The sequence below is a fragment of the Streptomyces sp. 8N114 genome (assembly GCF_052245835.1).
Taxonomy (GTDB): domain Bacteria; phylum Actinomycetota; class Actinomycetes; order Streptomycetales; family Streptomycetaceae; genus Streptomyces.
The window spans coordinates 282,106-339,776 of sequence record NZ_JBQQBT010000004.1; the positions used below are offsets into that span (position 1 = coordinate 282,106).

The 57,671-nt window shown below is 70.4% G+C and carries 53 protein-coding genes (2 of these 53 only partly in view); 47 read left to right on the top strand and 6 right to left on the bottom strand.

The features are described 5' to 3' along the window. Positions 1–511, top strand: the 3' portion of a protein-coding gene (locus tag ACTWQF_RS12130; RefSeq protein ID WP_443248788.1) for an HIT family protein. 29 nt of this gene lie to the left of the window's left edge; only the last 511 of its 540 coding nucleotides appear in the window; the start codon falls outside the window, past its left edge; its stop codon occupies positions 509–511. A gap of 4 nt (positions 512–515) precedes the next feature. Here the strand turns inward: ACTWQF_RS12130 and ACTWQF_RS12135 are convergent, their stop codons facing one another. Then, positions 516–2,189 (bottom strand): hypothetical protein, encoded by a 1,674-nt coding sequence (locus ACTWQF_RS12135; RefSeq protein ID WP_443279295.1) that lies wholly within the window; start codon positions 2,187–2,189, stop codon positions 516–518. A gap of 283 nt (positions 2,190–2,472) precedes the next feature. Continuing rightward, the gene (locus ACTWQF_RS12140) at positions 2,473–4,662 is read right to left on the bottom strand and encodes an elongation factor G-like protein EF-G2 (RefSeq protein WP_443279296.1); all 2,190 of its coding nucleotides are present in this window, start codon (positions 4,660–4,662) and stop codon (positions 2,473–2,475) included. A gap of 223 nt (positions 4,663–4,885) precedes the next feature. Here ACTWQF_RS12140 and pgsA point away from each other — a divergent pair, with 223 nt between their 5' ends. The 15 genes from pgsA to ACTWQF_RS12215 all read left to right on the top strand — a co-directional run bounded on the left by pgsA (position 4,886) and on the right by ACTWQF_RS12215 (position 20,522). Continuing rightward, positions 4,886–5,599, top strand: a complete 714-nt coding sequence (gene pgsA, locus ACTWQF_RS12145; protein WP_443279298.1) for a phosphatidylinositol phosphate synthase — start codon at positions 4,886–4,888, stop codon at positions 5,597–5,599. Further along, positions 5,596–6,588 (top strand): phosphatidylinositol mannoside acyltransferase, encoded by a 993-nt coding sequence (locus ACTWQF_RS12150; protein WP_443279300.1) that lies wholly within the window; start codon positions 5,596–5,598, stop codon positions 6,586–6,588. The genes pgsA and ACTWQF_RS12150 overlap by 4 nt, the downstream gene beginning before the upstream one ends. After that, positions 6,585–7,757: a glycosyltransferase family 4 protein gene (locus tag ACTWQF_RS12155; protein ID WP_443279302.1), complete on the top strand. Its 1,173-nt coding sequence runs from the start codon at positions 6,585–6,587 to the stop codon at positions 7,755–7,757. The genes ACTWQF_RS12150 and ACTWQF_RS12155 overlap by 4 nt, the downstream gene beginning before the upstream one ends. Before the next feature lie 21 nt (positions 7,758–7,778). Next, positions 7,779–8,339 (top strand): hypothetical protein, encoded by a 561-nt coding sequence (locus ACTWQF_RS12160; RefSeq protein ID WP_443279304.1) that lies wholly within the window; start codon positions 7,779–7,781, stop codon positions 8,337–8,339. Positions 8,340–8,470: 131 nt separating this feature from the next. After that, positions 8,471–9,406 carry a pyridoxal 5'-phosphate synthase lyase subunit PdxS gene (pdxS, locus tag ACTWQF_RS12165; RefSeq protein ID WP_443279305.1) on the top strand — a complete coding sequence of 312 codons (936 nt, stop codon included), beginning with the start codon at positions 8,471–8,473 and terminating at the stop codon, positions 9,404–9,406. A 144-nt stretch (positions 9,407–9,550) separates the two neighbouring features. Continuing rightward, positions 9,551–10,141, top strand: coding sequence for a pyridoxal 5'-phosphate synthase glutaminase subunit PdxT (gene pdxT, locus ACTWQF_RS12170; protein WP_443279307.1), 591 nt, complete (start codon positions 9,551–9,553; stop codon positions 10,139–10,141). Between the two features lie 59 nt (positions 10,142–10,200). Further along, positions 10,201–10,953 (top strand): YebC/PmpR family DNA-binding transcriptional regulator, encoded by a 753-nt coding sequence (locus ACTWQF_RS12175; RefSeq protein ID WP_443279308.1) that lies wholly within the window; start codon positions 10,201–10,203, stop codon positions 10,951–10,953. Positions 10,954–11,124: 171 nt separating this feature from the next. Continuing rightward, positions 11,125–11,694, top strand: a complete 570-nt coding sequence (gene ruvC / locus ACTWQF_RS12180) for a crossover junction endodeoxyribonuclease RuvC (protein WP_443279477.1) — start codon at positions 11,125–11,127, stop codon at positions 11,692–11,694. After that, positions 11,691–12,317, top strand: coding sequence for a Holliday junction branch migration protein RuvA (ruvA, locus tag ACTWQF_RS12185; RefSeq protein ID WP_443279309.1), 627 nt, complete (start codon positions 11,691–11,693; stop codon positions 12,315–12,317). Before ruvC ends, ruvA begins: the two co-directional genes overlap by 4 nt. A gap of 4 nt (positions 12,318–12,321) precedes the next feature. Continuing rightward, positions 12,322–13,380, top strand: coding sequence for a Holliday junction branch migration DNA helicase RuvB (ruvB, locus tag ACTWQF_RS12190; RefSeq protein ID WP_443279311.1), 1,059 nt, complete (start codon positions 12,322–12,324; stop codon positions 13,378–13,380). 164 nt (positions 13,381–13,544) lie between these two features. Then, complete coding sequence (yajC, locus tag ACTWQF_RS12195) at positions 13,545–14,075, top strand: preprotein translocase subunit YajC (RefSeq protein WP_443279313.1); 531 nt, start codon at positions 13,545–13,547, stop codon at positions 14,073–14,075. A gap of 138 nt (positions 14,076–14,213) precedes the next feature. Further along, on the top strand, positions 14,214–16,001 hold the full coding sequence (gene secD / locus ACTWQF_RS12200; RefSeq protein WP_443279315.1) for a protein translocase subunit SecD: 1,788 nt from the start codon (positions 14,214–14,216) through the stop codon (positions 15,999–16,001). A 1-nt stretch (position 16,002) separates the two neighbouring features. Next, a complete protein-coding gene (secF, locus tag ACTWQF_RS12205; protein ID WP_443279317.1) occupies positions 16,003–17,172 on the top strand; it encodes a protein translocase subunit SecF in 1,170 nt (389 codons plus the stop codon). Positions 17,173–17,185: 13 nt separating this feature from the next. Then, positions 17,186–17,752, top strand: coding sequence for an adenine phosphoribosyltransferase (locus ACTWQF_RS12210; RefSeq protein WP_443279478.1), 567 nt, complete (start codon positions 17,186–17,188; stop codon positions 17,750–17,752). A 160-nt stretch (positions 17,753–17,912) separates the two neighbouring features. Then, positions 17,913–20,522: a RelA/SpoT family protein gene (locus tag ACTWQF_RS12215; protein WP_443279319.1), complete on the top strand. Its 2,610-nt coding sequence runs from the start codon at positions 17,913–17,915 to the stop codon at positions 20,520–20,522. A 167-nt stretch (positions 20,523–20,689) separates the two neighbouring features. Here the strand turns inward: ACTWQF_RS12215 and ACTWQF_RS12220 are convergent, their stop codons facing one another. Together ACTWQF_RS12220 and ACTWQF_RS12225 are read right to left on the bottom strand one after the other, a co-directional pair. Then, positions 20,690–21,919 carry a DUF349 domain-containing protein gene (locus tag ACTWQF_RS12220; RefSeq protein WP_443279320.1) on the bottom strand — a complete coding sequence of 410 codons (1,230 nt, stop codon included), beginning with the start codon at positions 21,917–21,919 and terminating at the stop codon, positions 20,690–20,692. A gap of 215 nt (positions 21,920–22,134) precedes the next feature. Continuing rightward, a complete protein-coding gene (locus tag ACTWQF_RS12225) occupies positions 22,135–22,941 on the bottom strand; it encodes a peptidylprolyl isomerase (RefSeq protein ID WP_443279322.1) in 807 nt (268 codons plus the stop codon). 225 nt (positions 22,942–23,166) lie between these two features. Here ACTWQF_RS12225 and ACTWQF_RS12230 point away from each other — a divergent pair, with 225 nt between their 5' ends. The 4 genes from ACTWQF_RS12230 (at position 23,167) to ACTWQF_RS12245 (ending at position 27,318) form a co-directional block, all read left to right on the top strand. Further along, entirely contained in the window at positions 23,167–23,892 is a 726-nt protein-coding gene (locus tag ACTWQF_RS12230; RefSeq protein ID WP_443279324.1) for an MBL fold metallo-hydrolase, read from the top strand. 11 nt (positions 23,893–23,903) lie between these two features. After that, positions 23,904–25,226, top strand: coding sequence for a histidine--tRNA ligase (hisS, locus tag ACTWQF_RS12235; RefSeq protein WP_443279326.1), 1,323 nt, complete (start codon positions 23,904–23,906; stop codon positions 25,224–25,226). 8 nt (positions 25,227–25,234) lie between these two features. Then, the gene (locus ACTWQF_RS12240; protein WP_443279479.1) at positions 25,235–25,870 is read left to right on the top strand and encodes a vitamin K epoxide reductase family protein; all 636 of its coding nucleotides are present in this window, start codon (positions 25,235–25,237) and stop codon (positions 25,868–25,870) included. A gap of 92 nt (positions 25,871–25,962) precedes the next feature. Continuing rightward, positions 25,963–27,318, top strand: a complete 1,356-nt coding sequence (locus tag ACTWQF_RS12245; protein ID WP_443279327.1) for a replication-associated recombination protein A — start codon at positions 25,963–25,965, stop codon at positions 27,316–27,318. A gap of 27 nt (positions 27,319–27,345) precedes the next feature. On the opposite strand, the gene ACTWQF_RS12250 is transcribed toward ACTWQF_RS12245, so the two are convergent. Then, positions 27,346–28,149 carry a DUF2470 domain-containing protein gene (locus tag ACTWQF_RS12250; protein ID WP_443279328.1) on the bottom strand — a complete coding sequence of 268 codons (804 nt, stop codon included), beginning with the start codon at positions 28,147–28,149 and terminating at the stop codon, positions 27,346–27,348. A 55-nt stretch (positions 28,150–28,204) separates the two neighbouring features. On the opposite strand from ACTWQF_RS12250, the gene rpsD reads away from it, so the two are divergent. The 14 genes from rpsD to nusB all read left to right on the top strand — a co-directional run bounded on the left by rpsD (position 28,205) and on the right by nusB (position 42,651). After that, the gene (gene rpsD, locus ACTWQF_RS12255; protein WP_443279330.1) at positions 28,205–28,816 is read left to right on the top strand and encodes a 30S ribosomal protein S4; all 612 of its coding nucleotides are present in this window, start codon (positions 28,205–28,207) and stop codon (positions 28,814–28,816) included. Between the two features lie 228 nt (positions 28,817–29,044). Next, a complete protein-coding gene (locus ACTWQF_RS12260) occupies positions 29,045–29,470 on the top strand; it encodes a DUF948 domain-containing protein (RefSeq protein ID WP_443279480.1) in 426 nt (141 codons plus the stop codon). A 6-nt stretch (positions 29,471–29,476) separates the two neighbouring features. Beyond that, the gene (locus tag ACTWQF_RS12265; RefSeq protein WP_443279332.1) at positions 29,477–29,935 is read left to right on the top strand and encodes a DUF6167 family protein; all 459 of its coding nucleotides are present in this window, start codon (positions 29,477–29,479) and stop codon (positions 29,933–29,935) included. Continuing rightward, entirely contained in the window at positions 29,935–32,610 is a 2,676-nt protein-coding gene (gene alaS, locus ACTWQF_RS12270) for an alanine--tRNA ligase (protein WP_443279333.1), read from the top strand. The genes ACTWQF_RS12265 and alaS overlap by 1 nt, the downstream gene beginning before the upstream one ends. Then, the gene (gene ruvX / locus ACTWQF_RS12275; RefSeq protein WP_443279334.1) at positions 32,610–33,107 is read left to right on the top strand and encodes a Holliday junction resolvase RuvX; all 498 of its coding nucleotides are present in this window, start codon (positions 32,610–32,612) and stop codon (positions 33,105–33,107) included. Before alaS ends, ruvX begins: the two co-directional genes overlap by 1 nt. A 163-nt stretch (positions 33,108–33,270) precedes the next feature. Continuing rightward, positions 33,271–35,199: an endolytic transglycosylase MltG gene (gene mltG / locus ACTWQF_RS12280; RefSeq protein ID WP_443279336.1), complete on the top strand. Its 1,929-nt coding sequence runs from the start codon at positions 33,271–33,273 to the stop codon at positions 35,197–35,199. A gap of 18 nt (positions 35,200–35,217) precedes the next feature. Then, a complete protein-coding gene (locus ACTWQF_RS12285) occupies positions 35,218–36,075 on the top strand; it encodes a shikimate dehydrogenase (RefSeq protein ID WP_443279337.1) in 858 nt (285 codons plus the stop codon). A 119-nt stretch (positions 36,076–36,194) separates the two neighbouring features. Continuing rightward, positions 36,195–37,379 carry a chorismate synthase gene (gene aroC, locus ACTWQF_RS12290; protein ID WP_443279339.1) on the top strand — a complete coding sequence of 395 codons (1,185 nt, stop codon included), beginning with the start codon at positions 36,195–36,197 and terminating at the stop codon, positions 37,377–37,379. Then, positions 37,376–37,909 (top strand): shikimate kinase, encoded by a 534-nt coding sequence (locus ACTWQF_RS12295; protein WP_443279341.1) that lies wholly within the window; start codon positions 37,376–37,378, stop codon positions 37,907–37,909. Before aroC ends, ACTWQF_RS12295 begins: the two co-directional genes overlap by 4 nt. After that, positions 37,906–39,006, top strand: coding sequence for a 3-dehydroquinate synthase (gene aroB, locus ACTWQF_RS12300; RefSeq protein WP_443279342.1), 1,101 nt, complete (start codon positions 37,906–37,908; stop codon positions 39,004–39,006). Before ACTWQF_RS12295 ends, aroB begins: the two co-directional genes overlap by 4 nt. Before the next feature lie 211 nt (positions 39,007–39,217). Beyond that, positions 39,218–40,225: an AAA family ATPase gene (locus ACTWQF_RS12305; protein ID WP_443279344.1), complete on the top strand. Its 1,008-nt coding sequence runs from the start codon at positions 39,218–39,220 to the stop codon at positions 40,223–40,225. A gap of 160 nt (positions 40,226–40,385) precedes the next feature. Next, a complete protein-coding gene (locus tag ACTWQF_RS12310; protein WP_443279345.1) occupies positions 40,386–41,543 on the top strand; it encodes an aminopeptidase P family protein in 1,158 nt (385 codons plus the stop codon). A gap of 83 nt (positions 41,544–41,626) precedes the next feature. Continuing rightward, entirely contained in the window at positions 41,627–42,193 is a 567-nt protein-coding gene (efp, locus tag ACTWQF_RS12315) for an elongation factor P (protein ID WP_443279347.1), read from the top strand. Between the two features lie 2 nt (positions 42,194–42,195). Continuing rightward, positions 42,196–42,651 carry a transcription antitermination factor NusB gene (gene nusB / locus ACTWQF_RS12320; RefSeq protein ID WP_443279348.1) on the top strand — a complete coding sequence of 152 codons (456 nt, stop codon included), beginning with the start codon at positions 42,196–42,198 and terminating at the stop codon, positions 42,649–42,651. Between the two features lie 131 nt (positions 42,652–42,782). Here nusB and bldD read toward each other — a convergent pair whose 3' ends face one another. Continuing rightward, positions 42,783–43,283 (bottom strand): transcriptional regulator BldD, encoded by a 501-nt coding sequence (gene bldD, locus ACTWQF_RS12325; protein WP_030407913.1) that lies wholly within the window; start codon positions 43,281–43,283, stop codon positions 42,783–42,785. 245 nt (positions 43,284–43,528) lie between these two features. Here bldD and pyrR point away from each other — a divergent pair, with 245 nt between their 5' ends. From pyrR to metK, 13 genes are all read left to right on the top strand, one after another. Further along, entirely contained in the window at positions 43,529–44,149 is a 621-nt protein-coding gene (pyrR, locus tag ACTWQF_RS12330; protein ID WP_443279350.1) for a bifunctional pyr operon transcriptional regulator/uracil phosphoribosyltransferase PyrR, read from the top strand. A 186-nt stretch (positions 44,150–44,335) separates the two neighbouring features. Beyond that, complete coding sequence (locus ACTWQF_RS12335) at positions 44,336–45,343, top strand: aspartate carbamoyltransferase catalytic subunit (RefSeq protein WP_443279351.1); 1,008 nt, start codon at positions 44,336–44,338, stop codon at positions 45,341–45,343. Position 45,344: 1 nt separating this feature from the next. Further along, positions 45,345–46,649 carry a dihydroorotase gene (locus ACTWQF_RS12340; RefSeq protein ID WP_443279352.1) on the top strand — a complete coding sequence of 435 codons (1,305 nt, stop codon included), beginning with the start codon at positions 45,345–45,347 and terminating at the stop codon, positions 46,647–46,649. Between the two features lie 5 nt (positions 46,650–46,654). Further along, positions 46,655–47,251 carry a PH-like domain-containing protein gene (locus ACTWQF_RS12345; RefSeq protein WP_443279353.1) on the top strand — a complete coding sequence of 199 codons (597 nt, stop codon included), beginning with the start codon at positions 46,655–46,657 and terminating at the stop codon, positions 47,249–47,251. Next, positions 47,251–48,438 carry a glutamine-hydrolyzing carbamoyl-phosphate synthase small subunit gene (gene carA, locus ACTWQF_RS12350; protein ID WP_443279481.1) on the top strand — a complete coding sequence of 396 codons (1,188 nt, stop codon included), beginning with the start codon at positions 47,251–47,253 and terminating at the stop codon, positions 48,436–48,438. Before ACTWQF_RS12345 ends, carA begins: the two co-directional genes overlap by 1 nt. Then, the gene (gene carB / locus ACTWQF_RS12355; protein WP_443279355.1) at positions 48,431–51,751 is read left to right on the top strand and encodes a carbamoyl-phosphate synthase large subunit; all 3,321 of its coding nucleotides are present in this window, start codon (positions 48,431–48,433) and stop codon (positions 51,749–51,751) included. The genes carA and carB overlap by 8 nt, the downstream gene beginning before the upstream one ends. A gap of 91 nt (positions 51,752–51,842) precedes the next feature. Next, a complete protein-coding gene (locus ACTWQF_RS12360; RefSeq protein ID WP_443279356.1) occupies positions 51,843–52,973 on the top strand; it encodes a quinone-dependent dihydroorotate dehydrogenase in 1,131 nt (376 codons plus the stop codon). Then, a complete protein-coding gene (pyrF, locus tag ACTWQF_RS12365) occupies positions 52,970–53,839 on the top strand; it encodes an orotidine-5'-phosphate decarboxylase (protein ID WP_443279358.1) in 870 nt (289 codons plus the stop codon). Before ACTWQF_RS12360 ends, pyrF begins: the two co-directional genes overlap by 4 nt. A gap of 423 nt (positions 53,840–54,262) precedes the next feature. After that, positions 54,263–54,586 (top strand): integration host factor, encoded by a 324-nt coding sequence (locus ACTWQF_RS12370; protein ID WP_019356158.1) that lies wholly within the window; start codon positions 54,263–54,265, stop codon positions 54,584–54,586. A 37-nt stretch (positions 54,587–54,623) separates the two neighbouring features. Then, entirely contained in the window at positions 54,624–55,220 is a 597-nt protein-coding gene (gene gmk / locus ACTWQF_RS12375) for a guanylate kinase (protein ID WP_443279359.1), read from the top strand. 81 nt (positions 55,221–55,301) lie between these two features. Continuing rightward, the gene (rpoZ, locus tag ACTWQF_RS12380) at positions 55,302–55,580 is read left to right on the top strand and encodes a DNA-directed RNA polymerase subunit omega (protein WP_443248832.1); all 279 of its coding nucleotides are present in this window, start codon (positions 55,302–55,304) and stop codon (positions 55,578–55,580) included. A gap of 98 nt (positions 55,581–55,678) precedes the next feature. After that, positions 55,679–56,935 carry a bifunctional phosphopantothenoylcysteine decarboxylase/phosphopantothenate--cysteine ligase CoaBC gene (gene coaBC / locus ACTWQF_RS12385; RefSeq protein WP_443279361.1) on the top strand — a complete coding sequence of 419 codons (1,257 nt, stop codon included), beginning with the start codon at positions 55,679–55,681 and terminating at the stop codon, positions 56,933–56,935. Between the two features lie 325 nt (positions 56,936–57,260). Next, a protein-coding gene (metK, locus tag ACTWQF_RS12390; protein ID WP_443279363.1) for a methionine adenosyltransferase crosses the window boundary here: on the top strand, positions 57,261–57,671 show its beginning. The gene runs 798 nt beyond the window's last position; only the first 411 of its 1,209 coding nucleotides appear in the window; it begins with the start codon at positions 57,261–57,263; the stop codon falls past the right edge of the window.

Below are 57,671 nucleotides of genomic sequence, written 5' to 3' on the forward strand. Positions count from 1 at the left end.
AGTGGGGGCGCCGGACCAGTTCCAGCGCCTGTGGACGCCCCACCGGATGGCCTACATCCAGGGCGAGAACAAGCCGAGCGGCCCCGGCGCCGAGGATGGCTGCCCCTTCTGCACCATTCCGGAGAAGTCCGACGCGGACGGGCTGATCATCGCCCGCGGCGAGCACGTCTACGCGGTGCTCAACCTCTACCCGTACAACGGCGGACACTTGATGACCGTCCCCTTCCGGCACATCGCGGATTACACCGAGCTGAACGAGGACGAGACGCTGGAGCTCGCGTCGTTCACCAAGCACGCGATGACCGTGCTGCGCCGCGTCTCCGGGGCGCACGGCTTCAACGTCGGCATGAATCAGGGCTCGGTCGCGGGCGCCGGTATCGCCGCCCATCTCCACCAGCACGTGGTGCCCCGCTGGGGCGGGGACACCAACTTCATGCCGGTGGTCGGCCACACCCGGGTGCTGCCCCAACTGCTGGCAGACACCAGGGCGATGCTGGCCGAGGCGTGGTGACCCCTCAGGCGTCGTAGACGTCGGCCTTGAAGGGCTTGGCGTCCTGGACCGCGGCGCTGAGGTTGAGCGAGCGGCTGCCGAACCTCTCGACGCTGCAGCCGTTCTCCTCCAGCACCTTCATGGCCGCCGAGTGCACCACGCGCAGTACCGGTGTCGCCGCGCGCATGGCGTCGTCGGCCATGAACCGGTGCCGCCAGGGCTTCTTGGCCCAGGCGTGCCGCAGGCCGAACGGCTCGGGCAGGCTGAGCTTGCCGCCGAGGTAGTCCAGCACGGGCGGGAACCAGGTCAGCGGGGCGCGGGCGGCGAGGCGTACGACCTCCCTGGTCTCCACCAGCGGGAGCTTGACCGTGCGGGTCTCCCAGAACTTGACGCTCTTGGCGACCTGCTTGGTCTTGGCCTTCGGGCCGCTGGTGAAGAGCCCGTCGACGGGGCCGAGGGCGTGTCCCGTGACCTCGATCCGCAGCGTGTGGTGCAGCACGGTGACGCTGATCAGCAGCGTGATCACCAACTGGCCGTCCCAGAGCACGAACTGGACGCCCAGATAGTGCCGATTGCCCGCGCCGAACTGCTGCTCGTTGCAGATGCGCTGTATCTCGAAGTCCTTGATGCGGTAGCCCTCGACCTCTTGGCCGTCGGGGCGCTTGACCTCCTTGGCGCCCTCGGCGATGGGCGAGACGATCCAGTGCCGTATCGAGGGGGTGGGGAAGCCGCCGGTGTGCAGCGGGCCGCGCTCCAGCATGCGGAGCTGGTCGTGGATGGCGCGGATCACGTCCCAGCTGCGGAACGGGTGGATCTCCTCGCTGTCGCGGGCGGGGGTCAGCTCTTCGGCCAGCTGCCAGCTGCCCCACCGGGTGCCCATGCCCAATATCCCCTTGGGGCCCGCGTAGTAGACGAGGTTGCTGGCCTGTTCGGCGGCGACCTTGGCCAGGCCGAGCCGGATGCGTTCGGCGCCCGCGTCTCCCGGGTCCTGGGGCACGGCTTCGGGGATCTTGGGGCCGACCCCCGCGCCGCCCAGCATGCTCTGCCAGCGGCTGCGCAGGTCCTTCGCGTACTGCTCGCAGATCTGCTTGGCCCAGAGGCCGCCGACGATCGGTGCGACGAACATGGCCCGCAGATAGATGCCCAGGAAGCCGCTGAACGGGAGCTTGATCACGAAGAGTACGACCAGCGCTCCGACGGCGACCATCGCCACCATGCCGAGGGCGCCGGCGCGCTTGTCCTTGGAGCCGGCGATCATGCGGCGCAGCTGGAACGCCAGCAGCCACAGCAGCACTCCGGGCAGGAACAGCAGCCCGAAGAGGGTCATCACCATGGTCAGCCGCGCGTCGCGCTGTTTGCGTACCCGGGTGGCGGCCAGGCAGTGCTCGACGACGGTCTGGGGTTCGATGCCGAAGGACTGGATTATCGGCTTGCGGGCCCCGCCGAGCAGCCGGGTCTGGACGGCCCGGGAGAACGCTTCTCCCAGATTGGGTTCGAACAGCGAGAGCCGGGGCTTTTTGAAGCTCGCCTCGGGGTTGGCGTCGATGAGCTTCTTGACCTCGTCGTCGCGGTACGCGGCGGAGGCGAGCGCCTGGGTCGCCGCCGTCTGGCCGCCCGATCCGGAGATGGGGACCTGGGCGCCTGGCGTGAACTCGGCCGCCACATCAGGTTGGCTGCTGAGATCGTCGAATCCGGCCACTGGGCCCCCACTCCGCTCGGATCTGGCTCGCGGCACGGACCGCGCAGGCGCGGTATTGGTGCCGCCGACCACGACAGACGGCTTCCCAACTGGCGTGGTCGGCACACATTTTGCCGCAGGCTGCCCTCCGCAGGGTACCGGGCCCGGGCCCTGGCCCCCTCCCTCTGTTCCGGGAATGGGGTGCCCCTGTTCCGGCGTCCGCGGTCTGCGGGTGGGTTGTGGCTTGTCGCGCCCACGCGGCGGAGCCGCAAATGAGCACTGCCCCGCGCCCCTTCGGGGCGCGCTAGCTTGCCGCCTCCAGGATCCGTGCCGCCTGCTGCTGCGGCATCGGTTCGTGCTGTGCGTACGTACGGGAGAAGCGGCCGGTGCCGTGGGACATGGAGCGGAGGTCGATCGCGTAGCGGCTGATCTCGATCTCGGGTACCGAGGCGCGGACCGTCGTGCTGCCCGGTCCGGCCTGTTCGGTGCCGAGCACCCGGCCGCGCCGGGAGGACAGGTCGCTCATCACGGCGCCCACATAGTCGTCAGGGACCTCCACCTCCACCTCGGCGACCGGTTCCAGCAGGTGGATCTTGGCCTGGCCCGCGCACTCGCGCAGGGCGAGCGCGCCCGCGGTCTGGAAGGCGGCGTCGGAGGAGTCGACGGAGTGCGCCTTGCCGTCGACGAGTGTGACCCGTACGTCCACCAGCGGGTAGCCGGCGGCCACGCCCTTGGCGGCCTGGGCGCGGATGCCCTTCTCCACCGAAGGAATGAACTGGCGGGGTACCGCGCCGCCCACCACCTTGTCGACGAACTCGATGCCGGAACCGCCCGGCAGGGGTTCGACGGTGATGTCGCAGATGGCGTACTGCCCGTGTCCGCCGGACTGTTTGACGTGCCGTCCGCGCGCGTTGGCCGGGGAGGCGAAGGTCTCGCGCAGCGACACCTTGTGCTCCACGGTGTCCACCTGCACCCCGTAGCGGGACCGCAGCCGCTCCAGGGCGACGTCCCGGTGGGCTTCGCCCATGCACCACAGGACGAGCTGGTGGGTGTCGGGGTTCTGCTCCAGCCGCATGGTCGGGTCCTCGGCCACCAGCCGGGCGAGACCCTGGGAGAGCTTGTCCTCGTCGGCCTTGCTGTGGGCCTGGATGGCGACGGGGAGCAGCGGGTCGGGCATCTCCCAGGGCGCCATCAGCAGCGGATGGTCCTTGGCGGAGAGGGTGTCGCCGGTCTCGGCGCGGCTGAGCTTGGCCACGCAGGCAAGATCGCCCGCGATGGCCGCGTCGAGGGAGCGCTGCTGTTTGCCGAAGGGCGCGGACAGGGCACCGATCCGCTCGTCGACGTCATGGTCCTCGTGGCCCCGGTCCGCCAGGCCGTGTCCGGAGACGTGCACGGTCTCGTCGGGGCGCAGAGTGCCGGAGAAGACGCGTACGAGGGAGATCCGGCCGACGTACGGGTCGGAGGAGGTCTTGACGACCTCGGCGGTGAGCGGGCCCGCGGGGTCGCAGTCGAGCGTCGGCTGCGGTTTGCCGGCCGGCGTGGTGACGGCGGGGATTCCGTGTTCCTCGGGGGTCGGGAAGCCGCCGGTGATCAACTCCAGCAGCTCGACGGTGCCCAGACCCTGCTTGGCGCCGTCGGCGGCGGGCGCGGCGGCCAGCACCGGGTGGAAGGTGCCGCGGGCCACGGCCTTCTCCAGGTCCTCGATGAGCGTTTTGACGTCACAGTCCTCGCCGCCGAGATAGCGGTCCATCAGCGACTCGTCCTCGCTCTGCGCGATGATCCCCTCGATCAGCCGGTTCCTGGCCTCCGCGACGAGGGGCAGCTGTCCCTCGTCCGGATCGCTTTCGGTGCGCTGTCCGTTTCCGTAGTCGAACAGCTTCTGGGTGAGCAGCCCGATCAGGCCGGTGACCGGGGCAGTGCCGTCGGAGCGGCGTTCGCCGAGCGCCGGCAGGTAGAGCGGGATGACGGCGTCGGGGTCGTCGCCGCCCAGCAGCTCCTGGCAGACAGCGGTCATCTCGTCGAAGTCGGCGCGGGCGGCGTCGAGATGGGTGACGACGATGGCGCGTGGCATACCGACGGCCGCGCACTCCTGCCACACCAGCCGGGTGGCTCCGTCCACACCGTCGGCGGCCGAGACGACGAAGAGCGCGGCGTCAGCGGCGCGCAGCCCGGCCCGCAGCTCGCCGACGAAGTCCGCGTAGCCGGGGGTGTCGAGCAGGTTGATCCGGATGCCGTTCCAGGCGACGGGCACCAGGGAGAGCTGGACGGAGCGCTGCTGGCGGTGCTCGATCTCGTCGTAGTCGGAGAGCGAGGTGCCGTCCGCCACCCGTCCGGCCCGGTTGACCGCACCCGAGGCGAGTGCGAGGGATTCGACCAGAGTCGTCTTGCCGGCTCCGCTGTGGCCGACCAGCACCACGTTCCGTATCGCGGCGGGGTGGTCGGCCGCCGCTGCCCTGCCGGCGGCTCCGGGGTGTGCGTTCGCTTTGTCGGCCATGTGTCCCGCCTTCCGGTTGTCACCTGCTGGAGCACGCTGAAGGGGCCGAGCGGTCGCGAAGACCACGGTTCTTCCGAGCTTTACACCGCTGCCGACAGGCGTCCATACGTGGAACACGGCACTACCCGACCGTGTGCGCCGAGCGCTGCCGCCGCGTGACTACGATGGGCCACCCGGTGGCCACACCGTCATCCGGCTCGCCCTCGACGTACCAGGGACGGTCATGCTGAACAAGTACGCGCGTGCTTTCTTCACGCGTGTCCTCACCCCGTTCGCCGCGATGCTGCTGCGCCGGGGAGTGAGCCCCGATGCCGTCACCCTGGTCGGCACCGTCGGGGTGACGGCGGGAGCGTTGATCTTCTACCCCGTCGGGGAGTTCTTCTGGGGCACCGTCGTCATCACGCTGTTCGTCTTCTCGGACATGGTGGACGGCAACATGGCGCGGCAGCTGGGCCGCTCCAGCCGCTGGGGGGCCTTCCTGGACTCCACGCTCGACCGGGTGGCGGACGCGGCCGTCTTCGGCGGGATCGCGATGTGGTACGCGGGCCGGGGCGACGACCTGGTGCTGTGCGCGGTGACGCTGTTCTGCCTGTCGAGCGGACAGGTCGTCTCCTACACCAAGGCACGCGGCGAGAGCATCGGGCTGCCGGTGAACGTGAACGGGCTGGTGGAGCGGTCCGAGCGGTTGGTGATCACGCTGGTGCTGGCGGGCTTCTCAGGCTTCGAGGCCACTTTCGGCGTCCCGAACATCGGCGTACTGCTCCCGATCGCCCTGTGGGTGGTCGCGGTCGGCAGTGCTGTCACCCTCGGTCAGCGCGTGGTCACGGTGCGCCGTGAGTCCGCGGAGCTGGCAGCGGCGGAGGAGTCGAAGCCCGTGCCGGGGGAGCGGCAGGCCACCGCGGGGGACGAGACGGAGGAGAAGGGGAGGACCGCTTGAGCGCGCTGCGCGACCGGCTCACCGACTCGCTCTACGGGCTGGGCTGGGCGGGGGTCAAGAAGCTGCCCGAGCCCGCCGCCGCTGCGCTGGGCCGTCAGCTGGCAGACACGGTGTGGCGGCGCCGCGGCAAGGGCGTCACGCGGCTGGAGGCCAACCTCGCCCGTGTGGTGCCGGACGCGTCGCCGGCCCGTCTGCGGCAGCTCTCACGCGCCGGGATGCGCTCATATCTGCGCTACTGGATGGAGTCCTTCCGGCTGCCTGCCTACAGCGAGCAGCACATTCTCGACAGCGTCGACGTGGAGAACCTGGACCGCCTCACCGACGCGCTCGCCTCCGGTCGCGGCGTCATACTCGCGCTGCCGCACATGGGCAACTGGGACCTGGCAGGCGCCTGGGCAGTGACCGCGACCCGTACGCCCTTCACGACGGTCGCGGAGCGCCTCAAGCCGGAGAGCCTCTACGACCGGTTCGTCGCCTACCGGGAGAGCCTTGGCATGGAGGTGCTGCCGCACGGCGGCTCCTCCGCGTTCGGCACGCTGGCGCGCAGGCTGCGGGCGGGCGGCTTCGTCTGCCTGGTCGCCGACCGCGACCTGTCCGCCAGCGGGATCGAGGTCAAGTTCTTCGGTGAGGCCACGCGGATGCCCGCCGGCCCCGCGCTGCTGGCCCAGCAGACCGGGGCGCTGCTGATGCCGGTGACGCTCTGGTACGAGGCGCCGCCGCGGATGAAGGCCAGAGTCCACGAGCCGGTCCCGGTGCCGGAGCTCGAGGGGCGCAGGGAGCGGGTCGCGGCGATGACGCAGACCCTCGCCGACACCTTCGCGGCGGGCATCGCCGAGCACCCGCAGGACTGGCACATGCTCCAGCGCTTCTGGCTCGCCGACCTGGAGCCGACTCCGGGGAAGTCCCCCGAGCCGGACAAGTCCCCCGGACCGGGGACGGCCCCGTCAGCGGGAGAGGGCCCGGGCGCGGGCGAGCGGGGGCCCGGATGAGGATCGGCGTCGTCTGCCCCTACTCGTGGGACGTCCCCGGCGGCGTCCAGTTCCACGTCCGCGACCTGGCCGAGCATCTGATCCGGCTGGGGCACCAGGTGTCCGTACTGGCGCCCTCGGACGACGAGACCCCGCTGCCGTCCTACGTCGTCTCGGCGGGGCGCGCCGTGCCGGTGCCGTACAACGGTTCGGTGGCGCGGCTGAACTTCGGCTTCCTCTCGGCGGCCCGGGTCCGCCGCTGGGTGCACGAGGGCGACTTCGACGTTCTGCACATCCATGAGCCGGCCACTCCCTCGCTGGCGCTGCTGGCCTGCTGGGCGGCTCAGGGCCCCATCGTCGCCACCTTCCACACCTCCAACCCGCGCTCCCGGGCGATGATCGCGGCGTATCCGATCCTCCAGCCCGCGCTGGAGAAGATCAGCGCCCGGATCGCGGTGAGCGAGTACGCGCGCCGCACCCTGGTCGAACACCTGGGCGGGGACGCGGTCACCATCCCCAACGGCGTCGACGTCGGCTTCTTCGCCGACGCCGAGCCCAAACGGGAGTGGCAGGGCGGCCCCGAAGGTCACACGATCGGGTTCATCGGCCGTATCGACGAGCCCCGTAAGGGCCTACCGGTGCTGATGAAGGCGCTGCCCGCCATCCTTGAGGCGGCTCCGGGCACCCGACTGCTGGTCGCGGGGCGGGGCGACGAGCAGGAGGCGGTCGCCCAACTGCCGCCCGCCATGCGGGAGAGCGTGGAGTTCCTCGGCATGGTCAGTGACGAGGACAAGGCCCGGCTGCTGCGCAGTGTCGACCTCTACGTCGCGCCCAACACGGGCGGCGAGTCCTTCGGGATCATCCTGGTGGAGGCCATGTCGGCCGGTGCTCCGGTGCTCGCCAGCGACCTGGACGCCTTCGAGCAGGTGCTGGACGGGGGAGCGTCCGGCGAGCTGTTCCCCGTGGAGCAGGCGGACGCACTGGCTGGCGCCGCCGTACGCTTGCTCGGCGACCCCGGACGCCGCGCCGACCTGTGCAAGCGCGGCACCCGGCATGTGCGCCGGTTCGACTGGTCCACCGTGGGCGCCGACATCCTCGCCGTGTACGAGACGGTCACGGACGGTGCCGCTTCCGTCGCACCCGACGAGCGCACCGGGCTGTGGGCCCGGTTCGGCCTCGCCCGGGACTGAACCCAGAACCGGATACCTACGATGCCGACCCTCACCACCGTCATCTGGATCGTCGTAGCGCTGCTGCTCGTCGGCGTCTATCTGAGCTGGACAGCCGGCCGCCTGGACCGGCTGCACGCGCGGATCGACGCGGCCAAGGCGGCGCTGGACGCCACCCTGCTGCGCCGCGCCTCCATCGCCCAGGAGCTCGCCACGGCGGGAGTCCTGGACCCCGCGGCCTCGATGGTGCTCTACCAGGCCGCACACGGCGCCCGGCAGGCCGAGGAGGAGCAGCGCGAGGTCGCCGAGAGCGAACTGAGTCAGGCACTGCGGGCCGTCTTCGCCGAGAGCGCCCAGCTGGAGGCCGTACGGGAGGCACCCGGCGGCCATGAGACGGCCGGCGAGCTGAGCGCGGCGGTACGCAGGGTGCCCATGGCGAGACGCTTCCACAACGATGCCGTACGGGCTGCGCGGGCGCTGCGGAGTCACCGCACCGTGCGCTGGTTCCGGCTGGCCGGGCACGCTCCGTCGCCGCTGGCGTTCGAGATGGACGACGAGCCGCCACCGGTGCTGGCCGACCGGGGGCACCCTTCCGAAGACTGACGGCACTGGTGGGCGGGGGTTTGCAGGCCACAGCCCGGCGATTGGCCCTTTTCGCAGGCGACCCCGTTCGAGCAGGCTTACGAAGGACCTGAGCGGTCCCGTCGAACACCACCCCTTCAGCGAGGTCGAACGTGTCAACTCCGTCCACCGCCACAGCATCCTCGGCGTCTGCCGCGGCGCAGCGCCCCGAGACCGGTACAGCGCGCGTCAAGCGGGGCATGGCCGAGCAGCTCAAGGGCGGCGTGATCATGGATGTCGTCACCCCCGAGCAGGCGAAGATCGCCGAGGACTCGGGTGCCGTCGCCGTGATGGCGCTGGAGCGTGTGCCCGCCGACATCCGCAAGGACGGCGGCGTGGCCCGGATGTCCGACCCGGACATGATCGAGGGCATCATCGAAGCCGTCTCGATCCCGGTGATGGCCAAGTCCCGCATCGGTCACATCGTCGAGGCCCAGGTCCTCCAGGCGCTCGGTGTCGACTACATCGACGAGTCCGAGGTCCTCACCCCGGCCGACGAGGTCAACCACAGCGACAAGTTCGCCTTCACCACGCCCTTCGTCTGCGGTGCCACCAACCTGGGCGAGGCCCTGCGCCGGATCGCCGAGGGCGCGGCCATGATCCGCTCCAAGGGTGAGGCCGGCACCGGCAACGTCGTCGAGGCCGTCCGGCACATGCGCCAGATCAAGAACGAGATCGGTAAGCTGACCGTCCTGGACGACAACGAGCTCTACGGGGCGGCCAAGGAACTGCGCGCGCCGTACGAGCTGGTCAAGGAGGTCTCGGTGGCGGGCAAGCTGCCGGTCGTCCTCTTCTCCGCGGGCGGCGTTGCCACCCCGGCGGACGCCGCGCTGATGCGCCAGCTCGGCGCGGAGGGCGTCTTTGTGGGCTCCGGCATCTTCAAGTCCGGCGACCCGGCCAAGCGCGCCGCGGCCATCGTGAAGGCCACCACCTTCTACGACGACCCCAAGATCATCGCCGATGCCTCCCGCGGCCTGGGCGAAGCCATGGTCGGCATCAACTGCGACACCCTCCCGGAATCGGAGCGCTACGCCAGCCGCGGCTGGTAACGGCGGCATCGGAGCACGCGCCCTCTGTGGGCACCCGGACCCGTCCCGCGAGGCGGAGCGGGTGACCCAGAGGGCGGTGCCCGTCCACCCACCGCACGAGCCCCACCCCGCGTAGGCGCCCGGCAACAACGAAGGACCCGCACAGTGTCTGTGCCCATGATCGGCGTACTCGCCCTCCAGGGCGACGTCCGCGAACACCTCGCAGCCCTGCAGGCGTCGGGGGCGAACCCCGTACAGGTCAGGCGCCCCGAAGAGCTCGACGCAGTCGACGGCCTCGTCATCCCCGGCGGCGAGTCGACCACCATCAGCAAGCTCGCCATCGCTTTCGGCCTCATGGACCGACTCCGCGAGCGGGTGGCCCAGGGGATGCCCGCGTACGGCTCCTGCGCCGGCATGATCATGCTCGCCGACAAGATCCTCGACCCCCGCTCCGGACAGGAGACCATCGGCGGCATCGACATGATCGTCCGCCGCAACGCGTTCGGACGCCAGAACGAGTCGTTCGAGGCGGCCCTCGATATGCCGACGGTTCCCGGCGGTCCTGTGGAGGGCGTCTTCATCCGCGCCCCCTGGGTCGAATCGACCGGCGCGGCAGCCGAGACACTGGCCTCCTACGACGGTCACCCGGTGGCCGTCCGGCAGCAGCATCTGCTCGCCACCGCCTTCCATCCGGAACTGACCGGCGACCAGCGGGTGCATGCCCTGTTCACGGAGATGGTGCGGTCAGCACACTGAGTTGCTGACGGTAGGATCTCCGCGTCGAGAAGAAGTTGGGACTGTGAAGGAGCGAGGCTGTGTCCGGCCACTCTAAGTGGGCTACCACCAAGCACAAGAAGGCCGTGATCGATGCCAAGCGCGGCAAGCTCTTCGCGAAACTGATCAAGAACATCGAGGTCGCGGCCCGGATGGGAGGCGCCGACCCGGAGGGCAACCCGACCCTCTACGACGCCATTCAGAAGGCGAAGAAGCAGTCGGTTCCCAACAAGAACATCGACAGTGCGGTCAAGCGGGGCGCGGGCCTTGAGGCCGGCGGTGCCGACTACGAGACGATCATGTACGAGGGCTACGGCCCCAACGGCGTCGCCGTGCTGATCGAGTGCCTCACCGACAACCGCAACCGCGCGGCCTCCGACGTGCGGGTCGCCATGACCCGCAACGGCGGCTCCATGGCCGACCCGGGCTCGGTCTCCTACCTGTTCAACCGCAAGGGCGTCGTCATCGTCCCGAAGAACGGCCGGACCGAGGACGACATCCTCGGCGCCGTGCTGGAGGCGGGCGTCGAGGAGGTCAACGACCTCGGCGAAAGCTTCGAGGTGATCAGCGAGGCCACCGATCTGGTCGCTGTGCGCACCGCTCTGGTCGATGCGGGGATCGACTACGACTCGGCCGAGGCCAGCTTCGTCCCCAGCATGCAGGTCGAGCTGGACGAGGACGGCGCCCGCAAGATCTTCAAGCTGATCGACGCGCTGGACGACAGCGACGACGTGCAGAATGTTTTCGCCAACTTCGATGTGCCCGACGATGTGATGGCGAAGGTCGACGCGTAAGCGGTGTCCCCGATGTGCCGGTGAGGGGGTGCCCCTGCCTGTCTTCCGCGGACTGCGGGTGATGTTGTGGCTTGTCGCGCAGTTCCCCGCGCCCCTCAAGATGCACCGGGCTGTCAGAGGTCCCCGATAACCTGCGGGAACATAAGCACGGTTGCAGAGAGGGGGATGGCATTGCGCGTGCTGGGGGTCGATCCCGGGCTGACCCGCTGCGGCATCGGCGTGGTCGACGGTGTCGCGGGGCGGCGGCTGACCATGGCGGGCGTCGGTGTGATCCGTACGCCTGCCGAGGCGGAGATTCCCGAGCGGCTGGTGCTGATCGAGCGCGGGCTGGAGGAGTGGCTGGACGAACACCGCCCCGAAGCGGTCGCGGTGGAGCGGGTGTTCAGCCAGCACAACGTCCGCACCGTCATGGGCACTGCGCAGGCAAGTGCCGTGGCCATGCTGTGCGCGGCCCGGCGTGGACTGCCGGTGGCGCTGCACACCCCCAGCGAGGTCAAGGCCGCCGTCACCGGTTCGGGCCGGGCCGAGAAGGCGCAGGTCGGTGCCATGGTGACGCGCCTGCTGGGGCTCTCGGCGGCGCCGAAGCCCGCCGACGCGGCGGATGCGCTGGCCCTCGCCGTCTGCCACATCTGGCGCGGCCCGGCGCAGACCCGGCTCCAACAGGCCGTCGCAGCCCGGCAAGCCGGCCCCGCCTCAGGTACGCAACGTACGCCGCACCGCAGGAAGGGCACCGTTCGATGATCGCCTCCCTCTCGGGCCCCGTCGCCGCGCTCGGCCCCGACTCCGCCGTGATCGAGGTCGGCGGGGTCGGCATGGCGGTCCAGTGCACGCCCGGCACGCTCGCCGGGCTGCGCATGGGCGAGCCGGCCAAACTGGCCACCTCGCTGGTCGTACGGGAGGACTCGCTGACCCTCTACGGCTTCGCGGACGACGACGAGCGGCAGATCTTCGAACTGCTCCAGACCGCGAGCGGGGTGGGCCCCCGGCTTGCCCAGGCGATGCTCGCGGTGCACAGCCCCGACGCGCTGCGGCTCGCCGTCGCCGGCGGGGACGAGAAGGCGCTGACCGCCGTGCCCGGCATCGGCAAGAAGGGCGCGCAGAAGTTGCTGCTGGAGCTGAAGGACCGGCTCGGACAGCCGCTGGGCACGGTTCCCGCTTCGCGAGGGGCCGTGGCACCGGCAGCGCCGGGGTGGCAGGAGCAACTCCACGCAGCGCTGGTCGGATTGGGGTACGCCACCAAGGAGGCGGACGACGCGGTCGCGGCCGTGGCCCCGCAGGCGGAGGCCGTTGTCGCGGACGGTGGTGAGCCCCAGGTCGGTGCGCTGTTGAAGGCCGCCCTCCAGTCGCTGAACCGGGCACGGTGACGCCATGAGCTCCGAGGAACGGCTCGTCGACGCCGAGGTCGACGGTGATGAGCAGGCTGTCGAAGCCGCGCTGCGCCCCAAGCAGTTGGGGGAGTTCATCGGGCAGCCCAAGGTGCGGGAACAGCTCGATCTGGTGCTGCGCGCGGCCCGGGCCCGCGGCGGTACCGCCGACCATGTGCTGCTTTCCGGTGCGCCCGGACTCGGCAAGACGACACTGTCCATGATCATCGCGGCGGAGATGGGCGCCCCCATCCGCATCACCTCCGGGCCCGCCATCCAGCACGCGGGCGACCTCGCGGCGATCCTCTCCTCCCTCCAGGAAGGGGAGGTGCTCTTTCTGGACGAGATCCACCGCATGTCCCGCCCGGCCGAGGAGATGCTCTACATGGCCATGGAGGACTTCCGCGTCGACGTGATCGTCGGCAAGGGGCCAGGAGCCACGGCCATCCCGCTGGAGCTGCCTCCGTTCACGCTGGTCGGGGCCACCACCCGGGCCGGGCTGCTGCCACCGCCGCTGCGCGACCGCTTCGGGTTCACGGCGCACATGGAGTTCTATGAGTCGGCGGAACTGGAGCAGGTCGTACGCCGGTCCGCGGAGCTGCTGGAGGTGCGTACGGATCCGGAGGGCGCCGTGGAGATCGCCGGGCGCTCCCGGGGCACGCCCCGTATCGCCAACCGGTTGTTGCGGAGGGTGAGGGACTACGCACAGGTCAAGGCGGACGGCGTCATCACCCGCGAGGTGGCTGCCGCGGCGCTGGAGGTCTACGAGGTGGACGGGCGCGGTCTCGACCGGCTCGACCGTGCGGTGCTCGGCTCGCTGCTGAAGCTGTTCGGCGGCGGTCCCGTCGGGCTTTCCACGCTTGCCGTCGCGGTTGGCGAGGAGCGTGAGACAGTGGAAGAGGTGGCCGAGCCGTTCCTCGTGCGCGAGGGATTGCTGGCCCGTACTCCTCGTGGTCGCGTGGCCACACCAGCCGCATGGGCTCATATGGGTCTGACCCCGCCCCAGCAGTCCTCGCGGTCGGCTTCCGGAGGGCCGGGGCAACAGGGCCTGTTCGGAGCGTGACGGCGCGGAGACTCGGCGGGCCGGGAACCTCGGTGCCATGCTTGACGTTGTTCCATCGGCGAAGGCTCCCTTAGACTCCGCCGACGCCCTCCCTTTGCGGAGGCTTGCCCACCCCGAATACCCAGGCCGCTGAGACGCGGCCATGCGAAGGAATATCTTCCGCCGTGGATCCTATTGCTCTGCTCCCGTTCATTGTGATCATCGGGGCCATGTTCCTGATGACTCGCTCCGCCAAGAAGAAGCAGCGTCAGGCCGCGCAGATGCGTGATCAGATGCAGCCTGGCACGGGCATCCGCACCATCGGGGGCATGTACGCCGTCGTCAAGGAGATCCGCGAGGACAGCGTCCTCGTGGAGATCGAGCCCGGCACGCACGCGCTCTTCGCGAAGAACGCCATCGGTGCCGTCCTCTCCGATGAGGAGTTCGACCGCATCACGAACGGCCCGGAGGGCGAAGAGTTCGAGGTCGACACGGTGGTCCCCGACGACGCCTCCGCGCTGACCCGGGGCGAGGACGCTCCCTCCGACGCGAAGCTCGACCTCGAGAAGAAGGACGCCGACGACGGCCCCGACGCCGCCGCGGAGAAGGACGACGAGGAGCCCGCCGAGGCGTCCGACGAGCCGAAGGCGGACTCGGCCAAGGCCGACGACACCGCCAAGGACGGCAAGCGGGACGAGGACGCCGACTCCAAGTAAGGTCAGCGCCGCCGGACTGGGGGAGCAGGACCGGGTCCGGCGGCGTAGCACGTCCACAGACCACTTCGCGCGCCGCTGTGCCGCGCCCGGCCGAACTCGCGGGGCGGCACGGGCGGTTGGACAGGGAGAGACGAGAAGGTGGCAGCACCGAAGAGGGGTCGCAGGGCCTCCGGCGCCAAGGGGAGGCCGTGGCGCTCCCTAGGGCTGATTCTGGTGATCACGGCCGGGCTGATCGTGGGGATGTTCGCCTCGGGCCACAAGACGCCCAGGCTGGGCATCGACCTGGCCGGCGGCACCAGCATCACGCTTGAGGCCAAGAACCAGCCCGGCAAGCCCAACGCGATCAACAAGACCAACATGGACACCGCCGTCGGCATCATCGAGCGGCGCGTCAACGGTCTTGGTGTGACCGAGGCCGAGGTCCAGACCCAGGGCGACCGGCACATCATCGTCAACATCCCCAAGGGCACCAACTCCAAGCAGGCGCGCGAACAGGTGGGCACCACGGCGCAGCTCGCTTTCCGCCCGGTGCTGACGCTGACGCAGGCCCAGAAGCCGCAGCCCACGCCCTCCAAGCCCGGCAGCTCCGACAAGCAGGGCAGCCAGGACGGCAAGGGCAAGCAGGACGAGAAGGCGAAGCCGTCCTCCTCGTCCTCCGCCTCACCGTCGCCCAGCGGCCAGGGCCGCGCCGTCACCGAGGGACTGACGGCCAAGGGCGCCGCCAAGACGGACAAGAGCCCCAGCCCCCAGCCCAGCGACTCCGGCGGCAAGAAGAAGTCCCCGCAGCCGACGGTGCCGCCGCAGCAGCCCCAGGCCCCCGGAGTCCCGGCCGGGCTCGCCAAGGAGCTCGCCGCGCTCGACTGCAGCACCAAGGAAGCCCGGGCCAAGGCCAGCGAGAAGGCCGCGAACACCAAGGGCTCCGAGCCGATCGTCGCCTGTGACGCGAAGGACCCGATCAAGTACGCTCTCGGCCCGGTCGCCGTACCGGGCAAGAACGTCAGCAAGGCCAAGGCGGTCTTCGCCCAGGACCGCGGTCAGTGGATCGTCCAGATGTCGTTCAACGACAAGGGCTCCGACCAGTTCGGCGACATCACCGGCCAGCTGATGAAGAAGCAGCAGCCGCAGAACCAGTTCGCCATCGCGATGGACGGCGAGGTCCAGTCGGCGCCGACGGTGAACCAGCGGCTGACCAACAACGCGGAGATCTCCGGAAGCTTCACCCAGGAGTCCGCCGAGGAACTGGGCAACATCCTCTCCTACGGTGCGCTGCCGCTCTCCTTCGAGGAGTCGGACGTCACCACCGTCACCGCCGCGCTCGGCAGCGACCAGCTGAAGGCGGGTCTCATCGCGGGCGCCATCGGCCTCGCCCTGGTGGTCGTCTACCTGGTCGCCTACTACCGCGGCCTCTCGCTGATCGCCATCCTCAGCCTGCTCGTCTCCGCGGCCCTGACGTACACGATCATGACGCTGCTGGGCCCGGCGATGAGCTTTGCGCTCAACCTGCCGGCCGTCTGCGGCGCCATCGTCGCCATCGGCATCACGGCCGACTCGTTCATCGTCTACTTCGAACGTATAAGGGACGAAGTGCGCGAGGGCCGCACGCTGCGGCCCGCGGTCGAGCGCGCCTGGCCGCGCGCCCGGCGCACCATCCTCGTCTCCGACTTCGTCTCCTTCCTCGCCGCCGCGGTGCTGTTCATCGTCTCGGTCGGCAAGGTGCAGGGCTTCGCGTTCACGCTGGGCCTGACCACCGCGCTCGACGTCGTCGTGGTCTTCTTCTTCACCAAGCCGGTCATGACGCTGCTCGCCCGCAGGAAGTTCTTCTCCGACGGGCACCCCTGGTCGGGCCTCGACCCCAAGCGGCTCGGAGCCAGGCCACCTCTGCGGCGCGGCCGCCGCACCGTCAGCACCGACCCGAAGGAGGTCTGAGGTGTCCCGTCTCGGCAGTCTCGGCGCCCGGCTGTACCGCGGTGAGGTCGGCTACGACTTCGTCGGGCACCGCAAGCTCTGGTACGGCCTCTCGATCCTGATCACCATCACGGCCATCGTCGGAGTGGTGGTCCGTGGCCTGAACATGGGCATCGAGTTCGAGGGTGGTGCCGTCTTCACCACGCCCAAGACCTCCGCCTCCGTGGAGCAGACCACGCACGCGGCGGAGAAGGTCTCCGGGCACACCGCCATCGTCCAGGAGCTGGGCGGCGGCGGAAAGCGCGTGCAGATCGCCAGCGTCGACACCGACACCTCCACCAAGGTCAAGGAGGAGCTGGCCGCCGAGCTGAAGGTGAACCCGGAGAAGATCGACGCACAGCTGGTCGGTCCCAGCTGGGGCGAGCAGATCGCCAACAAGGCGTGGCAGGGGCTCGGGATCTTCATGATCCTGGTGGTGATCTATCTCGCTATCGCCTTCGAGTGGCGGATGGCGCTCGCCGCGCTCATCGCGCTCATCCACGACATCACCATCACCGTCGGCGTCTACTCACTCGTCGGCTTCGAGGTCACACCAGGCACCGTGATCGGTCTGCTGACGATTCTCGGTTACTCGCTCTACGACACGGTCGTCGTCTTCGACGGTCTGAGAGAGGGCAGCAAGAACGTCACCAAGCAGACCAAGTTCACCTTCAGCGAGATCGCCAACCGCAGTATCAACGGCACGCTGGTGCGCTCCATCAACACCACCGTTGTCGCGCTGCTGCCGGTCGCGGGTCTGCTGTTCATCGGTGGCGGGATGCTCGGCGGCGGCATGCTCAACGACATCGCGCTCTCCCTGTTCGTCGGTCTCGCCGCCGGCGCGTACTCCTCGATCTTCATCGCCACCCCGCTGGTCGCCGACTTCAAGGAGCGCCAGCCCGAGATGAAGGCCCTCGCCAAGCGGGTGCGCACCAAGCGCCTGAAGGCCGCCGAGCATGAGGCACACGAGCCGGACGACGAGCACGGCGACGAGCCACCGGGTGACGGAGGCGGCGGTGTCCGCCCCTCCGTCACCGTGGACAACGGCCGCGGCGGAGGTCCTGCGGCGGCGGGCGCCGGGGTCGGGGGACAGCGGCGTCAGTCGCCCTCCCGCGGCCGGGGCCGTGGCAGGCCGTCGGGGAAGCGCAGGTGAGCCGGTGAGCGCGATGGAGTCCTCGGCGGCCCCGCTGGTCCCCGCCGATGTGCGGGAACTGCTGACCAGCCGGATCCACGACGTACCCGACTATCCCAAGCCCGGAGTGCTGTTCAAGGACATCACTCCGCTGCTCGCCGACGCCAAGGCGTTCTCCGTCCTCACGGACGTGCTGGCGGGCCTGGCCGAGCGGCGGGGGGCCACCAAGGTCGTCGGCCTGGAGGCGCGCGGCTTCATCCTCGGCGCCCCCGTCGCCGTGCGCGCGGGCATCGGCTTCGTGCCCGTACGCAAGTCGGGCAAGCTCCCCGGCGCAACGCTCTCCCAGGCGTACGACCTCGAGTACGGCAGCGCCCAGATCGAGGTGCATGCCGCGGGGCTCGCGGAGGGCGACCGGGTGCTGGTGATCGACGACGTACTGGCCACCGGCGGTACCGCCGAGGCGTCCGTGCAGCTCATCCGGCGCACCGGTGCCGAGGTTGCCGGAGCGGCCATACTGCTGGAGCTCGGCTTCCTGGCCGGACGGGAGCGGGTGGAGCACGCCCTGGCCGGTGCGCCGCTCGACACCCTCGTCACCGTCTGAGACCGCCGGCCGCCCTGCGCGGCCGGCGGCATGAGCGGCATAAGGCGGCCACCCCGTACGTTGATCCGAGGGTGGCCGCCTTCGCCGTCCGTCCGGGAGGGCCGGGTGTGGCCGGGGTGGCTACCATGGCAGTCCGACCGGGGTCCACCGAGGAGTGCACTTGCCAGACGAGGCCCAGCAGCTCACCGCCGCTCAGCGCCAGCAAGCGGAGGCCGCCGGCCAGGCGGCCCAGCGCCGGTCCGGCGCCGCGGCCAACGGCGGGCTGCCCTCGAAGAGCGAGGGCCCCGGCCGCTCGCGTGCCGCCGACAGCTCCGCGAACGCCAACGCCAACGGGAAGCAGCCCGGCACCGCGCACGGCGCCCCGAGCCGCAGCAAGGGCTCCGACCGGGGTGGAAAGGGCACAGAGAACGGCACACGTGACCGTGTGGCGCCCGCCCGGGCCGTCTCCGGGGTCTCGGGCCGCTCCGGCTCCTCCAACCGCGTACGCGCCCGCCTGGCGCGCCTGGGGGTACAGCGCTCCAGCCCGTTCAACCCGGTCCTGGAACCGCTGCTGCGGATAGTGCGCAGCAACGACCCCAAGATCGAGTCCTCCACGCTCCGCCAGATCGAGCGCGCCTACCAGGTCGCCGAGCGTTGGCACCGCGGTCAGAAGCGCAAGAGCGGCGACCCGTACATCACCCATCCCCTCGCCGTCACCACGATCCTCGCCGAGCTGGGCATGGACCCGGCGACGCTGATGGCCGGCCTGCTGCACGACACCGTCGAGGACACCGAGTACGGGCTCGACACCCTGCGCCGCGACTTCGGTGACCAGGTGGCCCTCCTGGTCGACGGCGTCACCAAGCTGGACAAGGTCAAGTTCGGCGAGGCCGCGCAGGCCGAGACGGTGCGCAAGATGGTCGTCGCCATGGCCAAGGACCCGCGCGTCCTGGTCATCAAGCTCGCCGACCGGCTGCACAACATGCGCACCATGCGCTATCTCAAGCGGTCCAAGCAGGAGCAGAAGGCCCGCGAGACGCTGGAGATCTTCGCGCCTCTCGCCCACCGGCTGGGCATGAACACCATCAAGTGGGAGCTGGAGGACCTCGCGTTCGCGATCCTCTACCCCAAGATGTACGACGAGATCGTGCGGCTGGTCGCCGAGCGGGCGCCCAAGCGGGACGAGTACCTGGCCGTCGTCACCGACGAGGTCCAGGCCGATCTGCGCGCGGCACGCATCAAGGCCACCGTCACCGGGCGGCCCAAGCACTACTACAGCGTCTACCAGAAGATGATCGTCCGCGGCCGGGACTTCGCGGAGATCTACGACCTGGTGGGCATCCGCGTCCTGGTGGACACCGTCCGCGACTGCTACGCGGCGCTGGGCACCGTGCACGCCCGCTGGAACCCGGTTCCGGGGCGGTTCAAGGACTACATCGCGATGCCCAAGTTCAACATGTACCAGTCGCTGCACACGACGGTGATCGGGCCCGGTGGCAAGCCCGTCGAACTGCAGATCCGCACGTTCGACATGCACCGCCGTGCCGAGTACGGCATCGCGGCGCACTGGAAGTACAAGCAGCAAGCCGTCGCCGGCACCTCCAAGGTGCGGACCGACGTGCCCAAGAGCGCGGGCAAGGGCGACGACCATGTCAACGACATGTCGTGGCTGCGGCAGCTGCTGGACTGGCAGAAGGAGACCGAGGACCCCGGCGAGTTCCTGGAGTCCCTGCGCTTCGACCTCTCCCGTAACGAGGTCTTCGTCTTCACCCCCAAGGGCGACGTCATAGCGCTCCCGGCGGGCGCCACCCCCGTCGACTTCGCCTACGCCGTCCACACCGAGGTCGGCCACCGCACCATCGGCGCCCGCGTCAACGGCCGCCTGGTGCCGCTGGAGTCGACGCTGGACAACGGCGACACCGTCGAAGTCTTCACCTCCAAGGCGTCCGGCGCCGGGCCCTCCCGCGACTGGCTCGGCTTCGTCAAGTCACCGCGCGCCCGCAACAAGATCCGCGCCTGGTTCACCCGTGAGCGACGTGACGAGGCCATCGAGCAGGGCAAGGACGCCATAGCGCGGGCCATGCGCAAGCAGAACCTGCCCATCCAGCGCATCCTCACCGGCGACTCGCTGGTCACCCTCGCGCACGAGATGCGCTACCCGGACATCTCCGCGCTCTACGCCGCGATCGGTGAGGGCCACGTCTCGGCGCAGCACGTCTGCCACAAGCTGGTGCAGGCGCTGGGCGGCGAGGACGAGGCCAAGGAGGACATCGCCGAGACCGCGCCGCCGATGCCGGCGCGCAGCACGCGGCGGCGCTCCACCACCGACCCCGGCGTCGTCGTCAAGGGTGCGGGCTCCGACGTGTGGGTCAAGCTGGCCCGCTGCTGTACGCCCGTTCCGGGCGACCCGATCATGGGGTTCGTCACCCGCGGCAACGGGGTGTCGGTGCACCGTACCGACTGCGTCAACGTCGACTCCCTCACCCGGGAGCCGGAGCGGATCCTGGACGTCGAGTGGGCGCCCACCCAGTCGTCCGTCTTCCTGGTCGCCATCCAGGTCGAGGCACTGGACCGCTCCCGTCTCCTGTCGGACGTCACCCGCGTGCTGTCCGACCAGCACGTCAACATTCTCTCGGCCGCCGTCCAGACCTCCCGCGACCGCGTCGCCATCTCCCGCTTCACCTTCGAGATGGGCGACCCCAAACACCTCGGCCACGTGCTGAAAGCCGTCCGCGGTGTCGAGGGCGTCTACGACGTCTACCGCGTCACCTCCGCGCGACGTCCGCAGTAGCGGATAGCCGAACGTCGTGGCGGGGCCCGTCGGTGATTCCGCCGGACCCTATGGGTGGGTGGTTGCGCACCGCTGCGGCGGGAATTGTCCGGGGGCTGCGCCCCCGGACCCCCTCGGCTGGTGGTGTGGGGGCTCCGGCCCTCACACCATGTCCGCCGCGACGGGGTTCAGCCGCCGAATTCCTGGAGGCCCTTGAGGGCCTGGTCCAGGAGGGCCTGGCGGCCTTCCAGTTCGCGCTCCAGCTTGGCGACCTTGGCGGTGTTCCCCGCGGAGCGGGCCTTGTCGATCTGGGCGTGGAGCTTGTCCACCGCGTCCTGGAGCTGACCGGTCAGCCCCTCGGCGCGGGCCCGGGCCTCGGGGTTGGTGCGCCGCCATTCCGCTTCCTCGGCCTCCTGGATGGCCCGCTCCACCGCGTGCATCCGGCCCTCGATCTTCGGCCGTGCGTCGCGCGGCACATGACCGATGGCGTCCCAGCGCTCGTTGATGGCACGGAAGGCACTCCGTGCGGCTTTCAGGTCGCTGATCGGCAGCAGCTTCTCCGCCTCGGCGGCCAGCTCCTCCTTGCGGGCGAGGTTCTCCCGCTGTTCGCTGTCGCGCTCGGCGAAGACCTCGCTGCGGGCCTGGAAGAAGACGTCCTGGGCACCGCGGAACCGCGCCCACAGATCGTCCTCGTGCTCCCGCTGCGCCCGGCCGGCGGCCTTCCACTCCTGCATCAGTTCGCGGTACTTGGCGGCGGTGGGGCCCCAGTCCCGGGAGCCGGAGAGCGCTTCCGCCTCGGAGACGAGCTTCTCCTTCCGCTGCCGCGCCTCTTCGCGCTGTGCGTCCAGCTGCGCGAAGTGCGCCTTGCGGCGCTTGGAGAACGCCGAGCGGGCGTGCGAGAAGCGGTGCCACAGCTCGTCGTCGCTCTTGCGGTCCAGCCTCGGCAGGCCCTTCCAGGTGTCGACCAGGGCCCGCAGCCGCTCGCCGGCTGCCCGCCACTGCTCGCTCTGGGCCAGCTCCTCCGCCTCGGTGACCAGCTCTTCCTTGGCGCGGCGCGCTTCTTCGGCCTGCTGCGCCTTGCGGGCCTTACGCTCCTCGCGGCGCTTCTCGACGACCTCGGTGAGATGGTCGAGCCGGCCCCGCAGCGCGTCCAGATCGCCCACGGAGTTGTGCGCGTCGACCTGCTCGCGCAGGTGCTCGATCGCGGCGGTGGCGTCCTTGGCGGACAGGTCGGTGGTTTTCACCCGGCGCTCAAGCAGGTCGATCTCCACGACCAGACCGTCGTACTTGCGCTTGAAGTAGGCGAGGGCTTCGTCGGGCGAGCCCGCCTGCCACGACCCGGCGACCTTCTCGCCGTCCGTCGTACGCACGTACACAGTCCCCGCGTCGTCGACGCGGCCCCACGGGTCGCTGCTCACAGCGCCTCCTCCACAAGATGCCTGGGAGCGCTGTGGCCCCCCGGCATCGTCCACGGTTCTCGTCACAGCCAACATAGGCGACCGGCGCCCGCGCTGTCCGCATCCGGCGAGCGGCGAATTGCCGGTCGGGAGCGGTTCCGGAACGGTACCGCGCGGGCGACGGCTGGGGGCACTCCCCCAGCCTCCGGCCAGGAGGTACCCCCAGGGCGACCCCGTCAGGACTTACGGACCGTAGCCTTGTCGATCACCACGGTGGCGTTGGGCGGGCCGTCACCCTGCGGGGAGCCCACTCCGGCCTTGGTGATCTTCTTCAGCACCTTCATCCCGGAGTCGGAGATCTTGCCGAACGGGGTGTAGTTGGGCGGGAGCTTACTGTCCTTGTAGACGAGGAAGAACTGGCTGCCGCCGGTGTCCGGGCCGCTGTTGGCCATCGCGACGGTGCCGGCCGGGTACTCGGCGCCCTTGAGGTTCTCGTCGGGGAGCTCGTAGCCGGGCCCGCCGCTGCCGCTGCCGGTCGGGTCGCCGCACTGCAGCACGGACAGGCCGGGCTGATCGGTCATCCGGTGGCAGGGCGTGTGGTCGAAGAACTTCTCGCCCGCCAGGAAGTCGAAGGAGTTGACCGTGTGCGGCGCCTTGGCCGCGTCCATGGTGAAGTCGATCTCGCCGCAGGTGGTGCTCAGCTGCATGGTGTACGAGGCCGACTTGTCCACCTTCATGGCCGGCTCCTTCTTCCACTGCTTGCGCGTCGCCTTGCCCTTGGCCGGCTTCTCGCAGGGGTCCGGGGCCTTGCTGGTGGGAGGCGCCGAGGGCTGGTCCGCCGCGTTGTCGTCGTCCTTCTTCTTGTCGCCGTTGAGCCCGCCCGAGGCGGCGTAGGCGCCGCCGGCGGCCAGGACGATCACCAGTCCGAGGGTGATCGAGATGTTGCGTATTCGAGCCTTGCGGCGGGCCGCCTCCCGCCGCTTGAGCTGCCGCTCGTACTTCTCACGGGCGAGCTGCTTTCTGCGCTGCTCACTGCTGACCACGGTCTCGTCTCCTTCGAGGCGTTTGGTGAGGCGTCTGGCGAGCGTCTTCGAGGCGTCGCACCTGCAGGACCTCACGTACCGTATACGCCGCCCTCACGGCTTCGCCGTGCCTGTTACGGGTTCGCCCCACACGGACCCGCGCCGGTAGGCTGGCAGCTGCCTGACCGGCGGCGGGCCTGCTCGGCCGCGTCGCCGCCCCCGCTGTCGGACGAATGAAGGACGATCGTGCTCGTTGCCGGGTTCCCCGCCGGGGCCTGGGGGACCAACTGTTATCTGGTCGCCCCCGCCGCCGGCGAGGAGTGCGTGATCATCGATCCGGGCCACCAGGCCGCGCAGGGTGTCGAGGAAGCCGTCGCCAAGCACCGGCTGAAGCCGGTCGCGGTGATCCTCACACACGGCCACATCGACCACGTCGCCTCCGTCGTCCCGGTGTGCGGTTCACACGGCGTACCCGCCTGGATCCACCCCGCCGACCGTTTCATGATGAGCGACCCGGAGAAGGCGCTGGGGATCACCATCGGGCAGCCCCTGATGGGCGAGCTGACGGTGGGCGAGCCGGACGACGTCGAGGAGCTGTCCGACGGCGCGGTGCTGAACCTGGCGGGCCTGGAGCTGACCGTCGCGCACGCGCCCGGCCATACCAAGGGGTCGGTGACCTTCCGGATGCCCGAACAGGCCGACGTACCGCCGGTGCTGTTCTCGGGCGACCTGCTGTTCCCCGGCTCCATCGGACGTACTGATCTGCCCGGCGGCGACCCGGACGAGATCCTCCGGTCCCTGGCGCGTGTGTGCCTTCCGCTGGAGGACGAGACCGTGGTCCTGCCCGGGCACATGCACCAGACGACCATCGGCCGCGAGCGCGCCACCAATCCCTTCCTGCGACAGGTGGCGGAGCACGGCCAGGGTGGCGGCGGCATCGACGCAGCCGCCACCCCGCGACGAGGAATGTGACGAGAAGCCACGTGAGCACCTTCAAGGCCCCCAAGGGCACCTACGACCTGCTGCCGCCCGACTCCGCGAAGTTCCTCGCGGTGCGCGAGGCCATCGCCGCGCCGCTGCGCAGGTCCGGCTACGGCTATGTGGAGACCCCCGGGTTCGAGAGCGTCGAGCTGTTCGCCCGCGGTGTCGGCGAGTCCACCGACATCGTGACCAAGGAGATGTACACCCTCACCACCAAGGGCGGCGACGAGCTGGCCCTGCGCCCCGAGGGCACCGCTTCGGTGCTGCGCGCCGCGCTGGAGTCCAGCCTCCACAAGGCGGGCAACCTCCCGGTGAAGCTGTGGTATTCGGGCTCGTACTACCGCTACGAGCGCCCCCAGAAGGGCCGCTACCGCCACTTCTCGCAGGTGGGCGCCGAGGCGCTGGGCACCGAGGACCCGACGCTGGACGCCGAGCTGGTCATCCTGGCGTACGACGCCTACCGCTCGCTGGGGCTGACGGGCTTCCGGCTGCTGCTCAACTCGCTGGGCGACCGCACCTGCCGCCCCGTCTACCGGGACGCGCTCCAGGACTTCCTCCGCGGGCTCGACCTGGATGAGGACACCCGGACCCGGATCGAGATCAACCCGCTGCGGGTGCTGGACGACAAACGCGAGAGCGTGCAGCGGCAGTTGGCCGGTGCGCCGATGATGCGCGACCACCTGTGCGAGGAGTGCAAGGCGTTCCACGAGGAGGTGCGCGCGCTGCTCACCGAGGCGGGCGTGCCCTTCGAGGACGACCCTAGGCTGGTGCGCGGTCTCGACTACTACACGCGTACCACTTTCGAGTTCGTCCACGACGGCCTCGGCTCGCAGTCGGCCATCGGCGGCGGCGGGCGGTACGACGGCCTCTCGGAGATGATCGGCGGCCCCGCGCTGCCGTCGGTCGGCTGGGCCCTGGGCGTGGACCGTACGGTGCTGGCGCTGGAGGCCGAGGGGCTCGAGCTCGAACTGCCCGCGGCCACCGAGCTGTTCGCCGTACCGATCGGCGACGAGGCGCGCCGCCGGCTGTTCGGTCTGGTCACCGAGTTGCGCAGGGAGGGCGTCGCGGCGGACCTGGCGTACGGCGGCAAGGGCATGAAGAACGCCATGAAGTCGGCCAACCGCTCCGGTGCCCGGTTCGCGCTGCTGCTCGGGGAGCGTGACCTCGCCGAGGGTGTGGCCCAGCTCAAGGACCTCGACAGCGGCGAGCAGACGGCTGTGGCACTCGATCGGGTGGTGGCCGAAGTGCGGGCCAAGCTGCAACTGCCGCACAGCCAGTTGGGGCAGAATGTGCCCCTGCCGGGCATGGACCAGATGACGGGATGACGAAGGTTATGACGACGACGGCACCCCTCGACGAGGCGCACGTGGGCGAGGACACACCGAAGGGGGGAGCCGTCGGCGCGAGCCGGGCCTTCGCCTGGATGCTCATCGTCACGGCCGCCGCCGGACTGCTCGCGTCCTGGGTCATCACGCTGGACAAGTTCAAGCTGCTGGAGGACAAGAACTTCAAGCCGGGATGCAGCATCAACCCGGTCGTCTCCTGCGGCAACATCATGCAGAGCGACCAGGCCGCGGCCTTCGGCGCACCGAACCCCATGATCGGGCTGGTGGCCTACGGCATCGTCCTCTGCGTCGGCGTCACTCTGCTCACCCGCACCGCCTTCCCTCGCTGGTACTGGCTGACGTTCAACGCGGGGTGCCTGTTCGGCGTCGGCTTCGTGACCTGGCTCCAGTACCAGTCGCTGTACAACATCGGGAACCTGTGCCTGTGGTGCTGCCTGGCCTGGGTCGCGACGATCATCATGTTCTGGTACGTGACCGCGCACAACGTCCGCAACGGCTTCCTGCCGGCCCCTGCTGCGGTACGCGGCTTCGCCGACGAGTTCCCGTGGGTGCTCCCGGTGCTGCACATCGGAGTGATCGGCATCCTGGTCCTCACCCGCTGGTGGGACTTCTGGACGAGCTGACTCCGGGGCCGCGTACCGGCCGAGGAGCGAGGCTCCCCGGGGCCGGACCGCGGGCGGCACGGCTGTCAGAGCGCTGACTTAGGGTTTCCGGTGTGGAGCCCGATCTTTTCACCGCAGCAGCAGAGGAACGCCAGGCCAAGGACCCGTCCGCCAGCCCCCTCGCCGTACGGATGCGGCCGCGCACCCTGGACGAGGTCGTGGGGCAGCAGCATCTGCTGCGCCCCGGCTCACCGCTGCGCCGGCTGGTGGGGGAGGGTGGCGGCGGTCCGGCCGGCACTTCTTCCGTGATGCTGTGGGGGCCGCCAGGCACCGGAAAGACGACGCTCGCATACGTCGTCAGCAAGGCCACCGACAAGCGGTTCGTGGAGCTGTCGGCAATCACCGCCGGAGTCAAGGAAGTACGCAGCGTCATCGACGGCGCCCGCCGCGCCTCCGGCGCCTACGGCAAGGACACCGTCCTCTTCCTCGACGAGATCCACCGCTTCAGCAAGGCCCAGCAGGACTCGCTGCTGCCCGCGGTGGAGAACCGCTGGGTCACGCTGATCGCGGCCACCACGGAGAACCCGTACTTCTCGGTGATCTCCCCCCTGCTCTCCCGCTCCTTGCTGCTGACGCTGGAGCCCCTGACCGACGACGACATCCGTGGACTGCTGCGCCGGGCCGTCGCCGACGAGCGCGGTCTGGCAGCAGAGGTGACGCTCCCGGAGGACTCCGAGGACCATCTGCTGCGCATCGCCGGCGGCGACGCCCGGCGTGCGCTGACGGCGCTGGAGGCGGGCGCGGGGGCCGCACTCGCCAAGGGCGAGAGCACCATCTCGCTGGCCAGCGTCGAGGAGGCCGTCGACCGCGCGGCCGTGAAGTACGACCGCGCCGGTGACCAGCACTACGACGTGGCCAGCGCGCTGATCAAGTCGATCCGGGGCTCCGACGTGGACGCCGCGCTGCACTACCTCGCGCGGATGATCGAGGCCGGGGAGGATCCGCGGTTCATCGCCCGGCGCCTGATGATCTCCGCGAGCGAGGACATCGGGCTCGCGGATCCGACCGCGCTCCAGACAGCTGTTGCCGCGGCACAGGCGGTCGCGATGATCGGCTTCCCCGAAGCGCGGATCACCCTCGGCCATGCCACGGTGGCCCTCGCGCTGGCGCCCAAGTCGAACGCGGCGTATCTCGCCATCGACGCGGCGCTGGCGGACGTCCGTGCCGGGCTCGCCGGGCCGGTGCCGCCGCATCTGCGGGACAGCCACTACAAGGGCTCGCAGAAGCTGGGGCACGGGGAGGGATATCAGTACCCGCACGATCTGCCGGGCGGTATCGCAGCCCAGCAGTACGCGCCGGACGCGGTGCACGGGCGCCGCTATTACGAGCCGACGCGTTACGGCGCGGAGGCCCGCTACGCCGACATCGCCGACCGCGTGCGGGCCCGGCTCCGGGGGGAGGGGGACTGACCTCCCCACCGGATCGCCGAGAGGCCCTTACCCGCCCGCCGCGAACAGCGCGTGCATGGCATGGCGCAGCTCCGCAACCGTGCTGACGGGCTCCGCGAATTCGAAGCGGGCGTCCGCACACGTTCCCGTACGGCTCCAGCCGCGCACCCGCAGCCCGAACCGGTCGAGCGCCAGCGGAACGGCGCGCTCCCACCCCTGGCAGGCACACAGCCCGCGCACCTGCTCCTGGTGCGCGGCGGCCAGGTGCTGCAGCAGCTCCGCCTCATGGACGGCGAGGGGGTCGGGGAAAGCAGCGGCGAAGGCGTCTGGTTCCACCTCTTCCTCGCCCCACAGATCGTCGATGTACGCCTCGCCGACCTCCAGTCGCAACATCCGCCGGGAGGTGCCGGCGACGGGGGCCGAGGGAGCGGCCTCGGCGAGCAGCCGGGCGCAGACGGCGCGTTCCTCGCCGCGTACGGGGGTGAGCCAGCCCGCGATCCAGGCGCGTCCGCGTACCCGGTGAGGTACTGAGACGGGCGCCACATCCGTGATCTCCATCACCGCCGCGAGGTCGTCGTCCTGTGCGTAGGCGCTCACGCGTGCTTCCAGTGAGTCCGCCGGGACCAGCAGCAGGAGGTCTCCGTCGGGGGTGACGGTGCGGGCCTCGGGCATGCCTGAGCCGGGTTCCCGCAGGTCGGGCTCGGCTCCGGGGATGCCCAGCAGGGCGGATACGCTGGATTGCGCGAGGGTTCGTACGCGTTCGGCGGCGGTCGGCCGCCGGGCGTCTTCCACGGGACGCGGCTGTTCCTCCTCGGCGTCGGCGCCAGGCAGGGAAATCCCAGGTCGAAACATACGTACTCCTCGGCTAAGGTAAGGCTCACCTAACTTACACGGAGGTCCGTTCAACGTGAACCAGTCGCGTCCCAAGGTCAAGAAGTCGCGTGCCCTGGGCGTCGCGCTGACCCCGAAGGCCGTCAAGTACTTCGAGCAGCGCCCGTACCCGCCCGGGGAGCACGGCAGGGGCCGCAAGCAGAACAGTGACTACAAGGTCCGTCTGCTGGAGAAGCAGCGCCTTCGCGCGCAGTACGACATCAGCGAGAGCCAGATGCGCCGCGCCTACGAGCGCGCCCGCAAGACCGAGCTCAAGACGGGCGAGGCCCTGGTGATAGAGCTGGAGCGGCGGCTGGACGCGCTCGTGCTGCGCTCCGGACTTGCCCGCACGATCTACCAGGCCCGGCAGATGGTGGTGCACGGCCACATCGCGGTCAACGACCGCAAGGTCGACAAGCCGTCGTTCCGCGTGCGCCCCGACGACGTGGTGATGGTCCGCGAGCGCAGCCGCAGCAAGTACCCGTTCCAGGTCGCCCGTGAGGGTGGCTACGCCGGTGAGGGGGAGACCCCGCGCTACCTCCAGGTCAACCTCCAGGCCCTCGCCTTCCGCCTGGACCGGGACCCCAACCGCAAGGAGATCCCGGTGATCTGCGACGAGCAGCTCGTCGTCGAGTACTACGCCCGCTGACCGCCTGCTTCGGCTCAGCCCCGCCAGCCCGCCTGCCCGGTGCCGGTCCCACCCCGGTACGGGCACGGCGGGCTGCGGCGTTCCCCGGAGCGCCCGTAATGCGGTACGGGGGTGACGGTGCGGCGCGATAAGGTCGATACCTCATACGCCGCCGCGGTCGGCCCCCGGCGAGCGGCGGCCGACCCCCATGACCATCAAGGGAAGCGGTGCAGCGTGTCCGGTGGAGAAGTGGCCGCCCTCCTCGTGGCCGTCTTCTGGGCGATCCTGGTGTCGTTCCTCGCCGTTGTGCTGGTGAGGCTCGCGCAGACGCTCAAGGCGGCGACCAAGCTGGTGACAGGCGTGACGGAGCAGGCAGTCCCCCTCCTGGGAGAGGCGTCGGCGACCGTCCGTTCCGCACAGACCCAGCTCGACCGCGTCGACGCCATCGCGACGGACGTCCAGGAGGTCACCTCCAACGCTTCCGCGCTCTCCTCCACCGTCTCGACCGCCTTCGGCGGCCCGCTCGTCAAGGTCGCCGCCTTCGGCTACGGCGTACGGCGGGCGCTGGGCCGCAAGGACGCGCCCGAGCGGGAGACGCGCGGCGGCCGGAAGGTCGTCGTCAGCCGCACCGTGTCTGCCACCCGCCGCGGCGGCCGCAAGCGTGGAAAGGGCTGAGCGCAGATGTTCCGCCGTGCCTTCTGGTTCACCACCGGCGCCGCCGCCGGGGTCTGGGCCACCACCAAGGTCCAGCGCAAGATCCGCAGCCTCGCCCCGGACGCGCTGGCACTGCGCGCCGCCGACAAGGCGGTCGAAGGCGGCCACCGGCTCCGCGAGTTCGCGCTCGACGTACGCGCGGGCATGGTCCAGCGGGAGAGCGAACTCAAGGACGCGCTGGGCCTGTCGGCGCCCGGGGAGGCCGAGCAGTACCGGGAACTCCCGGCCGCGCAACCGGCCCCCGTCCCACGGCGGCAGGGCAAGCGCCTTCCACGGCAGCAGGGCAAGCGGCAGTTGGGCGGCGTGCTCCCCCAGCCTCCGGCCGGGAGGGACCCCCTCGCCCCGCCGCTCACCCCGGAACGGCCGGACCACCAGAATCGGCCCTCCACCCCCAACCACCCGAACGACCGAAACGAGGACCACTGATGGAGTCGGCTGAAATCCGCCGCCGCTGGCTGCGCTTCTTCGAGGAGCGAGGGCACCACGTCGTGCCGTCGGCGTCGCTGATCGCGGACGACCCGACGCTGCTGCTGGTCAACGCGGGCATGGTGCCCTTCAAGCCGTACTTCCTGGGCGAGACCACCCCGCCCTGGCCGCGGGCCACCAGCGTGCAGAAGTGCGTGCGTACCCCGGACATCGAAGAGGTCGGCAAGACCACCCGGCACGGCACCTTCTTCCAGATGTGCGGCAACTTCTCCTTCGGCGACTACTTCAAGGAGGGGGCCGCCAAGCTCGCCTGGGAGCTGCTGACCTCCTCGCAGGAGCAGGGCGGCTACGGACTGGACCCCGAGCGCCTGTGGATCACCGTCTACGAGCAGGACGACGAGGCCGAGCGGATCTGGCGTGACGTCGTCGGCGTGCCCGCCGAGCGCATCCAGCGCCTGGGCATGGAGGAGAACTACTGGTCCATGGGCGTGCCGGGCCCGTGCGGACCCTGCTCGGAGATCAACTACGACCGCGGGCCCGAGTTCGGCCCCGAGGGCGGCCCCGCCGTCAACGACGAGCGGTACGTGGAGCTGTGGAACCTCGTCTTCATGCAGTACGAGCGCGGCGAGGGCTCCACCAAGACGGACTTCGAGATCCTCGGCGAGCTGCCCAGCAAGAACATCGACACCGGTCTCGGTCTCGAACGCCTGGCGATGGTCCTCCAGGGCGTGCACAACATGTACGAGATCGACACCTCGCGCGCCGTCATCGACAAGGCCACCGAGCTGACCGGCGTCGCCTACGGTAGCGCCGAGCACAGCGATGTGTCGCTGCGTGTCGTCTGCGACCACATCCGTACGTCCGTGATGCTCATCGGCGACGGCGTCACTCCCGGCAACGAGGGCCGCGGCTATGTGCTGCGCCGCATCATGCGCCGCGCCATCCGCAACATGCGCATCCTGGGTGCCACGGGGCCGGTTGCCGAGGACCTGATCGACGTCGTCATCAAGACGATGGGCCAGCAGTACCCCGAGCTGGTCACCGACCGGAAGCGCATCGAGACCGTCGCGCTCGCCGAGGAAGCCGCCTTCCTCAAGACGCTGAAGGCCGGCACCAACATCCTCGACACCGCTGTCACCGACACCAAGAAGGCCGGCAGCACCGTCCTGCCGGGTGACAAGGCGTTCCTGCTCCACGACACCTGGGGCTTCCCCATCGACCTCACCCTGGAAATGGCCGCCGAGCAGGGCCTGTCGGTGGACGAGCAGGGCTTCCGCCGGCTGATGAAGGAGCAGCGGGAGCGCGCCAAGGCCGACGCCAAGGCCAAGAAGACCGGCCACGCCGACCTGTCCGCCTACCGCGAGATCGCCGACAGCGCCGGCGCCACCGACTTCACCGGCTACGGCGACACCTCCGGCGAGGCCACCGTCGTCGGACTGCTGGTCGACGGCATCTCCTCGCCCGCCGCCGGTGAGGGCGACGAGGTCGAGGTCGTTCTGGACCGCACCCCCTTCTACGCGGAGGGCGGCGGGCAGCTCGCCGACACCGGCCGCATCCGGCTGGAGGGCGGCGCCGTCGTGCAGGTGCGCGACGTCCAGCAGCCGGTGCCCGGCGTCAGTGTGCACAAGGGCACCGTCCAGGTCGGCGAGGTCACCGTCGGCTCGTCCGCCTACGCGCAGATCGACGCCGACCGCCGCCGCTCCATCGCCCGGGCCCACAGCGCCACCCACCTCACCCACCAGGCGCTGCGTGACGCGCTCGGCCCGACCGCCGCGCAGGCCGGTTCGGAGAACGCCCCGGGCCGCTTCCGCTTCGACTTCGGTTCGCCCGCCGCCGTCCCCGGCACCGTGCTCACCGACGTCGAGCAGAAGATCAACGAGGTGCTGGCCCGCGAACTGGACGTGCACGCGGAGTACATGGGCATCGACGACGCCAAGAAGCAGGGCGCGCTGGCCGAGTTCGGCGAGAAGTACGGCCAGACCGTGCGCGTGGTGACCATCGGCGACTTCTCCAAGGAGCTGTGCGGTGGCACCCATGTCCACAACACGGCGCAGCTCGGCCTGGTCAAGCTGCTGGGCGAGTCCTCCATCGGCTCCGGTGTGCGCCGCGTCGAGGCCCTGGTGGGTGTGGACGCCTACCGGTTCCTCGCCCGCGAGCACACCGTCGTCTCGCAGCTGACCGAGCTGCTCAAGGGCCGCTCCGAGGAGCTGCCCGAGCGTATCTCCGGGATGCTGACCAGGCTGAAGGACGCCGAGAAGGAGATCGAGCGGTTCCGCGCCGAGAAGGTCCTCCAGGCCGCCGCCGGGATCGCCCAGAACGCCAAGGACGTCCGCGGTACGGCGCTGGCCGCGGCCCGGGTGCCGGACGGCACCGCGGCCGACGACCTGCGCACCCTGGTGCTCGACGTACGCCAGCGGCTCGGCAGCCGCCCGGCCGTCGTGGCGCTGTTCGCCGTCACGAACGGGCGTCCCGTCACGGTGATCGCCACCAACGAGGCCGCCAGGGACGCCGGGCTGCGCGCCGGCGACCTGGTGCGTACGGCTGCCAAGACGCTCGGGGGCGGTGGCGGCGGCAAGCCGGACGTCGCCCAGGGCGGCGGCCAGAACCCGGAGGCCGTTGACGACGCCGTGGCCGCCGTGGAGCGCCTGGTCGCCGAGGCCGGGGGCAACGCCTGATGGTCCCGGACGACGCCGCGCAGCCGGAGTCCTTCCGGCGCGGCAGGCGGCTCGCCGTCGATGTCGGGGACGCCCGGATCGGGGTCGCCAGCAGCGACCCCGACGGGTTGCTGGCCACCCCGGTGGAGACGGTTCCCGGGCGCGATGTCCCGGCGGCCCAGCGCCGGCTGGTGGCGCTGGTGGCGGAGTACGAGCCGTTGGAGGTCGTCGTCGGGCTGCCCCGTTCGCTCAGCGGAGGGGAGGGCCCGGCGGCGGCCAAGGTCCGCAGTTTCGCCCAGGAGTTGGCGAAAAACATCACACCCGTTCCGGTCAGACTCGTCGATGAACGTATGTCGACGGTCACCGCGGCGCAGGGGATGCGGGCCTCCGGAGTCAGTTCCAAAAAGGGACGTTCACGCATCGACCAGGCGGCCGCGGTGGTGATTCTGCAGAGCGCGCTGGAAGCGGAACGGTCCTCGGGCCGTCCCCCGGGGCAGTGCGTCGAGGTGGTTGTCTGATCGCTGTACGGTAACGTTCCGCGCGACACGGCAGCCGCCGATGCACGCGTAACCGCACTGGTACAGCACGTGAACGGAACGACGAACCCGTACTGTGCGGGGGACTCCGGCGCAGGATGTCCGGTGCGTCACCGGCTGCCGCTCTCGCGTCGCAAGGGGACCGATGACTGACTATGGCCAGGGACATGGCTCCCAACCGTGGCACCCCGACGACCCTCTCTACGGGGATCAGGAGTGGGACGGTGGCCGGCAGCCCGAGTACCAGGGTGGCTGGAACGAGATCCCTCAACAGGGGGAGTATTCCGGCCACCCCGGCCCCCAGCAGTACGCGGAGCAGCAGTACCCGCACCCGCAGCAGCAGTACGGTCACAACGGCTGGGACGGCACCCAGCAGGCCGCCCACGGAACCGGGCAGCATTACGACCCGTCGTACGCCGCCCAGCAGCACCCCGGACACCCGGTGGACCCGTACGGCACCGGGGAGTACCGCACGGGGGAGTACTCCACGGGGGAGTACCCGACCGGCGAATACGGCACGGGGGAGTACCCGACCGGGGAGTACCACACCGGTGGGTATCCGACCGGCAACTACAGCACGGGGGAGTACCCCACCGGCGGGCACTACACGGAATACCCCAGCGGCGAGTACAGCACGGGCGAATACAACACGGGCAACTACAGCACCGGGCAGTACCGCACCGGCGAATACCCCACGGGTGAGTACTCGACGGGCGAATACCCCACGGGCGAGTACAGCTCCGCCGAGTACAGCACCGGCGAACACCCCGGCTACTACGCGCAGCAGAGCGGCTACCCGGGCGGGAACCCCGCGGTGCACCCGCAGCAGGCCCCAGGGCAAGGGCCGCAGCAGCCCCCCGTACCAGGGCCGCAGCAGGCCCCCGTGCCCGGGCCGCGGCAGGCGCCGGTGCCGACGGCCGATCCGGACACGGGCTGGGACCCGGGCCCCGACCAGGGCGAGCACGCCTTCTTCCGGGACCGCGATGAGGAACTACCCGAGGACTACTACGACGAGGACGACGACCGTGGCCGCCGTGGACGTGAGGGCGGCGGCAGGACCAGGCGGGGGCGTGGCTGCGGAATCGTCATTTCCGCCGCTCTCGTGGCGGGGGTCGGTGTCGTCGGATACTTCGGCTACGACTTCTACCAGACCCACTTCGGCCCGGCTCCCGACTACGCGGGCGAAGGCACCGGCGAGGTCATGGTCGACATTCCCGACGGCGCCTCGCTCTCCGACATGGGGGCGGTCCTGCAGAAGAAGGGCGTCGTCAAGAGCCCCGGCGCCTTCGTCGATGCGGCGGGCGACAAGAGCATCCAGGCAGGCACCTACACGCTGCGCAAGAAGATGTCCGGGGCCAGCGCCGTCGAGATGATGCTCGATCCGGCCAGCCAGAACGGGATCATCGTCGCCGAGGGCTGGCGCGCCACCAGGATCTACGCGGAGATCGACAAGAAGCTCCACGTCGCCAAGGGCACCACCAAGAAGGCCGCCCAGTCCGGCGGTCTCGGCCTGCCCGCGTGGGCGCACGGCAAGACGGAAGGTTTCCTCTTCCCGTCCAAGTACAGCGTCGGCAAGAACAGCAAGCCCAAGGACGTGCTGCGGGAGATGGTCAAACGGGCGGAGTCCGAGTACGCCAGGACCGGCCTGGAGAAGAAGGCGAAAGAGACCGGCAAGACGCCGGAGCAGATCATCACCATTGCCTCTCTCGTACAGGCGGAGGCCCAGGAGGACGACGAGTTCGGCAAGGTCTCCCGCGTCATCTACAACCGGCTCGACAAGAACATGCAGCTCGGCTTCGACTCCACCATCAACTACGCGATGGGCCGCTCCACGCTGAACACCTCGGTCGCCGACACCAAGTACCCCTCGCCGTACAACACCTATCTGCACAAGGGCCTCCCGCCCGGCCCGATCGGCAATCCCGGGCACCAGGCGATAGAGGCGGCACTCAAGCCGACGAAGGGCGACTGGCTGTACTTCGTCACGGTCAAGCCCGGCGACACCCGCTTCACCGACGACCCGAACGAACACCAGAAGAATGTCGAAGACTTCAACAAGGAACAGCGCAAGTAGGAAGGAGAACGGCGGCTGATGCCATCCACCCTCTCGCAGGAGGCCAGGCGCGCCGCCGTCCTCGGCTCGCCGGTCGCGCACTCCCTCTCCCCGGTGCTCCACCGGGCCGCCTACGCCGAACTCGGCCTCGACGGCTGGACCTACGACCGCTACCAGGTGGACGAACAGGGCCTCGCGGGCTTTCTTGCCGGCCTGGACGAGCAGGACGAAGCCGGACGGCGGTGGGCAGGGCTCTCCCTCACCATGCCGCTGAAGCGCGCCGTGATTCCGCTGCTGGACGAGATCAGCGAGACGGCCGCCTCCGTGGAGGCCGTCAACACGGTCCTGCGCACCGAGGACGGGCGCCGCACCGGGGACAACACCGACATCCCCGGCATGATCGCCGCACTGCAAGAACGCGGCATCCGCACCGTCGAAAGCGCCACCGTGCTGGGCGCGGGCGCCACGGCGTCCTCCGCACTGGCCGCCCTCGCCCGGATCTGCGAGGGCGAGGTCACCGCGTATGTACGGAGCGAGGAGCGGGGCCGCGAGATGCGCGGGTGGGGGGAACGGCTCGGGGTCGCCGTACGGACGGCCGACTGGACGCGGGCCGCCGAGGGGCTGCGGGCGCCTCTGGTCATCTCCACCACGCCCGCAGGTGCCACCGACGGGCTCGCCCAGGTCGTGCCCGCCTCGGGCGGCACCCTCTTCGACGTCCTCTACGACCCGTGGCCGACCGCCCTGGCAGGCGCCTGGAACGGTGCCGTCATCGGCGGCCTCGACCTGCTGGTGCACCAGGCGGTGCTCCAGGTCGAGCTGATGACAGGACGCCGCCCGGCGCCGCTGGCGGCCATGCGTGCCGCGGGAGAAGCCGAACTGCGGGCCCGCACCGTGTGACCCGGTGTGCCGCCCACATTCCGAGACGGGAACGGCTTGGGCAAAGGGTCCTCCCGGCGGCATGGGAGGATCGGTCCCAGGAAAGTGGACGGGCCGCAAGGCGGCCGAGAGGAGCACCGTTGAGCAGGTTGCGCTGGCTGACCGCAGGGGAGTCGCACGGCCCCGCACTCGTGGCAACCCTGGAGGGCCTCCCCTCCGGTGTACCGGTGACCACCGACATGGTCGCCGACGAGCTGGCCCGCCGCCGCCTCGGCTACGGGCGCGGCGCCCGGATGAAGTTCGAGCGCGACGAGGTCACCTTCCTCGGCGGTGTCCGCCACGGCCGCACCCTCGGCTCGCCGGTCGCGATCATGGTCGGCAACACCGAGTGGCCCAAGTGGGAGCAGGTGATGGCGGCCGACCCGGTCGACCCCGCGGAGCTGGAGCAGCTGGCCCGCAACGCCCCGCTCACCCGGCCCCGCCCCGGCCACGCCGATCTGGCGGGGATGCAGAAGTACGGCTTCGACGAGGCCCGCCCCGTCCTGGAACGCGCCTCGGCGCGGGAGACCGCGGCACGGGTCGCGCTCGGCACCGTCGCGCGCTCCTTCCTCAAGGAGACGGCCGGCATCGAGATCGTCTCGCACGTGGTGGAGCTGGGTGCGGCGAAGGCCCCGTACGGAAAGGTCCCGGAGCCCGGCGATGTTGCGCGGCTGGACGCCGACCCGGTGCGCTGCCTCGACACCGAGGCGAGCGAGGCGATGGTCGCCGAGATCGACCAGGCCCACAAGGACGGCGACACCCTCGGCGGCGTCGTCGAAGTCGTCGCACACGGTGTGCCCGTCGGCCTGGGCTCCCACGTGCACTGGGACCGGCGGCTGGACTCGCGGCTGGCCGGTGCGCTCATGGGCATCCAGGCCATCAAGGGCGTCGAGCTGGGCGACGGCTTCGGTCTCGCCAGGGTCCCCGGCTCCCAGGCGCACGACGAGATCCTGCAGACCCCGGACGGCATCCGCCGCGCCTCCGGACGCAGCGGCGGCACCGAGGGCGGTCTGTCCACCGGCGAACTGCTGCGGGTACGCGCCGCGATGAAGCCGATCGCGACGGTGCCGCGCGCCCTGGCCACCGTCGACGTCCGCACCGGCGAGGCCGACAAGGCGCACCACCAGCGCTCGGACGTGTGCGCGGTACCGGCGGCGGGGATCGTCGCGGAGGCGATGGTCGCGCTGGTGCTGGCGGACGCGGTGGCCGAGAAGTTCGGCGGTGACAGCGTTGCCGAGACCGGCCGCAACGTGCGCGGTTTCCTCGACAACCTGGAGATCAAGTGACCGGGCCCGCCATCGTGCTGGTCGGCCCCATGGGGGTCGGCAAGTCGACCGTCGGCGCCATCCTCGCCGAGCGGCTCGGCGTGACCTGCCGCGACACCGACCAGGACATCGTCGAGCAGGCGGGCAAGCCCATCTCGGAGATCTTCCTGGACGAGGGCGAGCCGCACTTCCGCGAGCTGGAGCGGGCGGCGGTGCGCACGGCGCTGGCCGAGCACACGGGCGTGCTCGCGCTCGGCGGCGGTGCCGTACTGGCAGAGGAGACCAGGGCGCTGCTGGCCGGACGGCCGGTCGTCTTCCTGGAGATGGGGGTGGCGGAGGCCGTCAAGCGCGTCGGACTGGACGCCCCGCGCCCGCTGCTCGTCATCAATCCGCGCCAGCAGTGGCGCAAGCTGATGGAGGAGCGCAGGCCGCTGTACACCGAGGTGGCCCGCGTCGTCGTCAGCACCGAGGACCGCACGCCCGACGACGTCGCCGACGAGATCCTCGCCGCCCTTCAGCTACCGACCACCCAGCCGGAGAAGCAGCAATGACGACCCAGGACCCCGCCGTGACCCGTATCGCCGTCGGTGGCACGGCGGGCACGGCCCCTTACGACGTGCTCGTCGGACGGCAGCTCCTCGGCGAACTCCCCGGCCTCATCGGCGCCGAGGCCCAGCGCGTCGCCGTGCTGCACCCCGAGGCGCTCGCCTCCACCGGGGAGGCGCTGCGCGAGGACCTGGCGGGTCAGGGCTACGAGGCCATCGCCGTCCAGCTGCCCAACGCGGAGGAGGCCAAGACCGCCGAGGTCGCCGCCTACTGCTGGAAGGCGCTGGGCCAGACCGGCTTCACCCGTACCGATGTGATCGTCGGCGTCGGGGGAGGGGCCACCACCGATGTGGCCGGCTTCGTCGCGGCGACCTGGCTGCGCGGGGTGCGCTGGATCGCGGTGCCGACCACCGTGCTGGCCATGGTGGACGCTGCGGTCGGCGGCAAGACCGGCATCAACACCGCCGAGGGCAAGAACCTGGTGGGTGCCTTCCACCCGCCCGCCGGGGTGCTGTGCGACCTGGCGGCGCTGGACTCGCTGGGCGTGCACGACTACGTCAGCGGCCTCGCGGAGATCATCAAGGCGGGCTTCATCGCCGACCCGGCCATCCTGGAGCTGATCGAGTCCGATCCGGAGGCGGCACGGACGCCCCAGGGACCGCACACCGCCGAGCTGATCGAGCGCTCGATCCGGGTGAAGGCCGAGGTCGTCTCCGAGGACCTGAAGGAGTCGGGCCGCCGCGAGATCCTCAACTACGGGCACACACTCGGCCACGCCATCGAGAAGAACGAACGCTACAACTGGCGGCACGGCGCGGCCGTGTCGGTCGGCATGGTCTTCGCCGCCGAACTGGGCCGTATCGCGGGCCGGCTGGACGACGCGACGGCCGACCGGCACCGCACGGTGCTGGAGTCGGTGGGTCTGCCCGTCACCTACCGCGGCGACCAGTGGCCCAAGCTGCTGGAGACCATGAAGGTCGACAAGAAGTCGCGCGGGAACCGGTTGCGCTTCATCGTGCTCGAAGGGCTCGCCAAACCGGCCGTCCTGGAGAGCCCGGACCCCGCGATGCTGCTGGCGGCACACGCCGAGATCGCCGCCTGAAGCCCGTCGGCCCCGTGCCCGGCGGGGCCGTTGCGCGGGCCGTCACACGGGGCCCGGAGCAGGAACCGTGTTGGCCGCCGCGGGCGTCGGGCACTCGGGAGTGGACCCGGCCGTTCACACGGAGACGGACGGGGAAGGTACCGTCAGTATTCGCATAACACCTGGCGTTGCGTCGCAGCGCCTTCACACGTGGGACGGAGTTGGGGTCCGGATGCAGCACAGCGGTGCCCAAGGCGCCTACGGAGGCTTCGGGGCACAGTGGCCCGCACCCCCGCCGGCCCCCGGCGCCCGCTCGGCACAGGGCCCGGCCCACCAGCAGCCGCACCCCCACCCGCAGGCACCGCCGCCGCGCCCGCACACCCAGGTTCCTCCGCCACAGGCCCCGCAGCCCCAGCCCCAGCCCCGGCCCCACGCTCCGGCGCCGCAGCCACCCCAGCCGCCGCATCAGCCGCCGCAGCCACCCCAGCAGCACACGCGCCCCCTCCCAGCCCAGCCGCCGGGCAACCCCGGCGGCGGTACCCAGGCGCCGCCCCCCGGTGCACCCTCGCAGCCGGGCAACGGCGCGCCCGGCGGAGAGTCGACGGGCCACGTCAAGCTGCCGCCGGGCGCCCCGGTCCAGGTCCCGGCGCCGGGCGCGACCCCGGCCCAGCTGGATGCCACCCGTGCCGCCGTCGCCGTCCTGCTGATCGGCCCGGCGGGCGCCGGGAAGACCACCGTGGCGCGCTACTGGGCGGAACACCGTGCGGTGCGCACGGCCCACATCAGCCTCGACGACGTACGCGAGTGGGTGCGCTCCGGCTTCGCCGACCCGCAGGCGGGCTGGAACGAGAACTCCGAGGCCCAGTACCGCCTCGCCCGCCGCACCTGCGGCTTCGCGGCCCGCAACTTCCTGGCCAACGGCATCTCCTGCATCCTGGACGACGCCGTCTTCCCCGACTGGCCCGTCATCGGGCTCGGCGGCTGGAAGCGGCACGTCGGCCCCGGCCTCATCCCGGTGGTACTGCTGCCCGGCCTCGACATCGTCCTGGAGCGGAACGCGGAGCGTTCGGGCAACAGGCGGCTCTCCGACGAGGAGGTGGCGCACATCCACGGCCGGATGGCCGGCTGGTACAGCTCCGGGCTGCCGATCATCGACAACTCCCGGCAGGATGTGGCCAGCACGGCGCAGATGCTCGACAACGTGGTCGCCCGCAGCCTCGCCAGCCCGGTGAGCTGGTGACCGGCCGGATGCTGGTCCGCCGTCCCGCGCGCGGCACCGGAGTCCGGCAGGCCCATGTCCCGGGCCGCGGAGCCGACTGCTGAGCTGACAATCTTCACCTCATCGCTCGCTCGGCCGTGTCCGGAGGGCCGACAAGCCGGGCGCTGCGTACCCTCGGCATATGTCCGAGGTGCATGTGTCCCGCCGCGCCCGGCTGCGCGACCGCTGTGCGGCGAGCACCGCCCACGACGGTCCGGCCGACGCGGTGCTGATCTCCCGTCCCGCCAACGTCCGGTATCTGACCGGCCGCGCGGCGCCCGGCAGCGTGCTGCTGCTGGGCCCGGACGGCCAGGACACCCTCGTCTCGGCTCCCGGAGAGGGGCCTGCCAACGGCGCCCACCCGGCTGACGACCTCCGCGAGGTCACCCTGGACATGCCGAGCGGCGCGTACGCCGCCGAACCGCACGGCGGCGCCCGGAACGACACCGCAGTGGCCGCCGCCGGGCTCGCCGAGAAGAGCGGGGCCGGCGCACTGGCCGTGGAGGAGCACCATCTGACCGTCGCCCGGCACCGCGCGCTGGCCGCGGTCGCGCCCTCCGTGCGCCTCGCGGACCTCGGCCTGGCGGTGGAACAGCAGCGGGTCGTCAAGGACGAGGAGGAGATCTCCGCGCTGCGGATCGCCGCCGAGATCACCGACCAGGCCCTCGGTGAACTGCTGGAGTCGATCCTGGTCGGCCGCACCGAGCGGCATCTGGCCCTGGAGCTGGAGCGCCGGCTGATCGACCACGGTGCCGAGGGCGCCGCCCTCCCCACCTCCGTCGGCACCGGCCCCAACTCCGGACTTCCCGGGCACCGGCCAACCGACCGACGGGTCGAGGAGGGTGATTTCCTCTCCGTACGGCTGGGCGCCCGCTACCGGGGATACGGCTGCCAGATCGGCCGTACCTTCGTCATCGGCACCGCCCCCGAGCCCTGGCAGATCGAGCTGTACGACACCGTCTTCGCCGCTCAGCGGGCCGCGCGGGAGTCGCTGGGGCCGGGCACGGAGTGCCGGGAGGTGGACCGCGCCGCGCGTCAGGTACTGGGGGCCGCGGGGCACGGTGCGGCGCTGGGCGAGGCGACCGGGCACGGCGTCGGGCTGGAAATCGGTGAGGACCCTCGGATCTCACCTGAGGCCGTGGGTAAACTGGACGCTTGTGTGCCGGTCACCGTCGAGCCGGGGGTCCATCTCCCGGGCCGGGGCGGCGTCCGGATCGACGACACGCTCGTCGTCCGCCCGCAGGCGGACGGCGGACCCGAGCTACTCACCATCACGACCAAGGAGCTGCTCGCCCTCTAGCCCCCACGGGGCTCAGCCCACGGGCCGTCGGAGGCGCGGCAGCCGCCCTGGTCTCCGCAGCAGTCTCAGGAGATTCCGCGACCGTGGCATCCACGAACGACCTCAAGAACGGCATGGTGCTCAAGCTCGACGGCGACCAGCTCTGGTCCGTTGTCGAGTTCCAGCACGTCAAGCCCGGCAAGGGGCCCGCTTTTGTCCGAACGAAGCTGAAGAACGTCCTCTCCGGCAAGATCGTCGACAAGACGTTCAACGCGGGCACCAAGGTCGAGACGGCCACCGTGGACCGACGTGACATGCAGTTCTCGTACATGGACGGGGACTACTTCGTCTTCATGGACATGCAGACCTTTGACCAGCTCCACGTCGACCGCAAGACCGTCGGCGACGCGGCCAACTTCCTGATCGAGGGCTTCGACGCCACGGTCGCGCAGCACGAGGGCGAGGTGCTCTACGTGGAGCTGCCCGCCGCTGTCGAGCTGGAGATCAAGCACACCGAGCCGGGCGTCCAGGGCGACCGCTCCACCGGCGGCTCCAAGCCCGCCGAGCTGGAGACGGGCCACAGCATCCAGGTCCCGCTCTTCATCACGACCGGCGAGAAGATCAAGGTCGACACGCGCTCCGGTGAGTACCTCGGTCGGGTGAACAGCTAACCGTGGCTGCACGCAACAAGGCCCGCAAGCGCGCCTTCCAGATCCTCTTCGAGGCCGACCAGCGCGGTGCCGACGTGCGTACCGTGCTCGCGGACTGGTTGCGGCTCGCCCGGACGGACTCCCGGCAGCCGCCGGTCTCCGAGTACACGATGACGCTCGTCGAGGGCTATGCGGGGAACATAGCCCGCATCGACGAACTGCTGTCCACCTACGCGGTGGACTGGACCCTGGACCGGATGCCCGATGTGGACCGGAGCATCCTGCGACTGGGCGTCTACGAGCTGCTGTGGGTGGACGAGGTTCCCGACGCGGTGGTCATCGACGAGGCCGTTCAGCTGGCCAAGGAGTTCTCCACCGATGAATCGCCGGGCTTCATCAACGGCCTGCTGGGCCGGCTGAAGGAATTGAAGCCCTCTCTTTCCCGCCCTGAGGGCACCTCCCAGCCGGAAGCTGAGTGAGGCGTAGGCCCTGAAAAAGCGCAATCGGCGGTGCCAAGCCGACCGGGCCCGTCCTTCGGACGGGTTGCGGTCAGCTCGGCACCGCCGATCTGCGCCGTCAGCGGGAAAAGGTCAGACCTCTTCGGAAAAGGTCAGACCTCTTCGTGGGAAACAGCCCGCCGTGCGTCCGCGTCGAGGACGCCCCAGCTGATCAGCTGTTCCGTCAGCACGGACGGCGACTGGTCGTAGATGACGGCCAGGGTACGCAGGTCGTCCTGGCGGATGGAGAGGACCTTGCCGTTGTAGTCCCCACGCTGCGACTGGATCGTCGCGGCGTACCGCTGGAGCGGACCCGCCTTCTCGGCCGGTACGTGGGCCAGGCGCTCGAGGTCGAGCACCAGCTTCGGCGGCGGCTCGGCGGCCCCGCCCGGAGTGGTTCCCGGCAGCAGCTCCTGCACCGGCACCCCGTAGAAGTCAGCCAGCTCGGCGAGGCGCTGCACGGTCACGGCCCGGTCGCCGCGCTCGTACGAGCCCACCACGACCGCCTTCCAGCGGCCCTGGGACTTCTCCTCGACACCGTGGAGGGAGAGGCCCTGCTGGGTGCGGATGGCGCGGAGCTTGGCTCCGAGCTGTTTGGCGTATTCGCTGGACATATGGCTCCCCGGACGCTGTATCGCTGAGCGGCTGCGCCACGCGGTGTGCTGCGCCGCGCGCCTTCGCGCTTCGTAACTCACTGTGAGGTTACGCAGCGTAATGTGCCGCGTCAAGCCGAGGGGGTCCGAACGGCTGGCTCCGCCCCCGCGGGGGACCGGGAGCGGGCCCCTGGTAGCGTTGAGCAGCGACAGCAAGACGTCCTTTAAGGCCCGTCCCGTGAGGCGGGGAAGGAGGTCCAATCTTCATGGACGACAACAGCGCGAGCCTGCATCCGGCACGCCCCGTACTGGAGGCGCCGGACATCAAGCGGGTGCTCACCCGCATCGCCCACGAGATCGTCGAGCGCGCCAAGGGCGCCGACGACGTGGTACTTCTCGGCATTCCCACCCGCGGCGTCTTCCTCGCCCGCCGGCTGGCCGCCAAGCTCGAAGAGATCACCGGAACCGCGATCCCGGTCGGCTCTCTCGACATCACGATGTACCGGGACGATCTCCGGCTCGGCCCCGCACGGGCCCTCGCACACACCGAGATCCCGGCCCAGGGGGTCGACAGACGGCTCGTCGTCCTCGTCGACGACGTGCTCTACTCCGGCCGCACCATCCGCGCCGCACTCGATGCCCTGGGTGACATCGGGCGTCCTCGCGCGGTCCAGCTCGCCGTCCTCGTGGACCGTGGTCACCGCGAGCTTCCGATCCGCGCCGACTACGTCGGCAAGAACCTGCCCACCTCGCAGCGCGAGACCGTCAAGGTCCAGCTGACCGAGGAGGACGGCCATGACGGCGTACTGCTCGGCATCCGCTCGACCGAATCCGAGCACGACGAAGGAACTGCACACGCGCGCCACGGCACCGCGCCCGCTGGTTAGCCGCGTACCGAACCGTGCTCGCGCGCCTGCCCGGCGCATGCGCTCAGCGCGCGAAGCACCGCCGTACGCCCGCGCGCCCGCTCTCCACGGCCTGCCCGGGCGCAGGCTGCCCGAACGCGTATCTCCCAGCGTGCGAGCCCTCGCGACGACCTCACATCCCACCCCACGGAAGGCACCAGGCAACAGATGAAGCGTCACCTCATCTCGGCCGCCGACCTCACCCGCGACGACGCCGTCCTCGTCCTCGACACCGCCGAGGAGATGGCCCGGTTCGCCGACCGGCCGATCAAGAAACTGCCCACCCTTCGCGGCCGCACGATCGTCAACCTCTTCTTCGAGGACTCCACCCGCACCCGGATCTCCTTCGAAGCGGCGGCCAAGCGGCTGTCGGCGGACGTCATCAACTTCTCCGCCAAGGGCTCCTCCGTCTCCAAGGGCGAATCCCTCAAGGACACCGCGCTCACCCTGGAGGCGATGGGCGCCGACGGCGTCGTCATCCGGCACGGCGACTCGGGGGCCCCGCACCGGCTGGCGACCTCCGGCTGGATCGGCGGCTCCGTCATCAACGCCGGTGACGGCACCCACGAGCACCCCACCCAGGCGCTGCTGGACGCCTTCACCATGCGCCGCCGGCTGGTCGGCGAGGAGGGCACCGCGCTCGACGGCAAGCGGATCACGATCGTCGGCGACATCCTGCACAGCCGCGTCGCCCGCTCCAACGTGCACCTGCTGAGCACCCTGGGCGCCCATGTCACCCTCGTCGCGCCGCCCACTCTGCTGCCCATCGGCGTGGGGAGCTGGCCGTGCGAGGTCTCCTACGACCTGGACGCCGTACTGACCAAGTCCGACGCCGTGATGATGCTGCGCGTCCAGCGCGAGCGGATGAACGCCGCCTTCTTCCCCACCGAGCGCGAGTACGCCCGCCGCTACGGCCTCGACGGGGAGCGCATGGCGCGGATGCCCGAGCACGCCATCGTGATGCACCCGGGGCCGATGAACCGCGGTATGGAGATCACCGCGGCGGTGGCCGACTCGCCCCGCTGTACCGCGGTCGAGCAGGTCGCCAACGGCGTCAGCATCCGGATGGCCGTGATGTACCTGCTGCTCGGCGGCGCCGAGCCGCCCCACCCGTCACCCGCCACCACCCCGGATGGAGGCGCTACGCGCCGCCCGGCCGTAACGGAGAACAACTGATATGACCCAGACCCTGATTCGCGGTGCGAAGGTCCTCGGCGGCGAGCCGCAGGACGTGCTGCTGGCCGACGGCACCCTCCAGGAGATCGGCCGCGGCATCGAGGCCCCCGGCGCCGAGGTCGTCGAGGCCGAGGGCCGAATCCTGCTGCCCGGCCTCGTGGACCTGCACACCCATCTGCGCGAGCCCGGCCGCGAGGACTCCGAGACGGTGCTGACCGGCACCCGGGCCGCCGCCAAGGGCGGCTACACCGCCGTGCACGCCATGGCCAACACCTTCCCCGTCGCCGACACCGCCGGTGTGGTCGAGCAGGTGTGGCGGCTGGGCAAGGAGTACGGCTACTGCGATGTACGCCCCGTCGGGGCCGTCACCGTCGGCCTCGAGGGCAAGCAGCTCGCCGAGCTGGGCGCCATGCACGACTCCGCCGCCGAGGTGCGGGTCTTCTCGGACGACGGCAAGTGTGTCGACGACGCGGTGATCATGCGGCGCGCCCTGGAGTACGTGAAGGCGTTCGACGGTGTCGTGGCCCAGCACGCCCAGGAGCCCCGGCTGACAGCGGGCGCCCAGATGAACGAGGGCATCGTCTCCGCCGAGCTGGGGCTGCAGGGGTGGCCCGCCGTCGCCGAGGAGTCGATCATCGCGCGGGACGTGCTGCTCGCCGCGCACGTCGATTCCCGCGTCCACATCTGCCACCTGTCGACGGCCGGCTCCGTGGAGATCGTCCGCTGGGCCAAGTCCAAGGGCTGGAACGTCACCGCCGAGGTCACCCCGCACCATCTGCTGCTCACCGACGAGCTCGTCCGCTCCTACAACCCCGTCTACAAGGTCAACCCGCCGCTGCGCACCGAGGCCGATGTGATGGCGCTCCGCGAGGCGCTGGCCGACGGCACCATCGACTGCGTCGCCACCGACCACGCCCCGCACCCGCACGAGGACAAGGACTGCGAGTGGGGTGCGGCGGCCATGGGCATGGTCGGTCTGGAGACGGCGCTGTCGGTGGTGCAGCACACCATGGTGGACACCGGGCTGCTGGACTGGACGCAGGTCGCCGACCGGATGTCCTTCCGGCCCGCCGCCATCGGACGGCTGGAGGGCCACGGCCGCCCCGTCTCACCCGGCGAGCCAGCCAACCTCGTTCTCCTCGACGCGGACTACCGTGGACAGGTGGACCCCGCGGGCTTCGCCTCCCGCAGCGCGAACACCCCTTACCAGGGCCGCGAGCTGCCCGGACGCGTCACCCACACCTGGCTGCGGGGCCGCCCGACGGTCGTGGACGGGAAACTCGTAGGAGCAGCGGGAGCAGTGTGAGCGGCGTGAGTGCAACAAACCTCCCCCTGATCGGCCTTGCCGCCGAACAGAAGTCACAGCAAGTCACCGACTGGGCCGCCCGGATCGGCTGGGTTGTCGGGCTCGTCCTGTTCGTCGCGCTGTTGTACTGGCTGATGCGCCAGGGCTGGAAGTGGCGCGGCACCCTGCAGGGCGATCTGCCCGAGCTTCCGCAGCCGCCCGAGCACAGTGGCGAGCCGCTGCTGAGCGCCACCGGCCGCTACCACGGCTCCACCAGCGCGGGCCAGTGGCTCGACCGGATCGTCGCGCACGGCCTGGGCACCCGCAGCCGCGCCGAGCTGACGCTGACGGAGCACGGCTTGGACGTCGTACGGCCCGCGGCCCAGGACTTCTTCGTCCCCACGGAGCAGCTGCGCGGCGCCAGGCTCGACACCGGCATCGCGGGCAAGGTCCTCACCGAGGGCGGCCTGCTGGTCGTCACCTGGGAGCACGGCGGACGGCGGCTCGACTCCGGATTCCGCTTCGACCACTCGGCCGACCAGGCCGGATGGGTCGAGAAGATCAACGCAATGTGCGGCGACAACGGCGTCGCGGCGATGCAGCAGCACAAGGAAGGCGCATGATGACGACCTCCGCCAGGGGAGCGACCGGAACCACGGCGAATCCCGCCCTACTCGTCCTGGAGGACGGCCGCATCTTCCGCGGGCGCGCCTACGGGGCCGTGGGGGAGACGTTCGGCGAGGCCGTGTTCTCCACCGGGATGACCGGATACCAGGAGACCCTCACCGACCCCTCCTACCACCGCCAGGTCGTCGTCATGACGGCCCCGCACGTCGGCAACACCGGCGTCAACGACGAGGACCCCGAGTCGGCCCGCATCTGGGTGGCCGGCTACGTCGTACGCGACCCGGCCCGCACCCCCTCCAACTGGCGCGCCACCCGCTCCCTCGACCAGGAACTCCGCGACCAGGGAGTGGTCGGCATCAGCGGTGTCGACACCCGCGCACTGACCCGGCACCTGCGGGAGCGTGGCGCCATGCGCGTCGGCATCTTCTCCGGCGACGCCTACGCGGGCAGCGAGGAGCAGCTGCTGGCCCGGGTGCGGGAGATCCCCGCCATGAAGGGCGCGGACCTCGCGGGCGAGGTCGCCACCCAGCAGGCGTATGTCGTCCCCGCGATCGGTGAGAAGCGCTTCACCGTCGCCGCCGTCGACCTGGGCATCAAGGGCATGACCCCGCACCGGATGGCCGAGCGCGGCATAGAGGTGCATGTGCTGCCCGCCACCGCGACCGTCGAGGACCTCTACGCCGTCAAGCCCGACGGGGTCTTCTTCTCCAACGGCCCCGGCGACCCGGCCGCCGCCGAGCACCCCGTCGCGCTGATGCGCGGCGTGCTGGAGCGCGGCACCCCGCTGTTCGGGATCTGCTTCGGCAACCAGATCCTCGGCCGCGCCCTCGGATTCGGCACCTTCAAGCTCAAGTACGGCCACCGGGGCATCAACCAGCCCGTCCAGGACCGTACGACGGGCAAGGTCGAGGTCACCGCGCACAACCACGGCTTCGCCGTGGACGCGCCGCTCGACCGCGTCAGCGACACCCCCTTCGGCCGGGCCGAGGTCTCGCACGTCTGCCTGAACGACGACGTCGTCGAGGGGCTGCGGCTCCTCGACAGGCCCGCCTTCAGCGTCCAGTACCACCCCGAAGCGGCAGCGGGTCCGCACGACGCCGCCTACCTCTTCGACCGGTTTGTCGAGCTCATGCGAGACAACGACAAGCACAGCGCACAGCTCATGGAGGACCAGCGTGCCTAAGCGCACCGATATCCAGTCCGTCCTGGTCATCGGCTCAGGTCCGATCGTCATCGGGCAGGCCGCCGAGTTCGACTACTCCGGCACCCAGGCGTGCCGCGTGCTCAAGGCCGAGGGCCTGCGCGTTGTCCTGGTCAACTCCAACCCGGCCACGATCATGACCGACCCGGAGATCGCCGACGCCACCTACGTCGAGCCGATCACCCCCGACTTCGTCGAGAAGATCATCGCCAAGGAGCGCCCCGACGCGCTGCTGCCCACCCTCGGCGGCCAGACCGCGCTCAACACCGCGATCTCCCTCCACGAGTCGGGCGCGCTGGACAAGTACGGCGTCGAGCTGATCGGCGCCCGCCCCGAGGCCATCCACAAGGGCGAGGACCGCGACCAGTTCAAGGAGGTCGTCGAGGCCGTCCGCCGCAAGACCGGTCACGGCGAGTCCGCACGCTCCTATATCTGCCACTCCATGGACGACGTGCTGCGCGGCGTCGAGGAGCTCGGCGGCTACCCCGTCGTCGTCCGCCCCTCCTTCACCATGGGCGGCGCCGGCTCCGGCTTCGCGCACGACGAGGAGGAGCTGCGCCGCATCGCCGGGCAGGGCCTGACCCTCTCGCCGACCACCGAGGTGCTCCTGGAGGAGTCCATCCTCGGCTGGAAGGAGTACGAGCTGGAGCTGATGCGGGACAAGCACGACAACGTGGTGGTCGTCTGCTCCATCGAGAACTTCGACCCGATGGGCGTGCACACCGGCGACTCGATCACCGTCGCGCCCGCCATGACGCTCACCGACCGTGAGTACCAGATCCTCCGCGACATCGGCATCGCCGTCATCCGCGAGGTCGGCGTCGACACCGGCGGCTGCAACATCCAGTTCGCCGTCAACCCGGAGGACGGCCGGGTCGTCGTCATCGAGATGAACCCGCGGGTCTCCCGCTCCTCGGCGCTCGCCTCCAAGGCCACCGGGTTCCCCATCGCGAAGATCGCCGCGAAGCTGGCCGTCGGCTACACGCTGGACGAGATCCCCAACGACATCACCGAGGAGACCCCCGCCTCCTTCGAGCCCACGCTCGACTACGTCGTGGTCAAGGCGCCCCGCTTCGCCTTCGAGAAGTTCCCGGCCGCCGACTCCCGGCTCACCACCACCATGAAGTCGGTCGGTGAGGCCATGGCCATCGGCCGTAACTTCACCGAGGCGCTGAACAAGGCGCTGCGCTCGCTGGAGAAGAAGGGCAGCCAGTTCGACTTCGCCACCCCGGTTTCCGAACTCGGCGACAAGACGCAGCTGCTCACCGACGCCGAGCGGCCCACCGACGGCCGGATCAACACCGTCATGGCCGCCATCCGGGCCGGCGCCACCCCGCAGGAGGTCTTCGACGCGACGAAGATCGACCCCTGGTTCGTCGACCAGCTCTTCCTCATCAAGGAGACCGCCGACGAGATCGCCGCAGCGCCCGAACTGAGCCCCGGTATGTTCGCCGAGGCGAAGCGGCACGGCTTCTCCGACGCGCAGATCGCCGCCATCCGCTCGCTGCGCGAGGACGTGGTGCGCGAGGTACGGCACGCGCTGGGCATCCGCCCCGTCTACAAGACCGTGGACACCTGCGCCGCCGAGTTCGCGGCCAGGACGCCGTACTTCTACTCCTCCTACGACGAGGAGACCGAGGTCGCGCCCCGCGAGAAGCCCGCGGTGATCATTCTCGGCTCCGGCCCCAACCGCATCGGCCAGGGCATCGAGTTCGACTACTCCTGCGTCCACGCCTCCTTCGCACTGGGCGCCGCCGGGTTCGAGACCGTCATGGTCAACTGCAACCCGGAGACCGTCTCCACCGACTACGACACCTCCGACCGGCTCTACTTCGAGCCGCTCACCCTGGAGGACGTGCTGGAGATCGTGCACGCCGAGCAGCAGGCCGGCCCCGTCGCCGGTGTCCTCGTCCAGCTCGGCGGCCAGACCCCGCTCGGCCTCGCCCAGGCGCTCAAGGACAACGGCGTCCCCGTCGTCGGCACCTCGCCCGAGGCCATCGAACTGGCCGAGGAGCGCGGCGCGTTCGGCCGGGTGCTCACCGAGGCCGGGCTGCCGGCCCCCAAGTACGGCACCGCCTTCTCCTTCGAGCAGGCCAAGGGCATCGCCGCCGAGATCGGCTACCCGGTCATGGTCCGCCCGTCCTACGTACTGGGCGGCCGCGGCATGGAGATCGTCTACGACGAGCTCTCGCTGGAGTCCTACTTGGAGCGGCACGCCGGGCTGATCGAGAAGCACCCGGTGCTCATCGACCGCTTCCTCGACGACGCCATCGAGATCGACGTGGACGCGCTCTACGACGGCAACGAGCTCTACCTCGGCGGCGTCATGGAGCACATCGAGGAGGCCGGCATCCACTCCGGCGACTCCGCCTGTGCGCTGCCCCCGATCACCCTCGGCGGCTACGACATCAAGCGGCTGCGCGCCTCCACCGAGGCCATCGCCCGCGGCGTCGGCGTCCAGGGTCTGATCAACATCCAGTTCGCGATGGCGGGCGACATCCTCTACGTGCTGGAGGCCAACCCGCGCGCCTCCCGTACGGTGCCCTTCACCTCCAAGGCCACCGCCGTTCCGCTCGCAAAGGCCGCAGCCCGGATCTCGCTGGGCGCCACCATCGCCGAGCTGCGCGCCGAGGGCCTGCTCCCGGCCGAGGGCGACGGCGGCGACCTGCCGCTGGACGCGCCGATCTCCGTCAAGGAAGCGGTGATGCCCTGGAGCAGGTTCCGCGATGTGCAGGGCCGCGGCGTGGACACCGTGCTGGGCCCGGAGATGCGCTCCACCGGCGAGGTCATGGGCATCGACTCGGTCTTCGGCACCGCCTACGCCAAGTCGCAGACCGCCGCGTACGGGGCGCTGCCGGACAAGGGCCGCGCCTTCGTCTCGGTCGCCAACCGCGACAAGCGCTCGCTGATCTTCCCCGCGCGGGAGCTGGTCGCCATGGGCTTCGAGCTGCTGGCCACCTCCGGCACCGCGGAGGTTCTCAAGCGCAACGGGATCAACGCGACAGTTGTCCGCAAACAGAGCCAGGGCGTGGGCCCCGCCGGTGAGCCGACGATCGTGCAGCTCATCCACGACGGCGAGGTCGACCTGATCGTCAACACCCCGTACGGCACGGGTGGCCGCCTGGACGGCTACGACATCCGCACCGCAGCCGTCGCCCGGTCGGTGCCGTGTCTGACGACCGTGCAGGCGCTCGCCGCGGCGGTACAGGGCATCGACGCCATGGCCCGCGACGAGGTCAGCGTGCGGTCGCTGCAGGAGCACGCCGATCACTTGATCGCCGCCCGCAAGAGCTGACCCACCATCCGGTCCTCATGCGCCGGGCAGGCCGGAACCTGTCCGCCCGGCGCATGAGGAGGAGCGCCCACCACCAGGAACCCACCCACCCATGTACGGACTCCTCTTCCGCACCGTCTTCTGCCGCATGGACCCGGAGAAGGCCCACCACCTGGCCTTTTCCTGGATCCGCACGGCAGCCCGCACCCCCGTGCTCCGCACCTTCGCGGCAGCCGCCCTCGCCCCGCGCCACAAAGAACTCCGCATCGAAGCCCTGGGCCGCCGGATGCACGGACCGTTCGGCCTCGCCGCCGGGTTCGACAAGAACGCGGAGGGGATCGACGGCCTGGCCATGCTCGGCTTCGACCATGTCGAGGTCGGCACCGTCACCGGCAGCGGTCAGCCGGGCAACCCGAAGAAGCGGCTGTTCCGCCTGGTCGAAGACCGGGCGCTGATCAACCGGATGGGCTTCAACAACGAGGGCTCGGCCGCCGTCGCCGCCCGGCTGGCCACCCGCGAGCCGGTCTTCCGTACGACCGTCGGCATCAACATCGGTAAGACGAAGGCCGTCCCGGAGTCCGAGGCGGTGGCCGACTACGTCACCTCCACCGAGGCACTGGCCCCGCACGCCCACTACCTGGTCGTCAACGTCTCCTCGCCGAACACGCCCGGACTGCGCAATCTCCAGGCCACCGAGCATCTGCAGCCGCTGCTGACCGCCGTACGCGAGGCGGCCGACCGCACGGTCACCACCCGTCGCGTCCCGCTCCTGGTCAAGATCGCTCCCGATCTCGCGGACGAGGACATCGACGCGGTCGCCGACCTGGCCGTCGAGCTGGGGCTGGACGGGATCATCGCGACGAACACCACCATCGCGCGCGACGGGCTCGGCCTCACCTCCGGCCCGGCCCTGACCGCCGAGACCGGCGGACTGTCCGGAGCGCCGGTCCGCGACCGGTCCCTGGAGGTGCTGCGCCGGCTGTACGCACGCGTCGGCGACCGCCTCACGCTCGTCGGCGTCGGCGGCATCACCACCGCCGAGGACGCCTGGCGCCGCATCCTGGCCGGTGCCACGCTCGTACAGGGCTACACGGCGTTCCTGTACGAGGGCCCCTTCTGGATGCGCCGCATGCACCAGGGGCTCGCCGAGCTGCTGGCGGCCAGCCCGTACGCCACCCTCGCCGAGGCCGTCGGCGCCGAGCACCGTCAGCAGGACGGTAAGCAGCAGGAGGACGCCGCATGACAGCCCCGGGTACGACAGAGCGGGACACGACCGCGCCCGAACCCTTCGGGCTCCGGCTCCGCCGCGCCATGGACGCCCGGGGCCCGCTGTGCGTCGGCATCGACCCGCACGCCTCCCTGCTGCACGCCTGGGGGCTGGACGACGACGTGGCGGGGCTGGAGCGGTTCAGCCGTACGGTGGTCGAGGCGCTTGCCGACCGGGTGGCCGTGCTGAAGCCCCAGTCGGCCTTCTTCGAGCGCTTCGGCTCCCGCGGCATCGCCGTGCTGGAGCGGACGGTGACCGAAGCCCGGCAGGCCGGGGCGCTCGTCGTCATGGACGCCAAGCGCGGCGACATCGGCTCGACCATGGACGCCTACGCCGCGGCCTTCCTCGACACCGGCAGCCCGCTGTTCTCGGACGCGCTCACCGTCAGCCCCTACCTGGGCTTCGGCGCGCTGGAACCGGCCCTCACGGCGGCCACCGCGAGCGGATCCGGGCTGTTCGTACTGGCCCTCACCTCCAACCCGGAGGGGCAGGAGGTCCAGCGCGCGGTCCGCGCGGACGGCTCGTCGGTGGCGGCCACGGTGCTGCGGCACCTGGCGGACCGGAACGCGGGCGCCGAGCCGCTCGGCTCCTTCGGCGCGGTTGTCGGCGCCACGCTGGGGGATCTGTCGGCCTTCGACCTGGCGGTGAACGGTCCCCTGCTGGCGCCCGGCATCGGGGCGCAGGGTGCCACCCCCGCCGATCTGCCCGCGGTCTTCGGCGACGCGGTCCGCAACGTCGTGCCGAGCGTCAGCAGGGGAGTGCTCCGGCACGGGCCCGACACAACCGGACTGCGGAATTCCGCGATCGGATTCGCCGACGAGGTACGCAGCGCCGTGGGCTGAGAACCCGGGCCGTCATCCGTGATCCGGAACCAAGGGCCGGGGAATCGGACGCCCGGGGCCTCGGAATCGGACGTGTGGGGCCGGGGAATCGGTCGTCCGGGGGCGAGAAATCAGGCGCAAGGGGCCGACGAATCCGAACCTGAGGCCCGCGAATCGCACGCCTGGAGTCGACAATTTCCACCCCGAGAGCCGGTGAATCCCACGCTGAGAGCTGAAAATGTGCCGAGTATGTACCAAAAAGTCCGGGTCGACAGAGGCTGACCTGGACTTTTCGTCTGTTCTCGCTGACTCCGGCGCTCACGCCCGCTAGTCTCCGTCGAGAGCACCGCGAACAGGCGCGTTGCTCGTTGCTCCGCAGGTGCGGGCCTACTAGGTTCCTCACCGATCCGTATCCGACAGTTCGACATCCGAGGTGACGTAGGCGTGGCTCTTCCGCCCCTTACCCCTGAACAGCGCGCAGCCGCGCTCGAAAAGGCCGCCGCGGCTCGCCGGGAGCGCGCCGAGGTCAAGAACCGGCTCAAGCACTCCGGCGCGTCTCTGCACGAGGTCATCAAGCAGGGCCAGGAAAACGACGTGATCGGCAAGATGAAGGTCTCCGCGCTCCTGGAGTCCCTGCCCGGCGTCGGCAAGGTCCGCGCCAAGCAGATCATGGAGCGGCTGGGGATCTCCGAGAGCCGGCGGGTCCGTGGTCTCGGCTCCAACCAGATTGCTGCCCTGGAGCGCGAGTTCGGCGGTGCCAACGCCTGAGGTCTCAGGCACTCGCGTTAACCGGGATAATCGCTGCATGAGTTCTGCAGTTCCCCGGGGGGAGACCCCGGCACCCCCGGTCGGCACATCGCGGCTGACCGTGCTCTCCGGCCCTTCCGGGGTCGGTAAGAGCACGGTCGTCGCACATATGCGCAAGGCCCATCCCGAGGTCTGGCTCTCCGTCTCCGCCACCACCCGCAGGCCCCGCCCCGGCGAGCGCCATGGGGTGCAGTACTTCTTCGTGGACGACGAGGAGTTCGACAAGCTGATCGCCAACGGTGAGCTGCTCGAATGGGCCGAGTTCGCGGGCAACCGCTACGGCACCCCCAGGCAGGCGGTGCTGGAGCACCTCGATCGCGGGGAGCCCGTCCTGCTGGAGATCGATCTGCAGGGCGCCCGTCTCGTCAAGCAGTCGATGCCCGAGGCGCAGCTCGTCTTTCTGGCTCCCCCCAGCTGGGAGGAGCTGGTCAGGCGGCTGACCGGCCGGGGCACCGAGGCGCCGGAGGTCATCGAGCGCCGGCTGAAGGTCGCCCGCACCGAGCTGGCGGCCGAGGCCGAGTTCGACCGGACCTTGGTCAACACCTCCGTCGAGGAGGTCAGCGCCGAGCTGCTAGCCTTGATGAGTATCGATTGAGTGCGTATCGATCGACCTCCAGCACTCAGCGCGCTGTCCGCGCATCGATCCCCTCTTAATTCACCCTTCGGAAGGCAGAGAGTGTCCTCTTCCATCACCACGCCCGAGGGCATCATCAACCCGCCGATTGATGAGCTGCTCGAGGCCACCGACTCGAAGTACAGCCTCGTGATCTACGCCGCCAAGCGCGCGCGCCAGATCAACGCGTACTACTCCCAGCTCGGTGAGGGCCTCCTCGAGTACGTCGGCCCGTTGGTGGACACCCACGTGCACGAGAAGCCGCTCTCCATCGCGCTCCGCGAGATCAACGCCGGCCTCCTCACCTCCGAGCCCGTGGAGGCTCCGCCGGTGGGCCAGTAGCCGTCGGCACCACTTCCACCAGGGGCCCGGCAGCGCGGCTGCCGGGCCCCTGGTGTGTCATAGGGGCATAACGACGCGTATGGCATGGGGAGAGACGAGTGACGCAGCAGCGGGACGGGCGGGCGGCAGCCGGCAGGCCGAAGGTCGTGCTCGGGGTGAGCGGTGGCATCGCCGCCTACAAAGCATGCGAGCTGGCGCGGCGGCTGACCGAGAGCGGACACGACGTCCGCGCCGTCCCCACCGAGTCGGCGCTGCACTTCGTCGGAGCCGCCACCTGGTCGGCACTGACCGGTCATCCGGTGGCCACGGAGGTGTGGGAATCCGTGCACGAGGTGCCTCATGTGCGTATCGGTCAGACGGCCGATCTCGTCGTCGTCGCACCCGCAACGGCTGATCTGCTGGCCAAGGCCGCTCACGGTCTCGCCGACGACCTGCTCACCAATACGCTGCTCACTGCGCGATGTCCCGTCGTCTTCGCCCCCGCAATGCACACCGAGATGTGGGAGCACCCCGCGACGCAGGAGAATGTCGCCACCCTGCGGCGTCGCGGCGCCCTCGTCGTCGAGCCGGCCGTCGGCCGCCTGACCGGGAAGGACACCGGCAAGGGGCGGCTCCCGGACCCCGACGCGATCTTCGACGTCTGCCGCCGGGCCCTGTTGCGGGGCGCGGCGGGCGCCGACGCCGATCTCGCGGGGCGGCATCTCGTCGTCAGCGCGGGCGGCACCCGCGAACCACTCGATCCGGTACGTTTCCTCGGCAACCGTTCCTCCGGCAAGCAGGGCTACGCGCTCGCCCGTACGGCCGCCGCACGGGGCGCCAGGGTGACGCTCGTCTCCGCGAACAGCGCGCTCCCGGACCCGGCGGGCGTGGACGTCGTGCGGGTCGGCAGCGCGCTCGAGCTGCGCGAAGCCGTGACCAAGGCGGCTGCCGACGCGGACGCCGTGGTGATGGCCGCCGCGGTCGCCGACTTCCGTCCCGCCGCGTACGCGACCGGAAAGATCAAGAAGAAGGACGACCAGGAGCCGGAGCCGCTGGCCCTGGTACGTAACCCGGATATCCTTGCCGAAATCTCCGCCAACCGACCGCGCCCGGGTCAGGTCGTGGTCGGCTTCGCCGCCGAGACGGACGACGTACTGGCGCACGGCCGCGCCAAGCTCGCCGCGAAGGGCTGTGACCTGCTGGTCGTCAACGAGGTGGGGGAGAGCAAGACGTTCGGCTCGGAGGAGAACGAAGCCGTCGTGCTGGCCGCCGACGGGAGTGAGACCCCGGTGCCGTACGGGCCGAAGGAAGCGCTTGCGGAGACGGTGTGGGATCTGATCGCCGAGCGCCTCCCGGAGCTTCCGGTGAGTGGGTGAGTATGGCGGAATCCCTCCTTCCGGCGTGCGGCCGGATGAATTCGGCGCTGTGACCGAGTGGGCCGGAAGTCGCCGTAAGAGGCTGGAACAACACTCTTGACCAGGCCCTTCACCGACCGACACGCCCTGACATATCCGGATCTCAGGTGGCCTTCCGGCGCCGTTGGAGTCCGGATTGAGCAGGTCATGGTCGTCTCGTAGTTCGAGAGTCCGTGATTGGATGCCGGTGGAGATGGATAAACTGGCCGCGGACCGTGCTTGGGCGCAGCCCCCGACCGGTCCGCCCCATGCTCAGCCAGCAGCCGCTGCAACCCCAGGGAGCGATGTGTCGCGCCGCTTGTTCACCTCGGAATCTGTGACCGAGGGTCACCCTGACAAGATCGCTGACCAGGTCAGCGACACCATCCTCGACGCCCTCCTCAAGGAAGACCCGCACTCCAGGGTCGCCGTCGAGACGCTGATCACCACCGGCCTCGTCCACGTGGCCGGAGAGGTGACGACCAAGGCTTACGCCCCGATTTCGACGCTCGTGCGCAACAAGATCCTCGAGATCGGCTACGACTCCTCCAAGAAGGGCTTCGACGGCGCCTCCTGCGGTGTCTCGGAGTCCATCGGTGCCCAGTCGCCCGACATCGCGCAGGGTGTCGACACCGCCTACGAGAGGCGGGTGGAAGGCGATGAGGACGAGCTCGACGAGCAGGGCGCCGGCGACCAGGGCCTGATGTTCGGCTACGCC

What these genes read in the sequence shown, in the direction of transcription:
- ACTWQF_RS12140 (WP_443279296.1), bottom strand. Translation starts at nt 4,662, where the DNA reads ATGGCCGACAAAGCGAACGCACACCCCGGAGCCGCCGGCAGGGCAGCG.
- pgsA (WP_443279298.1), top strand. Translation starts at nt 4,886, where the DNA reads ATGCTGAACAAGTACGCGCGTGCTTTCTTCACGCGTGTCCTCACCCCG.
- ACTWQF_RS12155 (WP_443279302.1), top strand. Translation starts at nt 6,585, where the DNA reads ATGAGGATCGGCGTCGTCTGCCCCTACTCGTGGGACGTCCCCGGCGGC.
- ACTWQF_RS12160 (WP_443279304.1), top strand. Translation starts at nt 7,779, where the DNA reads ATGCCGACCCTCACCACCGTCATCTGGATCGTCGTAGCGCTGCTGCTC.
- ruvA (WP_443279309.1), top strand. Translation starts at nt 11,691, where the DNA reads ATGATCGCCTCCCTCTCGGGCCCCGTCGCCGCGCTCGGCCCCGACTCC.
- ruvB (WP_443279311.1), top strand. Translation starts at nt 12,322, where the DNA reads ATGAGCTCCGAGGAACGGCTCGTCGACGCCGAGGTCGACGGTGATGAG.
- ACTWQF_RS12210 (WP_443279478.1), top strand. Translation starts at nt 17,186, where the DNA reads ATGGAGTCCTCGGCGGCCCCGCTGGTCCCCGCCGATGTGCGGGAACTG.
- ACTWQF_RS12240 (WP_443279479.1), top strand. Translation starts at nt 25,235, where the DNA reads ATGACGACGACGGCACCCCTCGACGAGGCGCACGTGGGCGAGGACACA.
- ACTWQF_RS12250 (WP_443279328.1), bottom strand. Translation starts at nt 28,149, where the DNA reads ATGTTTCGACCTGGGATTTCCCTGCCTGGCGCCGACGCCGAGGAGGAA.
- ACTWQF_RS12265 (WP_443279332.1), top strand. Translation starts at nt 29,477, where the DNA reads ATGTTCCGCCGTGCCTTCTGGTTCACCACCGGCGCCGCCGCCGGGGTC.
- alaS (WP_443279333.1), top strand. Translation starts at nt 29,935, where the DNA reads ATGGAGTCGGCTGAAATCCGCCGCCGCTGGCTGCGCTTCTTCGAGGAG.
- ruvX (WP_443279334.1), top strand. Translation starts at nt 32,610, where the DNA reads ATGGTCCCGGACGACGCCGCGCAGCCGGAGTCCTTCCGGCGCGGCAGG.
- mltG (WP_443279336.1), top strand. Translation starts at nt 33,271, where the DNA reads ATGACTGACTATGGCCAGGGACATGGCTCCCAACCGTGGCACCCCGAC.
- ACTWQF_RS12285 (WP_443279337.1), top strand. Translation starts at nt 35,218, where the DNA reads ATGCCATCCACCCTCTCGCAGGAGGCCAGGCGCGCCGCCGTCCTCGGC.
- aroB (WP_443279342.1), top strand. Translation starts at nt 37,906, where the DNA reads ATGACGACCCAGGACCCCGCCGTGACCCGTATCGCCGTCGGTGGCACG.
- ACTWQF_RS12305 (WP_443279344.1), top strand. Translation starts at nt 39,218, where the DNA reads ATGCAGCACAGCGGTGCCCAAGGCGCCTACGGAGGCTTCGGGGCACAG.
- ACTWQF_RS12310 (WP_443279345.1), top strand. Translation starts at nt 40,386, where the DNA reads ATGTCCGAGGTGCATGTGTCCCGCCGCGCCCGGCTGCGCGACCGCTGT.
- bldD (WP_030407913.1), bottom strand. Translation starts at nt 43,283, where the DNA reads ATGTCCAGCGAATACGCCAAACAGCTCGGAGCCAAGCTCCGCGCCATC.
- pyrR (WP_443279350.1), top strand. Translation starts at nt 43,529, where the DNA reads ATGGACGACAACAGCGCGAGCCTGCATCCGGCACGCCCCGTACTGGAG.
- ACTWQF_RS12335 (WP_443279351.1), top strand. Translation starts at nt 44,336, where the DNA reads ATGAAGCGTCACCTCATCTCGGCCGCCGACCTCACCCGCGACGACGCC.
- ACTWQF_RS12340 (WP_443279352.1), top strand. Translation starts at nt 45,345, where the DNA reads ATGACCCAGACCCTGATTCGCGGTGCGAAGGTCCTCGGCGGCGAGCCG.
- carA (WP_443279481.1), top strand. Translation starts at nt 47,251, where the DNA reads ATGACGACCTCCGCCAGGGGAGCGACCGGAACCACGGCGAATCCCGCC.
- ACTWQF_RS12360 (WP_443279356.1), top strand. Translation starts at nt 51,843, where the DNA reads ATGTACGGACTCCTCTTCCGCACCGTCTTCTGCCGCATGGACCCGGAG.
- pyrF (WP_443279358.1), top strand. Translation starts at nt 52,970, where the DNA reads ATGACAGCCCCGGGTACGACAGAGCGGGACACGACCGCGCCCGAACCC.
- gmk (WP_443279359.1), top strand. Translation starts at nt 54,624, where the DNA reads ATGAGTTCTGCAGTTCCCCGGGGGGAGACCCCGGCACCCCCGGTCGGC.